Raw genomic sequence first — 55,304 nt, 5'->3', positions numbered from 1 at the left:
CGTGAAGATGTCGCCGTCGACCATCGTCATCACCGTGTCGAGGTGCATCAGGGCCCGTCTCTTGGGCATGTCGAGCGCCACGATCGTGGTCGCCGAACCGGCGGCGAACAGCTTGTGCGCGAGCATCTCCACGGCCTGCGGTGTCGTCCGCTCGCTCATGCCGATGAGCACGGCGCCGTTGCCGATCACGAGCACGTCGCCGCCCTCGATGGTGGAGGGATAGTCCGCCTGACCCTCCGACCAGATGTTGAAGGTCTCCTTCCGGAACAGCGGGTGATGCCGGTAGATCGCCTCGAAGTGCACGGTCTCGCGCTGGCGGGCGGGCCAGCGCATGGCGTTGATGGAGACCCCGTCGTATATCCAGGCGGAGGTGTCCCGGGTGAACAGATGGTTGGGCAGCGGGCGGAGCAGGAAGTCGTCGAGCTCCATGACGTGGAAGCGCACGGACGTGGGCTCCGCGTGCGCGTCCAGGAACTCCCGCTTGGTCATGCCGCCGACCAGGGCCTCGGCCAGCTCGCCCGCCGGCATGGCGTCGAAGGCCTCCCGGATGTGGTCCGTGGCGAGCGGCCCGTACTCCTTCTCGTCGAAGACCCGGTCCAGTACGAGCTCCCGGGCGGCCGGGATCCCCAGCGCATCGGTGAGCAGGTCGCCGAAAAGATGGACGGTGACCCCACGGTCACGCAGCACATCCGCGAACCCGTCGTGCTCCGCTCGCGCCCGGCGCACCCACAGCACGTCGTCGAAGAGCAGGGCGTCCTTGTTACTGGGGGTGAGCCTTTTGAGCTCAAGATCAGGCCGGTGCAGGATGACGCGGCGGAGCCGCCCGGCCTCGGAGTCGACTTGGAATCCCATGCCTCCATCTTTGACCATCCGGACACGTGTTCATCCATCGGTCGGCCGAGGTGACGGGGACGAGATTGCGGTGGGCGGGCCAGTCCGGGTTCTCGTCCCCGCCGCCCCATGCTCACTCCACGAGCTCGAGAACCCGGACGTCCCACGGCCCCAGCGAGATCTCCTCACCGGCGGCGAGCGACGTGTCCGTCAGTACGTCCCGTACCGGCACCGGTACGGCGAACGACTGCGGGGTCCACGACCAGTTGTGCAGGAAGCGGACCCGGCGCCCGTCGCGCGAGAGGGCGGACGTCGAGGTGACGCCGGGAGCGGACGGGTGCCAGGGGTTCGCCGGGGCGGCCCAGCGGAAGAGGGCCGCGCCGAGGACGGGGTCCGGGACGGTGCCGACGTACGTGATGCGGCCGGCGCCGTGGCGGTGGGTGGTGAGGGCGGGCCAGCGGCCGAAGTGCGGGTGGTCGTAGGCAGCCAGCGTCTCGGCGCCCCGGAGCTGGAGGCCGTCCGCCCAGTGGAGCGCACGGGCCTCGGCCGGCAGCGGGAGCGAGTCCGTGCCATGCACGGTCAGCGGGGCGTCCAGGTTGCTGAACTCGTCGTACATGACCCCGGCGGCCTTCGCGAGACGCGCGGGCTGCACATCGGTGCGGGCGCGGGCCTCATGGTCGGCGTACGCCGTGCGCGGGCCGATCACCAGATGGCCGCCCTGCTCGGCGTATGCGACGAGCCGGTCCAGCGTCGCGTCGTCGGCCGCGTAAAAGGCGGGCACGACGAGCAGCGGCGGCAGCTCGGCGTCCGCCAGTTGCCCCGGGTGCAGGATGCGGATCTGCACGCCCGCGTCGAAGGCGCCGCGGTAGAAGGCGTCGAAGACGGTCTGGTACGAGCGGGAGTCCGGCCCTCCGTCGGGAGCGGCCAGGGACGGCTGGGCCTGGAGGGCCCATTTGCTGGGACCCGAGTAGAGGAAGGCGGCCTCTGCGTCCGGGGTGAGCGAGGCCACCAGGTCACCCGCCGTCTCCAACTCAGCGCCCAGCTCGGCCAGTTCACGGTAGACGCGGCCGGGGCGGCCGTTGTGCGGCAGGACACCGCCCCAGTAGGTCTCGGCGCCGAAGTGCAGGGTGTGCCAGTGCCAGTACTCGATCATCGAGGCACCCCGGGAGATCAACGCCCAGGCGGACTGCCGCCATTGACCGTCGTACGCCGGGCGGTTCTGCCAGGGGAAGCCGATCGCCTGCGCGTTGGTCTCCGTCACCAGGAAGGGCTCCTGGCGCGAGGAGTACATGCGGTCGGCGCTCCGGTACAGCGCCCACGTCCCACTCGTCGTCCAACCCTGCGTCGCCTGCCCGGAGTCGGGGTGGGCGAGCCCGTCCTGCATCGCGTAGTAGGGATTGCCCGCGGCGATGTCGAGCCGCCGCGTCAGCTGGTCGTCCTCGACGCCCGGTCGCTCGTACGAGATGCAGGTGGTGACGAACTGGCCGGGGCGGGCGTACTCGCGCACGATGTCCGCCTGCCAGCCGATGAACTCGGTGGTCAGCCGGGCCTGGAAACGGCGCCAGGCCAGGTCGTACTGCGGCTGTGCGTTGTTGTCGGGGGTCCACAGGTCCGCCCAGGTGGACAGCCGGTGCGACCAGTACACGAGCCCCCACTCGCGGTTCAGGGTCTCCACATCGCCGTACTGGGCGCGCAGTTCGTCGGTGAAGCGCTGGAACACGCCGTGGTTGTGAAGGAGTTCGTTGCCCGGCTCGTTGTCGACCTGGAAACCGATGACCGCCGGGTGGGAGGCGTAGCGTCCGACGATCTTCCGGATGATCCGCTCGGCGTGGAAGCGGAACGCCGGGTGCGTGAAGTCGACCTCCTGGCGGGCACCCCAGCCGATGCGCTGCCCGGTCTTCCGCTCCCCCGCGATCTCCGGGTACTGGCGGGCGAGCCACGGCGGCACGGCGTACGTCGGGGTCCCGAGGACCACGGAGATACCGCGCTCGTGCGCGCCGTCCAGGACGGGCTGGAGCCAGTCGAGGTCGAAGCGGCCGTTTTCCGGCTCCCAGGTCGACCACACGGACTCACCGACCCGGATGACCGTGAAACGGGCCTCCACCATCTGGTCGAGGTCGTCCTTGAGCCGCTCGTACGGCTGGTACTCGTGGTAATAGGCGGCGCCGAACAGGACCCGGCCGGGCAGCTGGAACATGCTTCTCCTCTACTTGAATCCTCTCCTCCCTGGAGGGAGGAGATTCCTGGCTCAGGCCGCCTCCTGGAGCAGCGCTCCAGGAAGTCTTCCGCCATCGGCACCAGCCGGGTTGAGACCAGCCCGGACGAGCATGACGCGTGCGGAGTTCTTGTCCCTCGGGGAGGAGACTCCGCACGCGGTGCAGGTGTAGGTGCGCTCACCCAGCGGCAGGCGATGCTTGGCTCTCGCATCGCAGTGCGCGCAGTCCATCGTGGTGTGCGCGGGATGGACCAGGTGCACGGCCCTGCCGTGCTTGCGGCCCATCTCGATCAGGGCCTGCTTGGTGGCGCCGATGGCGGCGTCCGCGGCCTTGCGGGCCATCGTGGTCTTGGCCAGGAACTTCGGACGGAAGTCCTCCACGGCGAGGACATCGTGGTCGCGGACCACCTTCTTGGCCCACTTGCGGCCGGTGTCCTCACGCTGCCTGGCGACCTTCTTGTGCGCCTTCGCCCGCAGCTTCTTCGCCTCGCGGTAACCCTTCGACCCGGGCTGGCCCTTCGCCGGCTTGCGGCGGGCCATCATCCGGTCATACCGACTCAGCTTCTCCTTCGCCTTCTTGCCGTGCTCGGCGTGCGGCAGGTCGTGCGCGTCGGACGTGGTGGTCGCGGTCTCCGTCACGCCCCAGTCGACGCCCAGTGCGCGGCCGGTCTTGGGCAGCGGCTGCACCTGTGCGGGCACGACGAACGAGCAGTACCAGTGCCCGAGGCTGTCCTGGTACACGCGTACCGAGGACGGTTCGGCGGGCAGGTCCCGCGACCACACCACGGTCAGGTCGATGCCGCCCGCCAGGTGCAGCCGGCCGTCCTTCAACCGGAACCCGCGCCGGGTGTAGTTCAGCGTCGGCAGTGCCTCGCGCTTGGTCTTCCACTTCGGCATCCCGGCCCGCTGCCGCACCGGCAGACGTTCACGGATGTCCTTCTGCGCCTTGGCGCGGGACTTGCCGAAGTCGCGGATGACCTGCTGCTGAGGAACCGATGAGCCCTCACGCAGCCACGGTGTACGGGCGCGGGCCTCGGTCAGCATCCGGTCGAGCTGCGCCGGGCCGCACGTGGCCTTCTGGCCGGTGGACTTGTTGTGCAGGTGTACGGCCTTGGACTTGGCGACGCATTCGTTCCACACCCAGCGGCATCGGTCCCACTCCGCCGCCAGGGCGGTGCGGGCGGTCAACGACACGCGCAGCCGGTAGGTGTACCGGGCCTGCCCGGCCTCCGCAGCCGCCGTCACCTGCGCCACCTCGCCCCCTCACGACCCCGGCCGGGACACTGTGCCGTCCCGAACCTTGCGAAGGACCATATGTGCGATGCCAGCACAAACGCACCCCGATCCCACGGCCACCACCCCGGCCAGCGATCACAGGCACGTGTGTTCGCCTCGCCCTCGGCAAGGTTGGCAGCGATACGGGCGCTCCGCACCCTGAACCGGATGCGGCGACGCTCCGCGTCGCGACACCCGGACGCGATTCCTCTCCCCGGCGTGAACACCGGGACCTCCTCGCAAGAAACAGGTGACGGCTGCGCGAGTCGGGTGTGGGCGTCAGGCGCGGGCGGGATGGCCCCTGGGTTGAACCCAAGGGCCGGGACGGCGGAACCTACAACCGCGGATCCACCGGCTCCGACTCCAGCGCCAGCACCCCGAACACGGCCTCGTGCACCCGCCACAGCGGCTCGCCCTCCGCCAGCCGGTCCAGGGCCTCCAGGCCAAGCGCGTACTCCCGGATCGCCAGCGAGCGCTTGTGGTTGAGGAAGCGGCCCCGAAGGCGGTCGAGGTTCTCCGGACGCGTGTACTCCGGGCCGTAGATGATCCGGAGGTACTCGCGGCCCCGGCACTTGATGCCGGGCTGCACGAGCCGCCCCTCCCCGCTGCGTACCACGGCCCCGACCGGCTTGACGACCATGCCCTCGCCGCCGCGCCCGGTCATCTCCAGCCACCAGTCGACACCGGCCCGCACCGAGTCCGGGTCACCCGTGTCGACGAACAGCCGCCGCGTGGTCTGCAGCAGCCCGGACGCGTCGCTCGACACGAAGCGGTCGATCAGCGCGAGCTGTTCGTCGTGCGGCAGCGCGGCCAGGCTCCGCCCCTGCACGGCGAGGATCTGGAAGGGCGCGAGCCGCACACCATCCAGACCGGACGTGGTCCAGCAGTACCGCCGGTACGCCTCGGTGAACGCGGCGGCGTCTGCGGCCCGTTCCCGCTGCTTCACCAGCAGGTCCTGTACTTCGACACCCCGCGCCGCCGCCCCTTCGAGCGCGGCGAGCGCGCCCGGGAACACGGCCCCCGAGGCGGCCCCGACAGCGGCGTACTGCGTACGGAGCAGCCCGGACGCCTTGAGCGACCACGGCATCAGCTCCGCGTCCAGCAGCACCCAGTCGGTGGCCATCTCCTCCCACAGCCCGGCCTCGGTGACGGCACTGCGCACCCGCCCGAGGATCTCCTCGGTGATGGCGGGATCGTCGAAGAAGGGGCGCCCTGTACGGGTGTAGAGCGAACCGGTCGGTCCGTCCACCCCGAAGCGCTCGCGCGCCGCCTCCGCGTCCCGGCACACCAGCGCCACCGCCCGCGACCCCATGTGCTTCTCCTCGCACACGACCCGCGCGACACCGTCCGCCGCGTACTGGGCGAAGGCCTCGGCCGGGTGCTCCAGGAAGTGTCCATTAGCGGCTCCGCCGCGGGCCTCCACACGCGAGGTCGCCGTCGGGGCCATCGTCGGCGGCAGGTACGGCAGCAGCCGCGGGTCCACGGCGAAACGGCTCATGACCTCAAGGGCCGCCGCCGCGTTCTCCTCGCGGACCGACACCCGGCCCGCGTGGCGAGTCTCGACGACCCGGCGCCCGTGCACGTCCGCGAGGTCCAGCGGCCGGCCGTCATGACCGCCGGGTGCCTCGGTCCGCAGCGGCTTCGTCGGCTCGTACCAGACCCGCTCGGCCGGCACGTCGACGAGTTCGCGCTCTGGCCAGCGCAGTGCGGTCAGCTTGCCGCCGAAGACGGCGCCGGTGTCCAGGCAGATGGTGTTGTTGAGCCAGGTCGCGGTGGGGACGGGAGTGTGGCCGTAGACGACCGCCGCGCGGCCCCGGTACTCCTCCGCCCACGGGTAGCGCACCGGCAGCCCGAACTCGTCCGTCTCACCGGTGGTGTCGCCGTACAGCGCGTGCGAGCGCACCCGGCCCGACGTACGGCCGTGGTACTTCTCAGGCAGACCGGCGTGGCAGACGACGAGCCGGCCGCCGTCGAGCACGTAATGGCTGACGAGCCCGTCGATGAACTCCCGTACCTGCTTCTTGAACTCCTCGCTCTCCCCCTCCATCTGCTCGATCGTCTCGGCGAGCCCGTGCGTGTGCTGGACCTTGCGGCCCTTGAGGTGACGCCCGTACTTGTTCTCGTGGTTGCCGGGCACGCACAGCGCATCGCCCGAGGTGACCATCGCCATCACGCGGCGCAGCACACCCGGGGAGTCGGGGCCGCGGTCCACGAGGTCACCGACGAACACGGCCGTACGGCCCTCGGGGTGCACCCCGTCCACGTACCCCAACTTGCCGAGCAGCGAGTCCAGTTCGGCAGCGCAGCCGTGGATGTCGCCGATGATGTCGAACGGGCCGGCGAGGTGGGTCAGGTCGTTGAACCGCTTCTCGGTACGGATCGACGCGCTCTCGGCCTCCTCCACACCGCGCAGGATGTGCACCTTGCGGAAGCCCTCGCGCTCCAAGTGCCGTACGGAGCGGCGCAGTTCGCGGATGTGGCGCTGGATGACGCGACGCGGCATGCCGGCCCGGTCCTCGCGCGCGGCGTTGCGCTCGGCGCACACCTCCTCCGGTACGTCGAGCACGATGGCGATGGGCAACACGTCGTACTTCTTGGCCAGTTCGACCAGCTGCTTGCGGCTCTCCTGCTGCACGCTTGTCGCGTCGACCACGGTGCGCCGGCCCGCCGCGAGCCGCTTGCCCGCGATGTAGTGGAGTACGTCGAAGGCGTCCCCGCTGGCGCTCTGGTCGTTCTCGTCGTCGGCGACGAGGCCGCGGCAGAAGTCGGAGGAGATCACCTCGGTCGGCTTGAAGTGCCGGCGGGCGAAGGTGGACTTGCCCGAGCCGGAGGCGCCGATGAGCACGACGAGGGAGAGGTCGGTGACGGGCAGAGTACGACCCTTGGTGTCATTGCTGGTCATGCGGCCTTCTCCTCCTTCGCTGCTTTCATCGTGGCTGTGTTCATGGAAAACGTGGCCATCTGGGTGGGCGGACCCACCTCGGGGTCCTCTGGTCCGACAGGCACGAACTCCACGTCGTATCCGTGCCGTTCGGCCACCGCCCTCGCCCAGGTACGGAACTCCTCGCGCGTCCACTCGAAGCGGTGGTCGCCGTGCCGGCTGTGCCCGGCGGGGAGGGTCTCCCAGCGGACGTTGTACTCGACGTTCGGCGTCGTCACGAGGACGGTCCTCGGGCGGGCGGAGCCGAACACGGCGTACTCCAGGGCGGGCAGCCGCGGAAGGTCGACGTGCTCGATGACCTCGCTGAGCACGGCGGCGTCGTACCCCTTGAGCCGGTTGTCGGTGTACGCGAGCGAGCCCTGCAGGAGCTTGACGCGCTCGGCTCGCCGCTCCCCCATCCGCTCCAGCTTGAGCCGGCGCGAGGCGATGGTGAGCGCGCGCATCGACACATCGACACCGACGATCTCGGTGAACCGGGTGTCCTTCAGCAGCTCCTGCACCAACTGGCCCTGCCCGCAGCCGAGATCGAGCACGCGCCCGGCCCCGGTGGCCCGCAGCGCCTCGACGATCGCGTCCCGCCGCCGCACGGCGAGCGGTACCGGCTTCTCGTCCGTGTCCTGCGTCTCGTCGACGGCGTTGTCGATCTCCTCGACGTCGCTGTCGTCCGCCTCCGCCAGCCGTACGAGTTCCAGGCGCTCCATGGCCTGCCGCGTCAGCGACCAACGGCGGGACAGATAGCGGCTGGTGATCAGCTTGTGCTCCGGGTGCTCCGGGAGCCAGCCCTCGCCGGCCCGCAGCAGCTTGTCGACCTCGTCGGTCGCGACCCAGTAGTGCTTGGCGTCGTCGAGGACGGGGAGAAGGACGTACAGGTGCCGCAGAGCTTCGGCCAGCCGCAGCTCGCCTTCGAGTACGAGGCTTACGTAGCGGGAGTCGCCCCACTCGGGGAACTCGATGTCCAGCGCGACGGGCTGCGCGGTCACCGTCCAGCCGAGCGGTTCGAAGAGATTGCGGACGAGCTCGGCTCCGCCTCGGGCGGGCAGTGCGGGCACCTCGATGCGCAATGGCCTTGCCTGCTCCGGGAGTTCGGGCTTGGCGTGACACGTGCCCTTCATCGCGCTGGAGAACACACTGCTCAGCGCCACGGCGAGGAGTGACGAGGCGGCGTACGGCCGGTCGTTGACGTACTGCGCGAGCGCGGCGTCCGGCGCGCCCCCACGGCCCTTGCCCTTACCGCGCCGCACCAGCGCCACCGCGTCGACCTCCAGCAGCAGCGCGGCCGTGCAGCGCTCGGGGCTCGCATCGGGGTACAGCACATGAGCCGTCCCGTAGGAGGTGGAGAACGCCTGCGATTTCTCGGGGTGCTTGTGCAGCAGGAAGCCGAGGTCGGTCGCGGGGCGCTCTGGAGTACCGGTGGTGCTGATCGTCAGGAACACTGTGGTGACACCTCGAATTGCCTTCTGAGCTGCAGATCCTCGTCATGTCGTGCATGGCGGTGCACATCGCGTGCACACGCGCGGAATCTTCGATGGATCCCAGCAAGGAGAGAGCGCGCTTCTGTGATCATGGCTCCTGGCCCCTTTTCGACGTTGTAGCAGCACTGCGCTACGGTCAGCGGGCCACGGAAGCGCCTCTTCGGCGCGCCTCGACAACGTACAGCGAATGACCGCAGGAATACTCAGGATTTTCCGCTCATCCGTAGTCGCTCGGGTTTGCCACGTGAGCCGCTTACTTCCCAGGCGGCCGGACGCGCGGGCCGTGGAGGTCAGCGAGGATGACCACGTGCACCCCGGCCAGGGCCGCATCCGCGGCGATGCGCCGGGTCGCCTCGATGCCGCCCACCACCGGCATCCGGATGTCGATAAGCACGACGGCGCACCGAAGACGCTCAACTGCGAGCAGGACACTCCAGCTTCGTGACCGATATCAGTCACCAAAATGACCGAACCGCTCTCTGCATGGCCGAAGTCAGTCAGGCGGTGCTACTTTCTGCGCGTGACATCGAGCAGACGGCGCGCGAAGATCGTGAAGTCACTGCGGATGACGGGAGGCGTGGCATCCGTACGCGACCTGGCGGAGCGGCTCCAGGTGAGCGAGTCGACCATCCGCCGGGACCTGACGCTGCTGGACCGCGACGGCGAGCTCATCCGGACCTACGGCGGCGCCGCCCTGTCGCTGCGTGCGAACGCCGAGGCCGTGGCGGAGGAAGCCGTCACCGAAGATCCGTTCGCTGTCGCGGCCTCGCACGACATGGCGATGAAGGAGGCCATGGCCACCCGTGCCGCCGAACTCGTCGCGGACGACAGCGTGGTCGTTCTGGACATCGGCACCAGCACCTCGTTGATCGCCCGCCACCTGCGCGGCCGCCCGGTCACCGTGATCACCAGCAATCTGGCCGTACTGGATGAGCTGCGGGACGACGACACCGTACGGCTCGTGATGCTCGGCGGTGTGCTGCGCCGCAACTACCAGTCCCTGGTCGGCTCGCTCACCGAGACGGCCCTGCGGCAGATCAGCGCCGATCTGCTGTTCCTGAGCTGCACGGGCGTGCGCGCCGGCGGCCATGTGGTCGACGACATGGCCGTCGAGGCGCCCATCAAGCAGGCGATGATCGAGGTCGCCGACCGCGTGGTGCTGGTGGCCGCCGAGACCAAGTTCCCCGGTACCGGCAGCCTGCGGCTGTGCTCGCTCTCCGACGTCGATGTCCTGGTCACCACCGCCGGCGCCGACCCTCGGACGCTGGACCTCTGCCGTCAGGCGGGCGGAAAGGTGATCACCGCGTGAGGCCGCCCCACGGCTGGGCGACCGCCACCGCCCTTCAGTCCTCCGCCGCCACTCCTCAGTAGTCCGCCTCAGGAGTCCACTCCGCCACTCCTCAGTCCGCACCCGCCACCCCGCACCCGCACCGTAGGACCCCTACCCCCACGCAAGGAGCAGTGCCCTCAACACAAGGAGTTGCCGGACATGCACAGATGGGCTCGAAGAATGTGGACCACCGCGGGCGCCACCGCCTGCGGTGTGGTTCTGTCCCTGCTCGCGACGGCCGTACCGACCCAGGCCGCTTCTCCGGCCGTCCCCACCACCGCTCGTATCAGGGCCACCGCGGCCGTGGACGCGATGATGGGCTTCTACGACGAGGAGACCGGCCGCTGGCAACCCGAATCACCGTGGTGGCAGTCGGGGAACGCCCTCCAGGCGCTTCTGGACTACATGGCGAAGACCGGGTCGCGGAAATACATGCCCGAGGTCAAGAACACCATCGCCATCCAGCGGGCGCCCCTGGAATGGTGGCCGGAGGGCGGAGGCGAGTTCAGGGCCGACTCCACCGACGACACCGGCTGGTGGGCACTGGCCATGACCCGCATGTACGACCTCACCCGCGACAAGAAGTACCTCGACATCGCCGAGCTGGACGAGGCCTACATGCGGGACTACTGGGACGACACCTGCGGCGGCGGCATCTGGTGGGACATCCCGGCCAAGAGCTACAAGAACGCGATCAGCATCGAGCTGTACATCAAGCTCGCCGCGGCGCTGCACAACCGGATTCCCGGCGACAAGGTCTACCTGGCCCACGCCCTCGAAGCGTGGCAATGGTTCAAGGACAGCGGGATGATCAACGGCGATCACCTCGTCAACGACGGTCTGAACACGCAGGGCGGCGGCTGCGCCAACAACGGCGGCACCACCTGGACCTACAACCAGGGAGTCATCCTGGGCGGACTCGCCGAGCTGTACAAGGCCACCGGCGACAAGAGCCTGCTCGCTGACGGCCGCGCCATCGCCGACGCGGTGATCGCCAGTCCGACCCTCACCCAGAACGGCATCCTGACCGAGCCCTGCCAGGCAGCGGGCGACTGCAACTCCGACCAGGCCGCCTTCAAGGGCATCTTCGCCCGCAATCTCGGCGAACTCGACCGCTTCCTCACTGGACATCCCTACCGGAGTTACCTGCGTGCTCAGGCCTCCTCCGCCTACGCCAACGACCGGAACAGCTCGCATCAGTACGGACTGAGCTGGGCCGGACCGTTCGACCAAGCGACCATCGGGCGTCAGGAGTCGGCGGTTTCGCTGCTGACCGCCGTTCTGTGACACACGAACCCGACCCGGTGCACTCCCGCGTCGCCCCTCGGGGGGCAACACGGAGCGCACCGGGCGGAGTTACCACGGACCCGGAACCACCTGTCAACGATCACGGCTTCACCATCGAGCCGCCCGCTCGGTCAACGGGGCGCCGTCGGCCCGGCGGTGCCCCTCGGCCGGGGCCGGTAATCAGACTCGGGTTACGACAGTTGGGGCTGGACCTGCGAAGAGATCAGTTCCAGGTGGTCCAGGTCGTCGAGGTCGAGGATCTGGAGGTAGAGGCGCTGGGCGCCGATCTGCGCGTAGCGGCCGATCTTGTCGACGATCTCGGCCGGGGAGCCGGCCAGGCCGTTGGTCTTCAGGTCGTCCACCTCGCGGCCGATCGCGGCGGCGCGGCGGGCGACCTCCGCGTCGTCCTTGCCGGCGCAGACGACGAGGGCGTTGGAGTAGATCAGGTCGTCGCCCTTGCGGCCGGCCTGCTCCGCCGCCGCCCGTACGCGGCCGAACTGGCGCTCGCTGTCCTCGATCGAGGCGAACGGCATGTTGAACTCGTCGGCGTACTGGGCCGCAAGGCGCGGCGTACGGCTCGCGCCGTGGCCGCCGATGAGGACCGGGACCTTGGCCTGTGCGGGCTTGGGCAGCGCGGGCGAGTCGGTCAGGTCGTAGTACGTGCCGTGGTGGCTGAAGGTCTGGCCGGCCTCCGTCGCCCACAGGCCCGTGACGATCGCCAGCTGCTCTTCCAGGCGGGCGAACTTCTCCTTCGGGAACGGGATGCCGTACGCCTTGTGCTCCTCCTCGAACCAGCCCGCGCCCAGGCCCAGTTCGACTCGGCCGCCGGACATCTGGTCGACCCCGGCGACCTGGATCGCCAGAACGCCGGGCAGCCGGAAGGTGGCGGCCGACATCAGGGTGCCGAGGCGTATGCGCTTCGTCTCGCGGGCGAGTCCGGCGAGGGTGATCCAGGCGTCGGTGGGGCCGGGGAGGCCGTCCACGGAGCCCATGCGCAGGTAGTGGTCGGAGCGGAAGAAGGCGTCGAAGCCAAGGTCTTCGGTGGCCTTGGCCACGGCGAGCAGGGTGTCGTAGCTGGCCCCTTGCTGGGGCTCGGTGAAGATTCGGAGATCCATGGCTCCATCCTGCACGGTCGGATACCGGTCAACGCCAGGGTTCGGCCGGTTCCCTCTCGTCCCGACCGGGTGAACCCGTCAACTCCGCGCCGTAGGTGGGCTTTTGGCGTGACCGGCGCCGATGGTTCTCGTTGGACTTGGGTGGAGCCGGACCGACCGGCGCGTTGCCGAGGAGGCCCGTTCATGTCCCAGGAAGCTGTTCCCTCGTCGCAGCCCAAGGGCTTGCTGCAACAGATGGAGGAGCTGATGGCTGCCCTCAACGCGGACCTGTCCGAACTCGACGCCGACCTCCAGCAGTCGGCCACGCGCCCGGACACGTCCCCGAGGGACGGCTCCGACTCCGCGTGACCGCGCCTGACGGTCCGCTCACCCGGCGGCGCCTGCGGCGGGCTTTCTCGCCCCCGGCAATCGCCGCTGCCCGCATCCCGAAGAAACACCCACAATCCGCCCGACACCCGTGATCACTTTGTCCGCGATGTCACCTCGACGAGGACCGCTCCCAGATCCGTACCGGTCGCGGCCCGAAGAACATGGCCACCCTGCGCAACCTCGCGATCAACGCACTCCGCGAGCACGGCCACACCAACATCGCGGCCGGACTCCGCGAGATGTCCTACGACAGCTTCCGCCGACCGCTGGACCTCCTCTGCCTCCCCTGACCAGCACTCACGCAGGATCAAGAGACTTTGCAACAGCCCTGAGTGCGTTACTCCCCCAGATCCACCGGAAGGCGAGGCTCCAGGGACCGACGCTCTGCACCTTTCAGATCGGATCGTCGTCGGTCAGCGAAGGCATGGCGCACGGGCGCAGGACCATGAGCGAGTCTTCCAAGCTCGCCGCCATGGCAAAGGGGAACCGGTCGACCTCAAGACAGAGTGCAACGTCATCAGGATGGACTCCTTGACGCACACCCTCCGCCAACTCGGCGGCGGCGCGCGACTCGGCAGCGCGGCGGAGGAACTCAGCAGCATCAGTCCCAGCCTCCGTGGCCCTCCGGGCGATGTATTGGGCACACGCCAGATCTTCATCGGCCTGCCCATCGTCGCCAGTGACCACGAACGTGACACTGACACTCTTGCGCGTCCGCAAGAGCCGAGCCGTTGCCTCCGCCACCACGAAGCTGGCGCACAGCACCAGCGACGCCTCCTTGACCGCAAGGGCGCCAACCGTCCCTGCCGTGGTCTTCTGCACAACGGTCCGGCCGCCAAGGTCAACAGACCGCAGCAGGCCCGGCGAGTTGACCATGTCGAACCCGGGCGCGGGCGGACCGTCTTTGAGCGCCGCCCAATCCGGGTGGCGATCCTTGAGCGCCAGGGCTTCGTCCAGCGACTCAGCAAGAACGATCTTTTCCGCCCCCTGGGCAAAGGCCCAGGCGGCCACGGTGAAAGCACGCATGACGTCGACCACGACCGCCACGGACGGGGCTTCGACCAGCTCAGCGATGCCAACGAAACGAGCGTCCATTCCGATCATGATCGCGCATGCCCGACCCGAGGCACCAAGAGAGTGATCCACGTCACATCGACGGTCTCGGAATGCAACACATCCAGTTGCCCGCGTCGCGAAAGTGGCGGCCCACCCCTCAAGTCCCACGAACACATATGCCATACTCGGGCGCCGATCATGGCAAGAAACGACCGGGGGGCCGTGTGTACGCCGTTTCTCTGGACGCCCCCTATCTGGACACGGATGCGGATCAACTCTGCTTCTCGCTGGACCTGACGGAGCGTCCGGCGCTGGCAGAACGTGTGGTGTCGCTCGGCGGGCTGGATGTGCGGCTGCGGCTGCTCGGGGCCTCGCACCAGGTGTTCGCCGGTCCCCTGAGAGAGACGGTGGCCTGTCTGCAGGGTGCGGTGAGGGGTTTGCCCGAGACCTGCACCCGTCATCTGCCAGGCTGGGGCTACGACTTCGGCGCCACCACCCGCCGACTGACTCCCGAGGAGTTCAGTGCCGAGGTGGCGCAGGTCCTCGGCCGGGCCACCGACGCCGAGCACAGCCTGTGCGGAGTCTTCCCCGGTTCGCCGGAGGCGGTCACCGCGGTGGTCGTCGAGACGGCCGAGGGACCGTACGGCGCCGGGCTCGTCTGGCGCACCTGGCACACGTATCCGCAGAACGGCCAGATCGTATCGACGTACAGCCGGCTGGAGGCCCGATGAACAGCGCCCGACTCGTCCGCGCAGCGGTGGCGGCCGTGCTGGCCGCGACCCTGCTCACCGCCTGCTCCAGCGACGGGGACAACGACGCGGTCCCGCGCGAGTGGATCAGGAAGACGTACACCGCGACCGGGGCGGACTGGCGCGACCCGGACAGCACCCCGAGCGAGGTCGCCCAGGCGGTCCACACCGAGCGGGCGGCACGGGACCGTGCCTCCGGCGACAGCATGGAGTTCCTGCGCTACGGCGACGACATGGTCACCGTCTCGCCGCACCGGAGCGGCAGCCTGATCGAGATCGAGGACTACCGCAACGGCTACCGCCGCCACCAGCGGCACCTCACCTCCTGGCCGGACCCGGACAGCGCGAGCTTCCGCGGCGGCGGCCCCGGCGAGGGCAAGTAACGCCCGGTGACCGGCCGGATCACCCCCCGACGCATCCCACGCTCCTCCCGCACAGCACCTTGATCACGCCCCGACCCCGCCCCCAAGAAAGGCAACGCAGTGACCGAGATCTTCGAGTCGACCGGCCAGTCCCTGCTCTACGGAGTCGTGGGCCTCGTCGTGATGGCCGTCGGCTTCATCGCCCTCGACCTCGTCACGCCGGGCAAGCTGTACCACGTGGTCTGGACCGACCGGAACCGCGGCGCGGCCGTCCTGCTGGGCAGCCAGTCCGTCGCCGTGGGCCTGGTCATCATGAAGGCCATCGAGGCGAGCGAGTCCGAGCAGGGCCTCGGCTACGGACTGATCAGCACGCTGCTGTACGGCCTGGCCGGGGTGCTGGTGATGACCGTCGTCGGCATCGTGATCGGCGTGGTCACGCCGGGCCAGATGGGCGCGGTCGTCCTCGACGACCAGGACGGCCGTCCGCACCCCGCCGCCTGGGTCCAGGCCGGCATGTACCTGGGCACCGGGTTCATGGTCGGCGCGGCGATCTCGTAACGGCGTCCCTCGATGAGCGCCGCCACCGTGCAAGGCCGCGACACCACCGCGGCGCCCTCCCGCCCCCCGGCCGTCCGGCACACCCGGGGGGCTCGCTTCCTGCTGCTGTTCGCCGTCTTCCTCTGCGCGGCCTGCGGCCTCGTGTACGAGCTGGCCCTGACCGCGCTGGGCAGCTACCTCATCGGCAACTCGGTGCTCCAGACCTCCGTGGTGATCTCCGTGATGGTGTGCGCCATGGGGCTCGGCTCCCTCGCCGCCAAACCCCTGCGCCGCCGCGCGGTGGGCGCGTTCGCGCTCGTGGAGGGCGTGCTGGCGCTGGTCGGCGGGCTGTCGGTGCTGGTGCTGTACGCGGCGTTCGCCTGGCTCCAGCTGTACACCCCGGCGATGATCGTGGTCGCGGTGGCCGTCGGCCTGCTGATCGGCGCCGAGATCCCGCTGCTGATGACCCTGCTCCAGCGGATCCGGCGGCAGGAGGCGGGCAGCGCGGTCGCCGACATGTTCGCCGTCGACTACATCGGCGCGCTCGTCGGCGGCCTGGGCTTCCCGCTGTGGCTCCTGCCGACGTTCGGCCAGCTCAAGGGCACGCTCGTGGTCGGCGTGGTCAACGCGGTGGCCGGTGTCATCGTGGTGGTGTTCATCTTCCGCCGGCAGATCCGGCGCTGGGTGCGCAACGCCCTGCTGGCCGGGGTCACAGCGGTCCTGGCCGTGCTCGGTACGACGTACGCCCTCGCGGACGACCTGGAGGTGACCGCGCGCCAGCAGATGTACCGAGACCCGATCGTCCACGCGGAGACGACGCCGTACCAGGAGATCGTCGTCACCCGCTCCACCGCCTTCACCGGCGAACCGGACATCCGGCTCTTCCTCAACGGCGACCTCCAGTTCAGCTCCGTCGACGAGTACCGCTACCACGAGTCCCTCGTCCACCCCACCCTCGCCGGCTCCCGCGCCAACGTGCTGATCATGGGCGGCGGCGACGGGCTCGCCCTGCGCGAGGTGCTGCGCTACGACGACGTCCAGCACGTCACCCTCGTGGAACTGGACCCGGCGATGACCCGGCTCGCGCGCGACTTCAATCCCCTGCACAACCTCAACGACAAGGCGTTGGACGACCCGAGGGTCAAGGTCGTCAACGCCGACGCCTTCAACTGGCTGCGCGGCGCCCGGCAGCACTACGACGCGGTCGTCATCGACTTCCCCGACCCGGACACGGCGGCGCTGGCCAAGCTGTACTCGGTGGAGTTCTACCACCTGCTCGGCCAGGTCCTGACGCCGCAGAGCAGGGTGATGGTGCAGAGCGGGTCGCCGTTCTTCGCGCCGAAGACGTACTGGTCGATCGCGAAGACGATCGAGACGGCGGGCTACTCGACCACCGAGTTCCAGGTCGACGTACCGAGCTTCGGCAACTGGGGCTTCGTCCTGGCCACCCCGGGCGGCGGCACGTCCCCGCCGCTGCGGCTGGCATCGGAGGCCCCGCAACTGCGCTACCTGGACGAGGCGGTCCTGAAGGCCGCCGCGGTGTTCCCCGTGGACCGCCGCCGCCAGGACGTACGGCCGAGCACGCTGATGGACCCGGCCGTGCTGGAGTACGTGCTGGACGAGTGGGAGAACTACTGACCGCCTGCGGTCGAGATCATCTGCCTTGTGGGCAGGGACGGGTTCGTCTCGCGCCAGGGTTCGCCGTGCACGGCCAGCCGTTACGAGGGCACGATCAGCGACGCGGCCTGGGGCCCGCGCCCACCAGACCCCGTGGTTCCCGAAATGAGGATGCGGCGTTTTGGGTGGCGCTATTGGCGCTGCCCTGATCTGCAGAAACACCCTTACGCACAAGCCCTCTACGCCGCAGACCCCCGCTCCTGCTCAGCCTCATCCCGCACCGCCAGCCGCCGCAACATCTCAAGAACCCTGTCGCGGGACTCGTCCGCCGCATCGATTGCTTCCATGCACTGCCAGTACATCGCCTCATCCGCCGTCGACGCGATGCTCACGAGGGCGATGCCCACCTCGCCCAAGAGGCCGCCGAGGTCGACGAGCGCTTGGCGGGCATCGCCGAGTTCTGTGAGCTGTGCGGCACGCAGGGCGCCGGCTCTCGGCAGGGGGACGTCCAGGACGCCGCAGCCTCTGCCTGCCAGTTCGGTCAACCCCACTGCCTCGCCTCGTAATTCGGGAGGGCCGGACATGGCGAGGCGACTGCCTATCGCCTGGGCGAGGGCCTGTGCCTGGCAGGCCTCCGCCATGATGCCCCCCGCGTCCTCACTTCCCATCAGGGCACATCTGCTCGCACCGATGAGCCGCACCGCGTCCATGCGCTGTCCTCGTCTGTCCCGACGCGCTCTTCACACGCCTGCCCGAACTCCACCTGCCACTACCCAGAGTGAAGCTCCTTGGGGCGAAAAGCCAGAGGAAGACGGAAATCTGTGGACAACCAATCGAGTGTGGACAACCCAATAACTCCGGAGAGTGACGATCATCCCTCCAAGTCCTGCCCCAGGCCCTCCCCCACCGGAAACCTCTCCTCATTCCGGTCGATCTTCGCGGACAGCGCCGCGAGGGGATCGATGTCGAGCACCTCGCACAGCTGGAGCAAGTACGACAGGACGTCAGCGACTTCGTCCGTCACGCGGAACGCCTTCTTCGGGTCGGACATCACCTGGGCCGACTGCTCCGGGGTCAACCACTGGAAGATCTCCACGAGTTCGGAGGACTCGACGCTGAGCGCGGCGACCAGGTTCTTCGGGGTGTGGTACTGCTGCCAGTTCCGCGCCGCCGCGAACTCGGCCAGTCTGCGCTGGAGCTGGGCCACATCAAGTTCTGTCACGGCTCAAGGTGTACCACCGTGACCCCGTCCACTCCCGAGGCCCAGGACGCGTCGCTCACGGCCCCCACCAGCCGGATGTGCCCTCGTTCGCACATCCGCGCCGCCAGCCGTACGAGCTGGTCCCGCTGCCGTACGTCGAGATCGCGGTCGAAGCCGTCGGCCAGCACCGTGAGCGTCTGGAGCGCCTCGGGTACCTCCCCCGCCGTGTCGACCTCCAGCACACCCGGCCCGGTGAGCAGCACCAGGGCGAGGGCCAGGTATCTCAACTCCCCGTCCCCCAGCAGTCCGAGAGGCGTCCGCAGCCCGTCGCCCCGGTCCAGTACTGCCCGCACCGCCCGGACGGCTTGGACCGCCCGAGCCGTCGGTACGGATCCCGGTCCGGCGCCCGAAGACAGCTCCTCGGCCAGTACGTCCACGACCCGCCCCGCGCACCCGTCCCGTACCGCCGCGACGAGCAGCCCGTGCCGCCTCCCGCACTCCGACCGCGTACGCCACAGCACCTCGGCGAGGTTGTCGCAGCCGGGCAGCAGGCGTCCCGCGCCGAGCGGCACGGGTGTGCGCATGTGCCGGGGCACCGGGTCGCAGGCGAAGACGGAGCGCAGGGCGACCACCATCTGCTCGGCGGCGGCGAGGACTTGACGCTGGCCGTCCGTCTTGCCGGCCACGCGCAGCGGGAGCAGCGCGGTGCCGAGCCGGTCGTCGGGGAGAGGGGCCCGGGTCACGGAGGACGAGCCTGCCGTGTGCCAGGCCGCCTGCACGGTGGGGCGGCTCGGGTCACGCAGGGCCGTCTCCAGGAGGGTGACCCGGCCGGTCGTCAACCGCTCGCCCACGATGCGGAGTTCGGGCTCGGCCTGCACGGCGAGGTCGAGCCGTACGACTCCTGCGGGGCCGTCGACCGTGCAGCCGATACGGAATCCGCGCCGCCGCCCGGCATCGGGCCGGGCCCGCTCGGGAACGCAGGCGCCGGGATCCGGGAACACCTCGTCCAGCGACGCCCCGCCACCCAGTCGCGCCAGTGCCTCGTACGCCCGTAGCGCACTGGTCTTGCCGCTGCCGCTGGGCCCCGAGAGGAGGGTCAGTGGGCTGAGCGGGAACTCCGCGCGCCGGTGCCCGGCGAAGGCCGAAAGGCGGAGTGCGGTGACGCTCGGCCGCCGGTCCGGGCCGGGCGGCCCGCCGCAAGCAGCTTCTTCGGCGGGTGCGGCATCCGCGGCGGCGGCGCTCTGGAATGGCATGGTCATATCCGGACCGTAGGCTTCCGCCGGTCTGCCGAACCGTTCCGCCCGGCAGACCTTCCTACGATCGAGGGATCAGCAGGTCAAGCAGGTGATCGTCAGGTGCCGGGGACTCCCGCACCCTCCATCAGCCCGGCCACTTCGGTGCCCGGCGGCGTGAGCAGGAACACGTTCCGCTCGACCCGGTGCATGCCGCTCGCCAGGCCGAAGACCACGCCCGTACTGAAGTCCAGTACGCGCTTGGCGACGTCCGGTTCGGCGCTGGTGAGGTCGAGGAGGACCGGGATACCGGCCATCAGCGTCTCGGCAACCTCGCGCGCGTCCCCGAAGATATTGACCCGGAGCACGACGAAACGGCGGCGCGGTTCGGTGTCCGCGTCGGGGATCGACCGGTGGTCGACCGCCGAGGGCCAGGCGTCGCGGCCGCGCAGCGGGACGACCTGGGCGAGCCCTTCCCACTGTTCATCGGTGACGTCGTGGCCGTTCACCGGCTCCCCCCGACCTGTTTCGCACTGATTTCCTGCACCGGCCAATTCTTGCGCATGCTCACCCGTTCGGCCCAATAACGACACGGTCCGCGAGGCGGTCGTGCCGCACATCACGTCGGAGAGCCCTCTTGACGTCGGAGAGCCCTCTTGTGGGCTGCGGCGAGATCAGAGGCGTACGACCGTCGTCTCCGTCGCCTTGATGCTCGTCCATACGGATGCTCCGTCCGCGAGGCCGAGTTCGGTGGCGGCCTGTGGGGTGATCTCCGCGACCACGTCCGGTGCTCGGTCGGAGGTGATGAGGACGCGCAGTCTGCTGCCGGTGGCTGTGATCTCGCGGATGGTGCCGGGCCAGACGTTGCGGGGACTGCCGCTGGGCCGCTCCCGGTGGACGGCGACCGCTTCGGGGGCGATGATCGCGAGCGCTTCCGTGCCCGCGGGCAGTGGGTCCGCGATCACCAACCGCCCTCCTCCGTCGGTGAGTTGGAGACCGTCGGCGGTCGCCGTGCCGGGCCAGGCGTTGCGGCCGAGCATGCGGGCCACCCACGGTGAGCGCGGATGCCGGGTGACCTCGGCGGGCGGGGCGTCCTGGACGGCGCGGCCCTCGTCGAGTACGAGTACGCGGTCGGCGAGCGACACCGCCTCGACGGGGTCGTGGGTGACGATCAGGCAGACTCCGCCGAAGCCTTCGAGGTGGCGGCGCAGGGTGTGCCGTACCTGGGCGCGGGTGGTCTGGTCGAGGGCGGCGAGCGGTTCGTCGAGGAGCAGGAGGCGGGGGCGCACGGCCAAGGCCCTTGCCAGGGCGACGCGTTGGGCCTGGCCGCCGGAGAGCTGGGCGGGTTTACGGTGCGCGAGGTGGCCCACTGCGAGCCGGTCGAGCCAGTCCTGCGCGGCGCGGCGGGCCTCGGTGCGCGGTACGCCGTGGGCGCGCGGGCCGTACGCCGTGTTGGCGAGTGCGGTCAGGTGCGGGAAGAGGGCGCCGTCCTGGGGGACCCAGGCGACTGCTCTGCGATGCGGGGGCAGTGGGGTGACGTCGGTGTCTCCGAGTCGCAGTGCGGCGTGGGCGCGCGGGGTCAGGCCGAGCAGGGCCCGCAGCAGGGTGGTCTTGCCCGCGCCGTTGGGGCCGACGACGGCGATGGTGGTGCCGGGGTCCGCGTCCAGGACGAGCTGGGTGAAGCCGGTGACCTCGGCGTGCAGGGACCAGCGTTCCGTGTCCGGGGCAGCGTCTTTGTACACAGCGGGGGTGTCCGCGGGTGAACTGCCCTCGTCCACGGGCGGCTTGGGCGGGGACGGGCGAGCGCTGCCCGGCGTGCCCGTGAAGCGTCCGCGCAGGGCGACGAGGACCGCCATCGCGATGGCGAGCAGCAGCAGCGAGACGGAAGTCGCGGCCTGAGGGTTCTCCTGGAGCAGCAGGTACACCTGGAGGGGCAGGGTCTGCGTCGTGCCCGGGAGGTTGCCCGCGAAGGTGATGGTGGCGCCGAACTCGCCGAGGGCGCGGGCCCAGGTCAGCGCGGCTCCGGCGACAAGACCGGGGGCCACCATGGGCAGCGTCACCGTGCGGAACACCCGTAGCGGCGAGGCGCCCAGGGAGGCGGCGGTCTCCTCGTAACGCGGCCGGAGTCCGGCGATCGCCCCTTCGAGGCTGATCACCAGGAAGGGCATCGAGACGAACGTGGCGGCGACGACCGCACCCGAGGTGTGGAACGGCAGCGTGATCCCGAAGGCGTCCTCCAGCCAGGGCCCGAGCAGCCCGCGCCGACCGAAGGCGAGCAGCAGCGCGACGCCGCCGACGGTGGGCGGCAGCACCATCGGCAGCAGGACGAGCGAGCGGACGAGGGCCTTGCCGGGGAACGGTACGCGCGCCAGCAGCCAGGCCAGCGGGACGCCGAGCACGAGCGACAGGCCCAGCGACCAGAAGGAGACGACCAAGGAGAGCTTCAGCGCCTCGCTGGTGCCCGGGCTGGTCAGGTGCTCGCCCAGGTCGCCCCAGTCGGTGCGGGCGAGGACGCCGGCCAGCGGGAGGAGCAGGAAGGCGATGGCGAGCAGGGCGGGGAGGGCGAGGGTGAGGGGCGTGCGGGAGGAGCGGGTGCGCCTGATTCCGGGGCCCGGGTCGGCGGGGCGTAGGACTTTCATGACTGGCTACGGCTCATCACTGGTCACGGCTCATCGAATCGTCACGGCTTCTCGAAGCCCGCGGTGCGGAGGATCTGCTGGGCCTGAGGCGAGGACAGCCATTTCACGAAGGCCGTGGCCGCCGTGGAGTGCTGCGACTCCTTCAGGGTGGCGGCGGGGTAGGAGGCGATGGCGTTCTGGTCGTCGGGGATGGTGATCGCGTCGGTCTGGTCGGTCGCCGTGGCCGCGTCGGTCTTGTAGACGATGCCCGCGTCCGCCTCGCCGAGTTCGACCTTGCTGAGCACCGCGCGGACGTTGGGTTCGTCGGAGACCGGTTTCACGGTGATCTTCCGGTCGGCCAGGACCTGCCTGCTGTAGCGGCCGACCGGCACCTCGGGCGCCGCGAGTACGACCTTCGTCTTGCTGTCGGCGAGGTCCTCCAGGCCCTTGATCTGCTTCGGGTTTCCCGCGCCGACGGCGATGACCAGTCGGTTCTTGGCGATGACGGTCGCGGTGCCGGTGTCGGCCCGCAGTCCGTCCATCGTCTTCGTGTCGGCGGTGACGAGTACGTCGGCGGGGGCGCCCTGCTTCACCTGCGCGGCCAGTTCCTGGGATCCGGCGAAGGAGAAGGTCACCTTCGTACCCGGGTGCCCCTTCTCGTACGCGGCGCCCGCGGTCCTGAAGGCGTCGGTCAGGGAGGAGGCGGCCAGGACGGTGAGGTTCGCCGTGTCCGAACTCCCGCTGGTCTGCTCGGTGTTGTCATCGCCACAGGCGGCGAGCGAGCCGAGCAGGGCGGCGGCGGTGAGTACGGCGGCGGCACGGCGCCCCGTACGGAGGAGGGACATGCCGTGGGGCTCCTTGCGAGGGGAGGCGCCGGGGACCGTGGCCGACGGGTGATCAGGCACGGTCGATGTGCACATTGGTCGATTTCACGCGGGCGGTGGCCTGCATACCGACCTCCAGGCCCAGTTCCTCGACGGCCTCCCGGGTCAGCAGGGAGACCAGGCGGTGCGGGCCCGCCTGTATCTCGACCTGGGCCGCGACGTCGCCCAGCTTCACGGCGGTGACGATGCCGGGGAACGCGTTGCGCGCCGAGGTGTACGGGTGCTCCTCCTCACCGGTGCCGCTCTGCGCGATCTCGACGGAGAAGGCGGCCAGATCACGGCCGTCGATGAGGCGACGGCCGCCTTCGTCGCGGTGTGTCGCGACGCGGCCGGCGTCCGCCCAGCGGCGCGCGGTGTCGGCACTGACACCGAGCAGCCGGGCCGCCTGCCCGATGGTGTAGGACTGCATGTGCGCCAGATTAGGCCATGCTGCCTCGCATCTGCAAGGAACTGATCGGTTCAGACCCAGCAGGTGCTAGTCGATCATCTCCAGGTCCGGCGGGACCAGGGTGGTGGATTCGACCAGGCCCCTGAGGAGGTTGTGCAGGAGGTTGTTGTCCATGGGCGCTCCGGAATCCTTGTCGTGGATCAGCGGATAGGGGAAGCCGCCGCCGTGGAGGCGCTTGCGGACCTCCGTGATCTTGTGCTCGATACGGCGCTCGGTCCAGTGGTCGTCCGGGCGCAGACACTCCAGCAGGGCGGCGGCCTTCCGGTAGGACAGGGGGCGCGGGCCGTCCTCGTACAGGAGGTAGTGCTGGCCGATCACGACCAGCAGCAGCCGTTCGTCTTCGGAGAGCGGCCAGAGGTGCGGCTTCAGGGTGCTCGCCTGGCGGCGCGGTACGAGGCCGGGGGCGTCGTGGCCCGTCACATACAGCTCGACCAGGTGTTCCCGGTAGCCCGAGCCCCTCACGAACAGCGGGGTGTAGCCGGGCGTGAGCGGGATGGGTTCGGTGGCTTTGTGCATCAGGCGGCCGTGCGGCAGGCGGACGAGTTGCTGTCCGGTGTTGCGCAGCCACCACTGACTTGCCTGGTACGTGAGTTCGCCGTGCCTGCGGCTGACCCGCAGGTCGTCCTCGCCCACCGCCAGGTCCACGTCCGGTTCCTCGCCGCGGCCGAAGCGGATCGTCAGGCCCGGCCGTGGCGGGACCCTGATGCCGCCGGTCAGTGAGCGTGCGTGCAGGGTGCCTGGACTGGCCTCGGTGACACCGCGAGCCAGACTCGCGAGCTGATCCATGGTGGCCTCCATCTGTCTTCTCGGTGTCGGGGAGTCGGTCGGGTGGGGTGCGCGTCCCCCTCCGCCGCGCACCCCGGCGCCAGTGTGCCCGCAGGGATACGGGACCGGTCCCCGACGGGGTGCTCCCGGGCAGCACCGTACGACTACCGCGGGCCGCTTATGGCTGGTCGCGCCCACGATGGGAGCCATTTCCCAGCCCCGCACCCCTGCCCGTACGTGCGACCGTTCGCTACCATCGCCCCCATCAGTCGATCGCCAGGAATCCTGATGATTGACCTCAACAATGAACAGTCCCGAACGGAGCCGTATGTCCCTCTTGGCCAGGCCCGCTGTGGCCTCCTTCGCCGCGAAGACCATGCAGCGCATGCTGGGGCTCGCGAGCCGACGAGCCAGTGGGCGCGGTTCCGCGGCCTCGTGGCGCGAGCGGCTTCCCGAATTTCCGCGCGACGTCCGCGAGTTGACGGTACCGACGTCCATAGCTCCGGCCCCGGTCGAGGTGTACATGCCCAAATCCGAGGATGGGGTACTCCCCCCGGTCCACGTCAACTTCCACGGCGGTGGATACGTGCTACGGGGCGCGGAGATGGACGACGCACTGTGCCGTTACCTCGCCGCGGAGGCGGGCGTGGTCGTGGTCAACGTGGACTACGTGGTCGCCCCGCAGCACCCGTTCCCCGCCCCGCCGAAGCAGGCGTACGAGGTCGTCCGCTGGGTGGCCGAGCACGGCGCCGAGCACGGCTGGGACGGCAGCCGGCTCACCGTGGGCGGGCAGAGCGCCGGCGGCGGTCTCGCGGCGGCGGTGGCGCGTCAGGCCCTGGGGACGGGCGGGCCCGCGATCGCGCTCCAGGTCCTCCACTATCCGCCGCTCGACCTCGCGACGAGCGCCAAGGACAAGAAGGCCGCCATCCCCAAGCCGGCGTTGCGCCCGTGGATGGGCGCGATCTTCGACAGCTCGTACGTGCCGGACCCGGCCCGACGCACCGACCGCCTGGTCTCTCCGGCCAACCCGGCGGACACCGCCGACCTCACGGGTATCGCCCCGGCACTCGTCATCACCCCCGAGTACGACCTCCTCCGCGCCGAGGGCGAGCGGTACGCCGGGCGACTCGGCAAGGCCGGAGCACTGGCCGAGCACCACCTCGTCCCCAAGGCCGACCACGGCTACGACCTCGATGACGCCGAGGCCGCCCGGCCGGTCTACGCGCTGATCGCGGACCATGTGCGGCGGGCGGCCAACGCGTAGGAGACGGCGGAGAGTTGGGCTGGCAACCGTCAGGACGCCAGCCCTTGTGGGGCGCGGCGTCAGTCGACCGGTGGCGTGCCGTGCGTGTGGAAGGACTCGATGGTCTTCAGGCCCCAGGCCTGGCCCTTCTTCCGCTCTTCCTCGGTCCACGTGATCAGGGGCCAGTCCGGGGCGAGAACCAGGCGGGTGAGCGGGTTGCACAACTCGATGCGGTTGCCGCCCGGCTCGTAGACGTACAGGAAGAACGTCTGCTGGATGGCGTGCTTGTGCGGGCCCGTCTCGATGAACACGCCCGTGTCCAGGGCGAGATCGGCGGCGCGCAGAATGTCCTCGCGGGTGTCGGTGGCGAACGCGATGTGGTGCAGCCGGCCTCGTGAGCCGGTCCAGTCCTCGGTGTAGACGACGTCGTACGACTTGTTGGTGAAGGTCAGCCACTTCGCGGCGATCCTGCCGCTGTCGAGCCGGATCTGCTCGGTCGGGCGGGCGCCGAGGACGTGTTGCTGGAAGTCGGCGTTGGCGGCGACATCGGCGGCGAGGTAGTTGACGTGGTCGAGGCGGCGTACGGCCACGCCGTGGCCCGGCTTGGCCTGGGGCTGGTTCTTCAGGCCCGGCTTGAGCGCCTCCGGGGCCCGGTACCACTCGGACTCCCAGTAGAGGGCGACCTCGTGGCCGTCCGGGTCGGTGGTGACGTAGAGCGGGCCGAGGCCGGGCTCGTCCTCGGTCCAGCGGCCCTCGTGGCCCGCGGACGCCAGCTCCTTCACCCTGCGCTGCAGGGCCTCCTCGCTGGAGGCGCGCAGCGCGGTGCGGCGGATGCCGGAGGTCTCGTGCGCGGTGAGGACCAGGCTGTGGTGCTCGTAGTCGTCCCAGGTGCGCAGGTAGACGGAGTCGCCGCGTTGGCCGTTGACCGTCAGGCCGAGGTAGTCGGTGAAGAACGCGAGGCTGCGGTCCAGGTCGGGGGTGAGCAGTTCGACGTGCCCGAGGTGGGCGATGTCTCCGAGGGGAGGGGTCATCGGGGGCTCCGTGGGTCGAGAGTGGAGGACAGCCGGGCGAAGACGGTGCCGTCGAAGATCTTCCGCGCCGTGCGTACGACGGCCGTGCGGCGGGCCACCGGGCCGCCGCCTCCGGCGTCGACGCCGGCCTCGATGTCCAGGAACCCGGTGGGGTGCTCGATGCGCAGCCGCTCCCCCGCTGCCGGGAGTTCGGCCATGTCCTGGCCGACGCCGCCCTCGATACGCAGCCCGGCGGCGACGCTCGCGGCGGACAGGACGCCGATGGAGGTGTGGCAGCGGACCGGGATGAAGGTGCGGGTCATGACCGCGCCGCCGTGCGCGGGCGGGGCCAGCAGGCTGAGCTTGGGCACGGTGGTGCCCTCGACCTCGCCGAGGCCCATCAACGGGCCCGCCGCCAGGCGGATTTCACGGAGCCGGTCGGCGAGGGCCGGGTCCTTCTCCAGGTCCTCGGGGTCCTCGTAACCAGTGATCTTCAGGGCGGAGGCGGCGATCAGTACGGTCGGCATCCCGTTGTCCACGCAGGTCACCGGGGTACCGGCGACGGTGTCGCGAACCTTGCCGGTGGGCAGCAACGGGCTGCCGCCCGGCGGGAACTCGATGACCACGGGCACGGCGGTCCCCGGCACGCCGGAGATCTCGGCGGAGCCGGTGTAGTCGACACGTCCGCCCGGGGTGGGGAAGGCCGCGGTGGCGAGGTCGCCAGTGTTGAGCATGCGGATCCGTACGGAGGTCTCGCCGTCCGTCGGGGCGACGAGGCCGCGCTCGACGGCGAAGGGGCCGACGCCGGCGAGCAGGTTGCCGCAGTTCTGACGGTCGGACACCTCGACTGTCTCGACGCCGACTTGGAGGAACAGATAGTCGACGTCCGCCTCGGGACCGGCCGAGGCCGACACCACGGCCACCTTGCTGGTCAGGGGGTGCGCCCCGCCGAGCCCGTCGATCTGGCGCGGATCGGGGCTGCCCATGACGCGCAGCAACAGGTCGTCACGTACGGCGGGTTCGGCGGGCAGGTCGCCGGCCAGGAAGTAGGCGCCCTTGGAGGTGCCGCCGCGCATCAGCATGCAGCGGACCTCCTCGGGCGGGCCGGTCACGATCGCGCCTCGTCGCGGGCGTAGTCGGCGTAGTCGGCGTATGACCGGTACTGCACATCCAGGCGTACGAGGGTCTCGCGCAAGCCGTAGCGGTCCAGGCCGAGTTGGCCCCCGGCGAAGGCGGCGCGGGAGGCCTCCTCCTTGGCCGTGCGGGCGGCGGACGCCTCGACGGCCTCGGCGGCTCGCTCGCGGGGCACGCACATCACGCCGTCGTCGTCGGCGAGGATCACGTCGCCGGGCCGGATGATCTGCCCGCCGATGGCGACGGGCACATTGACCGAGCCGCCGGTCGCCTTCACGGTGCCCTGGGCACTGACGGCGGCGGACCAGGCGGGGAAGCCCATCGCGCGGAGTTCGGCGGTGTCCCGGATGCCCGCGTTGATCACCAGGCCGCGTACGCCGCGGCTCTGGAGCGCGGTGGCGAACAGTTCGCCGAACATGCCGTCCGTGGAAGGCGAGGTGGTCGTGACGACGAGGAGGTCGCCCTCGCCGCACTGCTCGACCGCCGCGTGGATCATGAGGTTGTCACCGGGCCAGCTCAGGACGGTGACGGCGGTGCCGGCGATGCGTACGTCCTGCTGTATGGGGCGCAGGTCCGGGCCGAGGAGGCCGGTGCGGCCGAGGGCTTCGTGGACGGTGGCCACGCCGTACGCGGAGAGGGCGTCCACGTCCTTCTCGGCCGCCTTCGGGGGGTTGGTGACGATCACGCCGGTCATGCCAGCTCCCCGGTGATCTGCGGGTAGGGGCGCATGTACGCCTCGGCGTAAGTCGTGTGCGGCAGGCCGAGGTTGGGGCCTGCGTTGCGCTTGAGCTGGACGCCGCGGCGGACGGCGAGGTCGGTGTAGTAGTCCCACAGGTGCTGCTGCGCGGCCAGGCACTCCATGGCCCGGCGCTTGGTCTCCCAGACCTCGGTGATGTCGAGGAGGACCTCGGGCTTGAAGCCGCACATCTCGGGCTGGTGCGGCTCGAAGAAGAACACCGGCGGGGCGCCGATGACCTCGCCCTCGGCGGGGTAGCCGATGGCCTGGGCGAGGACGCGGGCGTCCAGGGCCATGCGGGCGGCGGCCGGGTGGTCGCCGTTGTACGGGTCTTCCAGCGGGTGGGTGAGTACGACGTCGGGCTGAGTCTTGCGGTAGGCGCCCACGAGTTGGTCGGTCAGCTCGGGGGTGGCGAGCAGGGGATAGTCGCCGGCGTCGAAGAAGACGACCTCCGCGCCGAGGGTGGCCGCGGCCTTCTCGGCCTCCTCGCGGCGTATCCCCTTGATCTCCTCCAGCGTTTTGCCCTCGCGCCATGCCTTGGCGGACTCGCCGCGTTCGCCATAGGTCAGGCAGGCGATGGTCACGCGCTCGCCGCGGGAGGCGGCCAGGGCGATGGCTCCTCCGGCCCGCCATACGAAGTCCCCGGCGTGCGCGGTGATGACGAGGGTCGAGCGTGGGGGTGCGGGCGCCTTGTCGTCGTGCGTCATGGCTTGTGAATCTCCTTGCTGGACAGGTCCGTTGACCCACTCCGGCGTTATTCGCGCAAGGCGTCGATCACGCTCGCGAGGTGGGCGCGGGCGGCCGCGTCGGCCGCCTGGGGGTCCCGGGCCCTGATCGCCTCGATCATGGCCAGGTGTTCGTTCACGGACTGCTGGGGCCGTCCGGGTCGCAGCGCGAGCTGGAAGCGGTGGCGCACCAGTTGCGCGTTGAGCCGGTCCAGCAGTTCCACGGCCACCTGCTGGCCGGAGAAGTGCCGGATCTTGGCGTGCAGTTCCTGGTTGAGTCCGGAGTAGGTCATGGGCTCGCCGTCGGCGACGGCCTTGCTCATCGCCGTGCCGAGGTCGGCCAGTTCGGTGAGCTGGTCGTCGGTGGCCTCGACGGCCGCCTTGGCCGCGCACAGCCCTTCGAGGACCATGCGGCACTCGGTGATGGCGACCGCTTCCTCGACCGTCACCACCCGGACCCGTGAGCCGCGGTTGGGGATCCGTTCGACCAGTCCCTCGCCCGCCAGGTCGATCAGTGCCGCGCGCACACTGGCCCGTGTCACACCGAACTGCTCGGCGAGTTCGTTCTCCACCAGCCGCTGGGCCGGTGACATCTCGCCGCCCAGGATCGCCTGCCGCAGCTGCGCCAGCGCGTGCTGCTTGGCTTGCTCTCCGGTGCTCGGCCTGGCCTCGTTCGCCATCTGCTCTCCCTGAGTGAGTGCCTGTCGAACGTAAATGTAGGCGAACAAGATTGTCAACAATTTCGTCGCCATAACGCCAACGCAAAGCGGTTCTCGGGGTCGTCAAAGACGGAGGGCGCCGGGTTCCTTCGGAAGGAACCCGACGCCCGGGACGATCGTGACTCAGGCCGTTCGGCCCAGCGGAAGCCTGATCGTGAAGGTCGTCGAGCCCGGGCAGCTGGTCAGTTCGAGGGTGCCGCCGTGGGCGCGGGCCAGTGAGTGCGCGACCGCGAGGCCCAGGCCGCTGCCGCCCCGGTCGCGGCTGCGGGCCTTGTCGACGCGGTAGAAGCGGTCGAAGACGCGGTGCTGGTCGGCGGCCGGGATGCCGGGTCCTGTGTCGGTGACCTGGACCAGCGCCATGCCGGACTCGACGCACACCTCCACCGACACCTTCGTACCGGCCGGGGTGTGCACGGCGGCGTTGGAGAGCAGGTTGTCCAGCACCTGCCTCAGGCGCAGGGGGTCGAGGCGCAGCCGTACCGGGCCGGGAGAGGCCGTGACGGTCAGCGGGTGGTCGCTCCGGCCCGCGCGGAAGGCGTCGGCCGCCTGGTGCACCAGCTCCACCAGGTCCATCTCCTCCAGCCGCAGCGGTGCCTCCACATCGGCAGCGTCCAGGCGGGCGAGCAGCAGCAGGTCGTCCAGCAGGATGCCCATCCGGGCGGCTTCGGCGCGCAGCCGGGCCAGGTGCTTGTCGCGCTCCTCGGGGGTGTTGGCCGCCGCGTACTGGAACAGGTCGGCGTAGCCGCGTACCGACATCAGGGGCGTACGCAGCTCGTGCGAGGCGTCGGCGACGAAGCGGCGCAGCCGCTGTTCGGCCTGCGTACGGACGGCGAGCGAGTCGTCGATGTGTTCCAGCATGGTGTTGAAGGCGGTGCGCAGCTCCTCGACCTCGGGGCCGCCGCTGCGCCCGTCGTGGCGCACCGACAGCCGCGCCGAGTCCGTCAGGTCGTGCGAGGTGATGCCGCGGGCGGTGTGCGCCATGTCGCTCAGTGGCTTCAGACCGCGCCGCAGCATCCCCCGGCCGAACACGACGAGGGCGAGGAGCGCGACACCGAAGGCGACGGCCTGGATCGCGATCAGCCGGCCCACCGTGTTGTCGATGCCGTCCATGGGCGCGGCGCTGACCAGGATGAGGCCGGGCTCGACCTCGCAGGCGCGCAGCCGGTAGCTGCCCTTGTCCTTGAGATAGCCGGTGCGCAGGACTTCCGTGTCCGCGGACATCTGCGCCCGGGCCACGGTGGCGAACTCGTCGACGTCCTTCGGCAGGTCGCCGGGGTCCTCGGGCTTGCGGAGCACGGGCTTGCCGTCCGACACGTCGTACACGGCGTAGAACCAGCTGTAGTACTTCTTTCCCGAGAGCGTGCCGTATTCCTCGATGCTCTTGGACTGGGCGATCTGCCCCTGCGCCAGCTGTGTGTCGAGTTGCTCCGACAGATAGTCCCGCATGTAGGTCGTCAGCGCCGTACCGACGACCGCGAACACCATCAGGGACAGCACCCCCATGCCCAGCGCGAGCCGGGTGCCCAGGCGCATTCTGCGATAGGTCCGCCTCAGCCGGCCGATCACTCGGCGACCTGCCGCACCACGTACCCGACGCCCCGCACGGTGTGGATCAGCGGGGCTCGGCCGTCGTCGGGTTCGTCGAGCTTGCGGCGGAGCCGGCTGATGACCAGCTCGACGACGTTGGAGCGGCCTCCGAAGCCGTACTCCCAGACGTGGTCGAGTATCTGCGCCTTGGTCAGCACGGTCGGTGACTTGCGCATCAGGTAGCGGAGCACCTCGTACTCGGTCGGGGTGAGCGTGAGCAGTTTCTCGCCGCGGCGCACCTCGCGGGTGTCCTCGTCCATCGTCAGGTCGGCGACCTGGAGCACGGACCGCTGGAAGCCGGGTCCCGCGCTGCGGCGCAGTACGGTGCGCAGCCGGGCCATGAGCTCCTCCACCGCGAACGGTTTGACCAGGTAGTCGTCGCCGCCCCGGGTGAGGCCCGCGATCCGGTCGGCGACGCCGTCGCGGGCGGTGAGGAACACGACGGGCACCATCGTCCCGGACAGCCGCAGCCGGTCGAGGACACCGAATCCGTCCAGGTCGGGGAGCATCAGGTCGAGCACCACGATGTCGGGATGGAACTCGGCGGCCTGGCGCAGCGCCTCCTCACCGGAGTACGCGGTCACCGCGTCCCAGCCCTCATAGCGGGCGACGGTGGCGACCAGGTCGGCGATGGGCGGATCGTCGTCCACCACGAGAAGACGTACTTTTTCCACCCGCTCATAGTGCTTCACGTATCTCCTGACGCCATAGCCGTCCGACCTCCAAGACTCACATCGATAAAAACTTGAAAGTTGACCGACAGCTAAACGACAGCTCCCACCAGGCAGGCTCGGTATCCCCGGATCCTTGATCGAGGAGTTGCCGTCCCGTGACGACTGTCCAACGTGTCCGACCGCCCACACCGGCGGTGCGCCCCAAGGTGGTGGCCCGCACCGGCCTGTACACCCTGCTGGCCGCGAACGTCGCGGTGGTGACCGCCTTCTTCTTCCAGTCCGGGCTCGACTCGAACGCCCTCCTCCTGCTGGGGCGGCTGACCGGCCTGTACGCCGCCCTCCTCATGGCCTTCCAGCTTCTGCTCGTAGCCCGGCTGCCGTGGCTCGACCACCGGATCGGCATGGACCGGCTGACCTCCTGGCACCGCTGGGTCGGTTTCGGTCTGCTGTGGTCGCTGCTGGGGCACGGCGTGTTCATCACCCTCGGCTACGCCGAGTACTCCTCGATGGACCCCGTCAGCCAGCTCGTGGACCTCGCCGAGACCGTCGAGGGTGTGCTGCGCGCGATCGTCGCCCTGGTGCTGATCATCGTGATCGGCGCGGTCTCGGCGCGCTGGGCCCGGCGCCGGCTGGCCTACGAGACCTGGCACTTCATCCACCTGTACACGTACGTCGCGGTGGTGCTGGCCTTCACGCACCAGGTCGCGGTGGGCACGACCTTCACGACGAACTCGACGGCCAAGACGTACTGGTACGCGATGTGGGGCGTGGCGCTCGGCTCGGTGTTCGTGGGCCGGCTCGTACTGCCGCTGTGGCGCAATCTGCGGCACCAGCTGCGCGTCTCGGCCGTCGTCCCCGAGTCCGACAACGTCGTGTCGATCTACATCACCGGCCGCGATCTGGACCGGCTGCCCGCACGGGCCGGCCAGTTCTTCCTGTGGCGGTTCCTGACCAAGGGCCGCTGGTGGCAGGCCAACCCCTTCTCGCTGTCCGCGGCCCCGGACGGCCGCAGCCTGCGGCTGACCGCGAAGACGGCCGGCGACGGCACGGCCGCGCTGCGGCACCTGAAGGTCGGCACGCGGGTGTTCGCGGAGGGCCCGTACGGCGCCTTCACCACGATGCACCGGACCCGGCCTGACGCCCTGCTCATCGCGGGCGGCGTCGGGGTCACCCCGATCCGGGCCCTGTTGGAGGACCTGCACGGCCACGCCGCCGTCATCTACCGGGTGGCCACCGACCAGGACGCGGTGCTCTACGACGAGCTGCGCGAACTGGCCCACGCCAAGGGCGCCCAGCTGCACCTGGTCACCGGCCCGGCCACGCCGGACAAGCTGGCGCCGACCGAACTCGCCCGGCTCGTACCGGACGTGGCCGACCGGGACGTCTACGTCTGCGGCCCGCCCGGCATGACCGGCGCCGTCCTGCGCACCCTGCGCGATCTGGACGTGCCCAAGCAGCAGATCCATTTCGAACGCTTCAGCCTGGCCGGATGAGGGGGACACCATGAAGCGAGCACTGCCTGTCTTTGTCCTGAGCGTCGCGGCCCTGATCCCGGTCTGGCGCTACGCACCGTCGGCCGAAACGTCGTCGTCGAACACCGAGGTCGCCGCGCCGGCTTCGACGCCTTCCGCGGACCCTTCTGCCTCCTCCTCGTCGGGCTCCGGCTCGTCGGGCTCGGGCACCTCGAACCAGGTCATCGCGGGGTCGACCCTCAACACCGAGAAGGGCCCCGTGCAGGTGGAGGTCACCTTCACCGGCGACGAGATCAGCTCCGTACGGATGCTGCAGCAGCCGAACCACCCGCAGACCGAGGCTGCCGTGCCGAAGCTGATCGAGGCGACGCTCGAGGCGCAGAGCGCCGACATCGACACGGTGTCCGGCGCCACGATCACCAGCGAGGGATACGTCAAGTCCCTCCAGGCCGCCATTGACGCGAAGGGCTGAGGGGCTGAGGGTGCGCCGGGTCGAGCACATCATGGGGTTCCCGATCTCCGTACGGATGGCCGACGGGGACGCCGCCGAGGCCGCGGACCGGGCCTTCGACTGGCTGCGCGAGGTCGACGAACGGTTCAGCCCGTTCAAGCCCGGCAGCGAGGTGTCGCGCCTTGACCGGGGTGAGCTCGAACTCCACGAAGTCAGCCCGGAGTTGGCGGAGATCCTCGACCTGTGCGAGCGGTACCGGGTCGCGACCGGGGGCGCCTTCGACGTACGGCTGCCCGGTCGCGGCCTCGACCCCTGCGCCATGGTGAAGGGCTGGGCGGTGCAGCGGGCGGCGGACCTGCTGACGGCGACCGGGGCGTCCCGGTTCTGCCTGAACGCCGGCGGCGACGTGGTCGCGACCGGCGGTCCTTGGCGGGTGGGCGTACGGCATCCCGAACAGGCCGACAAGCTGTGCACGGTCCTGGACGTGACGGACGGCGCCGTGGCGACCTCCGCACGCTACGAACGGGGCGACCACATCATCGACGGCCGCACCGGCCGCCCGGCCACGGGCCTCCTCAGCGTGACGATCGTGTCCCCGTCCCTGACGGAGGCGGACGCCACGGCGACGGCGGCCTTCGCGATGGGCCCGGAGGGCATCGACTGGGCCGCCGCGCGCGACGACTGCGAGGTGTTCGCCGTGGACGCGGAGCGGAAGGTGTTCCGGACGGCGGGGTTTCCGGTGGCGGCGTGACGGGGTTCTGAGCGTTTGCGGGCCCGTCCCGTCCGCCGTACGCGGCTCAGGTGGACGCGTCCTCCTCGGGGTCAAAGCTGGCGAAGTACGCGGCGGCCATGTCCTCGTCGGCGTGGCCCTGGGTGGCGGCACGTTGCATGCGGGCGGCGCTCGCGGCGGCGACGTCGAGGCGTACGCCGTGCTGCTCGCCCGCCTCGACGATCAGCCGGGCGTCCTTGGCGGCGGTGGCCACCGCGAACTGGGCCGGAGAGAGCCGGTCGTCCAGGATGAGCCCGGCCTTGGCGCGCAGGTAGCCCATGTCGAGCGGGCCCCCGGCGATGGCGTCGAAGAAGCTCTGCGGGTCCACACCCAGCGCCTTGGACAGCGCGAGGACCTCGCCGGTCGCCGCGGTGGCCGCCAGGACCCAGCTGTTGGCGACGAGCTTCAGCCGGGTCGCGCTGCCGACCGCGCCGTCGTCGCCGGTCCACACCGTACGGGCGCCGACCGCGTCGAAGACGGGAGCCACCGCGTCCCGGCCCTCGACCGGGCCCGCGGCAAGGACCAGCAATTGGCCGGCCTCGGCGGGCTGCCGGGTGCCCAGCACGGGCGCGTCGTAGAAGACCAAGTCGTGTGCGCGGGCGAAGTCGGCCAGCTCACCGATGCCCTCGATCCCGGCGGTGGTGGACTGCACCCAGGCCGTGCCGGGGCGCAGTGCGGGCGCGGCCTCGCGCATGACCTCCAGGGCGGCCGGACCGTCGTACAGCATGGTCAGGACGACATCGGCGCCGGTCACCGCCTCGGCGGGGGTGCCGGCGATGTGCGCCCCGTCGGCCGCGAGAGGCTCGGCCTTGGCGCGAGTGCGGTTCCAGGCGCGGACGGCGTGCCCGGCTTTGGCGAGGTTACGGGCCATCGCGGCGCCCATGATGCCGGTGCCCAGGACACTCACGGTGAGCTTGTCGGTCATCGGAGTCCTTTCGTGGATACCCCCGGGTGAACGTAGCCGGGGAGGAAACGAAACCCCTAGGGCTACACCGTGCCCTTCTACAAGGCCGACCGCGAGGCGGAGATGCGAACCGCACACGCCTGTTTCGAGGAGTTGCTGAAGATCGCCAAGTGAACGACTGTGCCCCGCACCGGAGTTGGGGCCGGGTGTGGGGCACGGTGTTGTGAACGGTCAGGCCTGGGCGGCGTACGAGACGAAGTCGGTCCAGGCGACGGGAGAGAGGGCGAGTTGCGGGCCCTGCTTGTCCTTGGAGTCGCGGACGTGGATGGTGTCGGGGCAGGTGGCGACTTCGACGCAGTCGCCGGAACCGCTGCTGCTGTAGCTGGACTTGAACCAAGTCAGTTCGCTGGTGCTCATAGCGCTCCTCGCATCCGCTGCAACAGGCCCACGGAGTCTTCGAGGGTGAGAGCCTGCGAACGCATCCTGGCATACCGCCTCTGGAGCACGCTCACGACCTTGGGATCGGAGATGAGCTGGCCGCTTTCCGGGGCTTCGGTGTAGGCGAACCACTTGTTCTCGGGAGTTTCCAGCAACTGCACAGAGCCGTGCAACCCGGCATGGGACTCCCGCACCAACGGCATGATCTGGATCTCGATGTTCCGCAGCTCGGCCATCTCCAGCACGTGATCGACGAGCTCCCGCGTGACCTCCACTCCACCCGTTCGCCGCAGGAACAACTGCTCTTCGAGGATGAAGCTGAACGCGGTGTTCGGGCGCTCCCGCAGCAAGCGTTGCCGTTCGGCCCGCGCCTCCCACTGAGCCTCGATCTGGTGGTCCTCCAGTGGCGGCAACTCATCGACGAACAGCTGACGCGCGTACGCCTCGGTCTGCAACAACCCTGGAATCAGACGGCACTCGTACGTGTACAGCGCGATCGCCGTCGCCTCCAGGCGAGCCCACGTCCGGAACCAGGCCGCCAGCCCCGGTTGCCGGGCCAGATGCCGTACCGACTTCCGCAGCGCCCCCGTGTTCCCCGTCGCCTCCTCCGACCGCTCCACGAGCGCCGGGTCCGGCATCCGCCGTCCCAACTCCACCGACGCCACCGTGTGTTTGGAGAACCGGACCAGTTCGGCGAACTCCTGCCTGCTCAGCCCCGCATGCTCACGCAGGGCCTGGAGCACCGCGCCGAACGTGCGCAGGCTGTCGGAGGACTCCGGCTCACCGCGGAAGGTGGCCGGGACCCCGGCCGTCGTCTCCGCCGGCGTACCGTCCGCGTCCGCCCCGCCGGCATCCGTACCGACCGTGTCATCGGCCACCCTTGGCCACCTCCCGCGCACCCGCCCCGCCGCACACACCCAACCCGCCCATCGTTACGGCACGTCACGAATAGCGTCCAGTCCGTAACCGCGTACGCTCGCGCAGCGTACGCGGGGCGGACCTGGTGAAGTGCCCTTCCTGGCCGCCGCATTGGGCACTACGAGAGCGACGCAGCCCAAGCGTACGGTCGGGGCTTCGATCAGAAACTGGACAACGCCAAGGAGGCCATGCGGTGAGCAGCCCCGCCCGCCAGACGACACCCCAGGCAGCCACAGGCCGGGGCCCTGGCGCCCGCATGGGTTCCGCTGTCTGCGGGCTCGTCCTCGCACTGCCGCATCTGGTGGCGGTCTACTTCATGCTTCTTGCTTACCTGGCCGACCCGGCCGGCCCTTGGGACAGCGAGACCGTCGCCCACTCCAACTTCGCTTCCGGTCTCGTCCTGGTCGTCTCGGCCGTCACGGCCCTGCTGACGTGGCTGTTCATCAAGGCCACGTGGCTACGCAAGTGGTGGTACGCCATCCCCACGGTCCTGGTCATCGCCGCGCTGCTGCGGCTGACGGTGCTCGCGCCGGAAATCTGAGAGGGCGTTCTGCGCCTGAGTGAGAATCAGCCGAACCGGCCCGTGGCCTGGCCACGCCCGCCAGGATGGAGCGGGTGACCACCCCCACCGCAGACCTCTGGCATCACTACGGCCGCACCCGCCACGCCACCGACCGGACCGTGCCTGATGACTTCCGCTGTAGCTGGAGCCAGGACAGCGGCCCTGGCCCGGAAGCCCTCTCATAGCCGAGGTGATCGGTCCCGGACTGTAGCCCTGGTACTGGAGGAGGCACCGGGCTTCCTTGCCGGCAGCGGTCACCTGCGAGGAGGAGGGCACCACCATGTCACAGCTGGGTCAGCAGTAGAGCCGGCGCAGGTAGGGCCAGGTCTGCTGGCCGACCTTGCCGTCCTCGGCCAGGTTGGTGTTGCAGGCGTGGTTGACGACGCCCTGGAACTTCTTTGCCGCTGCCTGGGAGTTGCGGCCGAAGATGCCGTCGATGGTCCCCGGATTGTGGCCCTGGTACTGGAGGAGGCACTGGGCTTCCTTACCGGCGGCGGTCACCTGCGAGGAGGAGGGGACGACAGTGTTGCCGTTGTAGTAGCCGGCAGAGAGCCGGCCGCTGGAGCTCATGCTCACGTTGCACGGGTAGGCCGCGGCAGCGGTGGCGCCGGTCTCGGCCGCGGCGGCGACGCCGCCGGTGGCCGTACCGCCCAGCAGGATGACGGAGGCCAGCACGATCGCGGTGCGCCTGCGGGTTGCGGTGAGTGCCATGGAAGACTCCTGGAGAAAGGTGTGGTCGATCTGGACATCGGTCGTGTTCGGCGGATGACGCAGGCAAGCCGTGCTGTCCGTTCGAACGACAGACATGTTGGAAGTCGTGATCCCAACAAGCCACAGAGTCCGGCCCGGTTGGGACGACGCGGGATGCGTCCCGCCCTGAGCTGCTGAGTCACGCGGGACGAAGCGGTGGCGGGACGTGAGCGTGCCGTGAGGGCGAGAGGCACGGGAGATCACGAGAGGTGTGGAACATGCGCTCGGGCGGTCATGTCTCCGTGCGCTTAGCCACGCACACACCGGGGTGCGAAAAGGGGTGGGCATGGCGCGTTGGAAGGCGCCGCCCGAGTCGCTGGACCCTCGGGGCCGGCAACTCGTGGTGCAGCTCCGTCAGTTACGTCAGCAGCTGGAGGCGGTGTCGATGCGGATCCCGGTCACCGTGAAGGTACTACTGAAGTACTGGAAGTGGTTCGGAGGCACGCACTTGTAGGACGTCGCACCGGTGCCATTGTGGATGTAGCGCAGGTAGACCCGGTCGTCGTTGCGCGTGTTGGTGACGTAGTCGGCGCCTCGGCTCCGGGAGCCGAGATCCTGGTAGGAGGTGGTGACGTCCTGGTACGCGGCCGTGGGGTCATCGTCAACCCAGTCGCTGGAGGTCAGATAGAAGCAGACGCGCGGCCAGTCGCACCCTCTGTAAGAATCAGCCGAAGCGGTGGGTGCCGTGGCCAACGTGGTAGTGGCGAGGGCAGCGGCCGCCGTCGCCACGACGGCCATGCGCTTGGTCGTCCTGCGGTTCACTCGTACACGCACAAGGAATCAGCTCCCCGTTTCGCCCTGGTGGGTACATGCCCGGTCAGGCACACCTGACTGTCTTCTGAACACAGGTGCCATGGGTACCTGAAACAGTTCAGGTTGCGCGTCACACCGATAATCGGCTAGCGGCCCGTTGCGGCCGACCTGCGACCAACCAGAACGATCCGCTGGACGGACCGAGAACGACAACAGGCGGCCGAGCGGTGCGGGATGCGCCTGGAGAAGGCCCTGGTGGACCAGGGCTTCAAGGACGAGGTCATCATCCACCCGAGAAGCCCGAGAAGAAGGCCGGCGGACTGCGTCGCGTCTTCGGCGGCTGACAACAGGGGCGGTGCGGCTGCTTGCGGCCTCGGCCTTCCTGGGAGCAGTCCGCTGTTAGGGTGCCGCGCAGAAGTGGAGTACGAGGCGGGGGCGTTGAATATCGGCCGGTACCGGATCACAGACGTTGCGGACATGCCGCCTGCGTTGGCGACGGTCTTGGGGGTGATCGTGATCGCCCTTATCGTCGGGGTGGTGTGGGCACTGATGTGGCTACCGGACCACACGAAGCTCAGGAGTCCGGCCGCACGCGAGCGCGCGAAGCGCCGCAAGGAAAGCCAGAAGCGACAGAAGGAGCTGCGCTCGCGGCGGGAGTCCCTGCAGCGCAAGGCAGCCCGGCGCGAAGACACGACATAGCAGCGCTCACCCTTGGCGACCATGGTTACGGGACGTTATGAGTACTGTCCAGCCCGTGACCGCGTACGCTCGCGCAGCGTACGCAGGTCGGACCTGGTGAAGTCCCCTTCCGGGCCGTCACATTGGGCACATGACACCACCGGCCACCCGCCAACACCCCGTCACCGTACGTGTGTTCACCCAGCGCTTCAGTGCCACCCCGCTCGGCGCCCGTCTCGCCCGGCACCTCGCCCTGAACCAGCTGCACGACTGGGGTATCCCGCACGGCAGCCGGGCCTCCGACACCGCCGCCGTGATCGTCGCTGAACTGTCGTCCAACGCGGTCACCCACGGTCGCGTACCCGGCCGTGACTTCGAACTGCCCCTCTCCCTCATCCCGGGCAGCCTGCGCATCGAGGTCACCGACACCCGCACCGAGGCGCGCCCGCCCGGCCCCAGCGCCGTAAAGCCTCCGGAGCCCCTTGCCGACTCCGGCCGCGGCCTCGTCGAGGCGCTGGCCGACCGCTGGGAGATCCTGGACCGCGAACCCCCCGGCAAAACCGTACAAGCCGAAATCGACCTGCCCCGCTGGCTGTCCCTGTTCAAGCAGCACCTGAACCCGAGCGACGGCGCCCCGGCATACGGCCGGGACTTCGACCGTGAACTGGACGATGCGAGGGAGACCCTGAGTTGAGTTCCACCCCGACGGCTGCCCCGAATGTCCTGTCCTCGTGATGTGTAGGCAGTCCCGATCGTCTGTAGGCAAGTTCCGCAGTGTTCCGCCAGCCCGGAGTTGAGTGAGACGCGGCAGGGCAGGCCACAGCATCCGAGACCATGGCAGCGTGATCGCCATTCCAGGGCGCCGATGGAGGTATCCGCCATGTCCGGCCTCGACAGCCAGACCGCCTACTGGGACGCCGCCGCGACGACCAAGACATTCACGCACCCGCTGCACCTGCCATGGCTGGACGGCACAGACCGGCATGCCGCAATCCTCGACTACGGCTGCGGCTACGGCCGGACCATGGAAGCCCTCGGACAGCAGGGCTTCACCAACCTCTCCGGCGTCGACACCTCACCAAGGATGATCTCCCGGGCCCGCGCCCTGCATCCCACGATGCGCTTCGCCGTGCTGGACACACCACCGATGCTGGCCCAGCCGGACGCGAGCATCGACGTGGTCATCCTCTTCGCGGTGCTGACCTGCATACCCGGCGACGACGCACAACGACGGCTGGTCGGCGAACTGAGCCGCGTGCTCAAGCCGGGCGGCATGCTCTACCTCAGCGATCTGCTGCTGCAGGACGACGAGCGCAACCGCGACCGTTATGCCAGGTTCGCGGAACGCTACGGCACCTACGGAGTGTTCGAGACCGGCGACGGCGCAGTCTGCCGCCACCACCCCAGCGACTGGTTCCTCTCCCTGCTCGCAGACTTCAAGATCGCCAGCACCCGCCGAATCACCGTCGCCACGATGAACGGGAACGAATCAAAGGGAATCCAGATCCTGGCTCGAAGACACCTCTGCTGAACCCGACTCCCCGGCCCATGCCAGGCCTCGAACTGCCCACACACATAGCGGGATGGCCCCGGCCATGGCGTCCCGGACAGGACGCCAATCAGCGCGGGACGATGCAGAAGGGATGCCCAGCAGGATCGGTGAGGACCCGTGCCCTGTCCCCATGCGGCTGGTGATCCGGCTTGCCCGCACCCAGTTCCAGCAGCCGGGCCTCGGCCTCGTCCAGGCTCTCCGCGACCTTGAAGCAGATGTGAAGCTGCTGGGGGGAGATTTGGTCAGGCCAACTCGGAGCCCGGTAGTCCTCGACCCGCTGGAAGCCGATGAGGAGTCCGTCCTCACGGTTGAGACCGGCGAAGTCGGCGTCCGACTTCGGGTGCGGTTCAAAACCTGTGGCCTGCTGATAGAACGCCGCCAGAGCCGGCGGATCAGGGCAATCGAGTGTTATCGCGACCAATTCCATCTGCAAGGGCATGCCACCTCCGAGCCGATCAGTGGACTTCCGTGATGTACGCAGTAGAGGCGGCTGCCTACGGTTGAGCGGGACGGAGAGGGCTCGCTCGTTCTACTCAACCGTAAGCACAGCAGGTCAGATCCTCATCATGCCAACGGTTATCCGGGACAGGACACTGAATGAACAGCCTCCCCCTCCTCTCACCGCCACAGCAGCTGCCTGGCCCAGCCCCCGCATCGCCTCAGCGGGACGTGGCGAGCACTTTGTGCAGGAACTCCGTGAGCGTGTGCGTCATCGTGTTGTGAGCCGGTGCGGCGAACAGCGGGTCCAGGTGATTCATGCCGTTGTCCGATTCGTAGACTCCGTACGGCACTCTGGAGTCGGCCGCGACCTTGCGGGCCCCCTCCAGGACCGTGCCCTTCGAGTAGCTGGTACTGAAGGCGTAGAGCGGTACGTCGATCCCGGTGCCGTGGTGCAGGCGCAGGCCCAGGGAACGGGCGAGATCGGTGTCGGCGTAGACGTCGGCGACGTCGAGGTCCACGGACAGCCGGGCGGGCCAGTACCACTCCCAGACGCCCGGCACCGGACCGGCGTACGCCTCGGCGACGCGCGAGATCGGCGTGATCCCCGCATCGACCCAGCCACGTACGCCATCGCTGTCCGCGCTCTCGGCGAAGTGCCCCGAGTGGACGGTGATGTCGTTGGGCCAGCCGAACCCGGCGTCGACGAGGAGGCCGAGCAGGGCCGCGTTGCTGACCGGGAACGAGGGCCGCAGGGCGTCCGGCAACCGGGGCTGGAGCACGGAGCGGGCGCCCGGATTCTGCTGGGCGTACCATCCGGCGAGCTGGTACCAGATCTGAGTGCTCTCAGCCCGGCCGCCCAGCCCGACCCCGGTCAGGGTCATGTCGAACACAGCCCCACCGTCGATCGCCGCGAGTCGCTGCCGGACCTCCTCCGGCGAGTCCTGCACGGGCGTACCGGTCCCGTCGAATGCCCCGAGCACCCCGCCGTCGATCACTGCGAGGCCGGCCAGATCACGGAACCCGGGGTGCCCCGCGAAGTCCCAGGCGGCGTACGCCAGTGCACTGGTAGCGCCCCAGGAGTGACCACCCAGCACCACGCGCCGACTCCCGCCGGCCCGGGCGGCGAGCACGACCGCTCGGAGGTCGTCGAGGGTGAGTGCCAGTCCCCACGTGGCGGCGAAGGCGGAAGCGGCCGGGTCCTGGGAGCGATAGTGACCATCGAGGTAGTAGGAAGCGGGGTCGGACCGGCCGAACCCGGTCCGGTCCGACAGGTTCTCTTCCCTCCGGTCGAATGCCCACACCTGCACCCCGGGCACGGCCGCGACCAGGTCTCTCGCCATGAGCCGGAAATCATTGGCGGCCCCGAACATCCCTGGCACCAGCACCAGCACGGTGGCGGCGTTCCGGGGACCGATCTTGAGGACGTGTACACGGTCGGTGAGGGTGGGGCCACCGCCGGGGGCGACGGGGATCGCGGTGTACCGCTCGGGGATCGTTGCTCGGCCGGTGTGGGAGGGGCGGCCTCCGGCGGACGCTGCCTGTGCGGTCCCGGTCGCTCCTACGGCCAGCGCGACGCCGCTCAGCAAGGTCCCGCCGAGCAGAGTCCTGCGGGATGGATTTCCGCGCGTCGGACGGTTCGTCATTTTCGGTCGTGTCCTTGGAAGTTGGGGGGTGAGACACCGTTGGTCCCCACCTTCTCGCGAGCCCCGGGCGGGCCTCGCTCCGGGGTACCCACCCAGGGACTCCGGCTCTACCTGCGGAATCTGGCGTCGATACCGATACGGCTGATGCGCGATGTCCGCCATGGGACGAGAATGGACGTACCGCGTCGAAGACGGTCGAACCCGCTCCGCGGAAGGAGACCAAGATGAATCCCGCCGCTGTGACAGGTGCCGTCCTGGGCCGCATCACGCACTACGCCTTGTCCGGAACCGCCGGGGTCCTGGTTCTGCGGGGAGCCGCCAAGGTCGCGCCCAAGGCGAAACCCGCGGCCCGCAGGCTTCTGGTCAGCGGAATCGCCGGCGGCATCACGACGGGGCGGCGGCTCGGGGAGGCTGCCGAGGAGGCCCGTCTGAAGGCCGGAGACCTGCTGGCGGAGGCCAGGGAGCAGCTGGGTGAGGAGGCGCCGCCGCCCTCGGCGGTCGGTGTCGAGGAGCACGCCCACGAGCACTAGAGGGCATCTGAGAGGTGGTCGCCATGTCCGGCACGTCCGTACCCGGCGACGTCGCTGTTCCCGGTCCGGCCGTCGACTCCGGGGTGGTGGTGCGGTCCGCCGCCGCGGGCCGCGTACGGCTGATGGTTCCCTGGCTGCGGGCGCGGCCCGGGTGCGCCGGGCTCGTCGATGAGCGGTTTACTGATCTGCCGGGTTTCCGGGCGCTGCGTATCTTCCCGCGGACCGGTGCCGTGATCGTCTGGGTCCAGCCCGGCCTGGTCGACGTGGACCGGCTGGTCGCCGCCCTCGCCGAGGCGCCGCCGCCGGGAGTGCCCGCCAGAGCCAGCCGTTCCGTGCCCGACTCCTCCACGGGGGAGGTCGCGCGGCTGGTGGTCGGCGGTGCGGTGCTCGCCCTGCTGGGACTGCGGCGACTGCTCGGCCGGCCCCCGTGGACCCCGGCGGGCTCGGCCGGCTTCCTCGGTGCGGTCACCGTCTTCACCGGACTGCCGTTCTTCCGCGGCGCCGCACGCACCCTCGGCGGCAGACGCCACGTGGGCACCGACCTGCTGGTGACCACGGCGACCGTCATCTCACTCGTCCTGCGCGAGAACGTGGTCGCGCTGATGGTGCTGTGGCTGCTCAACATCGGCGAGTTCCTGCAGGCCATCACCCTGCGGCGGACCCGGCGCGCCATCGAGGAACTGCTCTCCATCGGCGAGGAGCGGGTCTGGCTGGTCCGCGACGGCGTGGAGGTGGAGGTCGACCTCACGGAGGTCAGGGCCGGGGACGTGGTCGCGGTCTACGAACACCACCGCATCCCCGTCGACGGCACCGCCGAGTCCGGCGAGGCACTGGTGGACCAGGCGGCGATCACCGGCGAGGCGCTCCCGGTGTACGTGCAGCCCGGCACCGAGGTGTACGCGGGCACCCTCGTCTCCACCGGCTCCCTGACCGTACGGGCCACCTCGGTCGGACAGGACACGGTCGTCGGGCGGATCATCAGCCGGGTCGAGGAGGCGCAGGCCGACCGGGCCCCGATCCAGACCGTCGCCGCCGCCTTCACGCGCCGCTTCGTGCCCGTCTCGTTCGCCCTCGCCGGGATCACGTACATCCTGACCCGCGACGCCCGGCGGGCGATGACCATGCTGCTGATCGCCTGCCCGTGTGCCGCGGGCCTGGCCACCCCGACCGCGATCAGCGCGGCCATCGGCAACGGCGCCCGCAGGGGCACCCTCATCAAGGGCGGCACCCACCTGGAAGGGATCGGCCGCGTCACCGCCGTGGTCTTCGACAAGACCGGCACCCTCACGCTCGGCCGCCCTCTGGTCACCAGCGTGGTGACGCTCGACGAGACGGTCACCGCCGACCAGGTGCTGAGCCTGGCGGCCTCCGGCGAGTTGCACGCACGGCACCCGCTCGCCGAGGCCATCGTCCGGCGTACCGAGGAACAGCACCTGCACATCCCGATCCACCAGGCCTGCGAGGTCGTACTCGGCATGGGCGTACGCGCCGAACTCGACGGCACCCGCCTGCTGGTGGGCAGCCCCGCCCTGCTGCGCCGGCACGGCCTGGAACTCTCAGAAGTGGCCGAGGCATGGACCAGCCGGCTGCGCGCCGGCGGCGAGACCGTCATCTGCCTCGCCCACGACGAGAAGCTGATCGGCATGCTCGGCCTGTCCGACGCGGTACGCGGCGGAGCCGACACCGTCGTCCGCCAGCTGACCGACCTCGGGGTGACCCGCATCGTGCTGCTGACCGGCGACGCACCGGAGACCGCCCAGGCCGTCGCCGACACCCTCGGCATCACGGAGGTGCACGCCCATGCGCTGCCCGAGGCCAAGCTCCAGCTGATCCGCGACCTCCAGGCGGAGGGGCACAGCGTGGCGATGGTCGGCGACGGCACCAACGACGCCCCCGCACTGGCACTCGCCGACGTCGGCATCGTCATGGGCGCCCACTCCTCCCATGTCGCGCTGGAAACCGCCGACATCGCCCTGGCCGGAAACGACCTGCGAAATGTCGCCGCCGTCGTCGAGCTCAGCCGGCACACCCTGCGCGTCGTACGGCAGAACTACACCCTGTCCATCGGCGTGAACCTCGCCGGCCTCGTCGCGGGCGCAGGCGGCTCCATCAACCCTGTCCTGGCCGCCCTGCTCCACAACACCAGCAGCATCGCCGTCGTCGCCAACTCCGCCCGGCTCGTGGGCCATACCCCCCACCTGCCGAGCGACGCCACCGCACGACTGCGGGCCACACCGCTCGAAGAGCGGCGAGTGCGCTGACCGGTCGGCCTGGCGTTCAGGACGGCGTGACGGTCAGTACGCGGTTGAGCGCGCCGTCGGGGCGGGCGGTCAGGTCGTCCCAGGTGCCCTCCTCCACGATGCGGCCGGATTCCAGTACGGCGATACGGTCCGCGCGGCGGATGGTCGCGGGGCGGTGTGCGATGACGAGGGTCGTACGGTTGCCCTGGGCGAGCGCGGTGGCGAGTTGGGCGTCGCCGGCGTTGTCCAGGTGGGCGGTGGTCTCGTCCAGCACGAGGACCCTGGGCTCGGCCAGCAGGGCGCGGGCGAGAGCGATACGGGCGCGCTGGCCGCCGGAGAGGGTGGCGCCGCGCTCGCCGACGAGGGAGTGCAGGGGGGCGATCCCGTCGACGCCGCACAACCGGGCGGTCTCGGCGAGGAGTTCGTCGTCCGCGTCGGGTGCGACGAGGCGCAGGTTCTCGGTGAGGGTGCCGTGGAACAGGGGAGTGTCCTGACCCACGACGGCGACGGTACGGCGCAGTTCGGTGTCGGCCGCTTCGCGGAGGTCGATCGGGTCGCCGTCGCGGGGCACCAGGTGGACGGCTCCCTCGGACGGGTCCCAGAAGCGGGCCAGCAGGTGGGCGCAGGTCGACTTGCCGGCCCCCGAGACTCCGACCAGAGCGAGGGTCTGCCCGGCAGGAACCGTCAACTCGATCCCGTCCAGCACGAGTTGCCCCCCGTAGTCGAAGCTCACCCCGTGCAGCCGTACGCCCAGCGGGCCTGGCGGGAGCGGGCGGGGCGAGGCAGGCGGCGGGGCGAGAGAGGGGGCTTTCACCGCCGCGTCGACGCGGGCGGCCGCGGCACGCAGACCCACGGCCTGGCTCAGCGCCCTGGCCGACTCGGCGACCGGGCCCAGCACCGACAGGGCGAGGGCCATCGCAGCCGGGGTCCACGCCCCGTGCAACCGCCCCGAGGTCACGGACTGCGCCGCGGCGGCCACCACGCCCACGACCGCGAGGACGATGAGGAGGTCGCGTACGGCGGCGGCCATGGCCTCCCAGGTGGCCTCGGCGCGCTGGGCCTGGCCCACCCTCCGTCCCTGTTCGGCGAGTTGACCGCGCCGCTTGGCCAGCCCTCCGAAGGCGAGCAGTTCCCGCAGCCCGTCGACGGTGTCCACGGTGTCGGCCGACAGCTTCGCGGCGGCCGTCCTGGTCCGGGCCCCGCGCGCCGCACGTCCACGTGCATCGGCGAAGGGAGCCACGGCGAGCAGCGCGGCGACCGGCAGCACCGCCACCAGCAGCCAGGGCTCCACCGTGGCCAGCGCGGCGGCTCCACCGGTGAACACCACGCCGGATGCGAGGAGTTGGGCCGTGGTGTGGGCGTAGAAGAACTCCAGTGCCTCCACGTCGGCCATCGCGGTGGCGGCCAGGTCCCCGCTGCGCTTGCCGGCCACGCGGGCGGGCGCGCTGCGGGCGAGCCCGTCGAAGACCCGTACGCGCAGTTCGGCCAGCACCCGGTAGGCCAGGTCGTGCGAGAGGTCCATCTCGCGCCAGGTCATCAGGGCGCGTACGAGGACGAGGGCGACCAGCGCGGTGACCGTGCCGGCCGAGGGGGCGCGGTCCTCGATGACGGCGGTTCCGACGCTGTGCGCGGCCAGCGTCAACAGCGCCACCAGCGAGCCCTGTTCGACGAGTGCGGCGGCGCAGGTGCGGGCCATCATGACGCGGTGCCCGGCGAGGGCGGGCAGCAGGGCGCGCAGGGAGCCCTGCGGGGGCACGGCCCCATGAGCCTGAGTGTCGATGGTGCTGCTCATGCGGCGAGCCCTCCTTCGTAGGTGCGACCCGCTTTGACGAGCTCTGCGTAGACGCCCCCGGCGTCGATGAGTTCGGCGTGTTCACCGATGGCGTCCACGCGTCCGCCGTCGAGCACCACGATGCGGTCGGCGTGCTGGACGGCGGCGAGGCGGTGGGCGACCAGCAGGACGGTCCGGCCGCCCGCGGCGTCCAGCAGTTCGCGGACGATATGAGCCTCCCGGCGTTCGTCCACCGAGCTGGTGGCCTCGTCGAGCACGAGCACCCGGGCGTCGGCCAGCAGGGCCCGGGCGAGGGCGAGGCGCTGGCGTTGTCCGCCGGACAGGGTGGCGCCCCGTTCGCCGAGCACGGTGGCGTAGCCGTCGGGGAGGGAGGCGATCTCGTCGTGGATGCCGGCGGTGCGTGCCGCGCGGACCAGTTCGTCGTCCGTGGCGGCCGGCCGGGCCAGGCGCAGGTTGCCGGCGATGGTGGCGTGGAAGAGGTAGGTCTCCTGGGAGACGACGGCTATGCCCTGCCGCAGTGAGTCGAGTGCGTACTCGGCCACGTCGTGGCCGTCAACGGTGATCCGGCCCTGCTGCGGGTCGCGGTGGCGCAGCAGCAGGGCGAGCAGGGTGGACTTGCCGGCGCCGGAAGGGCCGACGATGGCGGTGGTGTGCCCCGCCTCGGCGGTGAAGGTGACCTCGCGGAGGGCGGGTGCCTCGGCGCCGTCGTAGCTGAACTCGACCTGCTCGAAGCGTACTTGGGGCGGATCCGGCCAGTGCGCTCGTTCCGTTCCGGTGTCGGGGACCTGGGGTTCGGCGGTGCGCAGTGCCGCGAGTCCGTCGGCGGCCGACACTCCCAGGTACCCGGCGTGCCACTCGCGGGACAGGTCGCGTACGGGCCTGAAGCACTCGGAGGCCAGGAGCAGCACCAGATAGGTGCCGGTCGGCGTGGTGGATCCGGTGACGGCCGACCAGCAGGCGAGCAGCGCGGCGGCCACGGTGCCGCCCTGGATGGCCAGGTCGGTGAGTCCGGTGTCGACCAGTGACACGCGGAGCTTGGCGACGGTGGCCCGGTGCAGCGCCGCCGAGCGTTCCTCCAGCCGTTCGCGGGTGCGTCCGACGGCGCCCGCGGCCCGCAGCGCGGGCATGCCCTGCAGCGCTTCGAGGTAGTCGGCGCCCAGTCCCTCGTACGTGTCCCAGTGCTCTTTGCCGCGCTTGGCGAGGAGCCGGTCCCAGGCACGTGGGCCGAACAGACCGAGCAGCAGGGCGGGTACGAGGCCGAGGAGGGCGACCGGTTCTACGGCGGCCAGGGCGGCGAGCAGCAGGGGCGGCACCGTGAGGGTGATGAGGAGTTGCGGCAGGTAGCGGGAGACGTAGGCGTCGACGCCCTCGACTCCGTCGACGAGGGTGGTGCGCACCGCTCCGGCGCGCGCGGTCGTCAAGTGCGCGGGTCCCAACCGCCCGAGGTGGGCGAGGAGTTCGTCCCGCAACCGCACCCGGACCCGCGCCCCGGCACGGGTGGCGGTACGCCGCTGCCAGTAACCGAGCCCCGCGCGGGCGGCGACGACGCCGAGCACCCCGCCGAGGAGCAGCGGGAGCCGGTCCGCGTCGCCCCGGGCCACGTCGGCGAGGGCAAACGCGAGCAGCACCGCCTGCGCGAGGTGGGCAAGGGTGACGGCCCCTTGCAGGACAGTGGCCGCGAGCAGGGGGCGCTGGGCATGCCGTGCGGCGCGGCGCAGCTCGGGGTGGACGATCACGAGGTCCCCTCTTCGGAGTGGGTGGCGCCGAGGGCCAGGCCGTGGACGATCCAGTCCTTCTCAAGTCCGTGGAGAGGGTGATCCGGGTAACACACCGGCCATCCGCCCTCGGGGTCCTGGCCGACCCGGCCCGCCACCTTGAGCACATCCGCGAGCAGCCCGGGGGTGACGACCTCCTTCGGCGTCCCGTCGGCCACCACAACGCCGTCCCGCAGGGCGACGATCCGCTCGGCGAACCGGGCCGCGTGGGCCAGGTCGTGCAGCACCATCACGACGGTGAGGCCGCGCTCCTCACGCAGCCGCACCACGGTCTGCAGCACATCGAGTTGGTGATGCAGGTCCAGGTAGGTGGTCGGCTCGTCGAGCAGCAGCACGCGGGTGTCCTGGGCGAGCGCCATCGCGAGCCGAACCCGCTGCCGCTCGCCCCCCGACAGCGCGTCCACGTCCCGGTCGGCCCACTGCTCCACGCCGACGTCGCGCAGCGCACGCCGTACGACCGGGTCGTCGCCCTCGCGCAGCATGCCGAGGGGGCCGCGTGCCGCGTACCGTCCCTGCCGTACGAGATGACGGGCCGTCATGCCGGGGACGGCCGGGGCCGACTGGTGCAGCAGCGCGACCCGCCGGGCGGTGGCGCGCCGGGAAAGCCCGGCCACGTCGTCGCCGCCGAGCAGGACGCGCCCTTCGTCCGGCCGCAGCAGGCCGGCGGCCAGCCGCAACAGGGTCGACTTGCCGCAGCCGTTGAGGCCGATGAGAGCGGTCAGCTCGCCCGGTTCGACGCTCACGTCGACGCCGCGCAGCACGGGGTGGCCGGGATAGCCGAAGTGGACTCCCTCGGCGCGGATACCCACGGGTTCGGTCATGTTCTGTCCTTCGTCGACATCAGAACGTTCGGCTCGGCGCCCGGCGTACGACGATCAGCAGCAGCACGGCTCCGAGGCAGGTGGTGAGCGCGCCGACCGGCAGCGTGAGCCGGTCGGAGTCCAGCGCGACCGCGAGCAGCCGCGAGGCGAGCTGTGCCGCCGCGTCCGCCCCGGACACCACGGCCGCCCCCACGAGGGCGGCACCGGGCAGCGTCAGCCGCAGGTCCGCGCCGAACACGGCGAGAGCGAGGTGCGGTACGAGCAGCCCGACGAAACCCAGCGCTCCCACGGCGGCCACCGCGCCCGCTGTCAGCGCCACGGCGCACAACAGGGCGAGGGTTCGGGCACGCGCGGCGGACAGTCCGGCCGCACCGGCGATCTCGTCACCGCAGCGCAGCAGGGTCAGTGGTCCCGTCATCAGCCACGCCATCGCGCCCCAGGCCAACGCCCAGGGCCACAACAGATGCCAGTGCTGCCACACCCGGCCCTCCGTCGTGCCGACGAGCCACTGGACGACACTGCCGAGCTCACCCGGCGCGACGAGCAGCACCATGGCGGTGAGCCCGCCGAGCACCGCCGACACGAGCACCCCGTGCACGGCGATCTGTGCGGGGTCACCCCGGCCGCGCCCGGTGAGCAGCCACAGCAACGCGGCTCCGGTGCACCCGCCCACGCACGCGGCGACGACGACGGCGAGGGGCGATTCCCAGCCCGCCAGTCCCAGACCGGTCGCGGTGACGGCCCCGAGCACCGCACCCGGAGTCACGCCCGTGACCTCGGGCCCGGCGAGCGGATTGCGCAGCGCGGACTGCAGGACCAGGCCCGCCACGCCGAGGCACGCCCCCGCGCCGAGGGACACCAGCAGGCGGGGCAGGCGGAGTTGGAGCAGGATGTGCCGCTCCGTCGCGTCACCGCCCCCGCCGAGGACCTCCCACACCACGGCCGGGGAGATACCGCGACCGGCCAGCAGTCCCCCGCAGGCGCACACGACGAGGAGTACGGCGAGCACCGCGAAACGCCGGCTCACCGGGCCTCCTCCGACGCGGTCGCCCCACCGGACGGGAGGCGGGTGCCGGAAGGACCGTCCGGCCGGGGAGACTTCGGCCTCCGCTTTCCCGACCGGAGCAGGGCGACACCGACGGGCACGCCGAACAGGGACGTCCAGGCGCCGACCGGTGTCTCCACGGGCGCCAGTGCCAGGCGGGCCGGGACGTCGGCGACGGCCACCACGACGGCGCCCCACGCAGCCGACCAGGGCAGCCAACGCACCGCGTCCGCCGCCGGGTTGAGCCGTCGCGCCAGATGCGGGGCGAGGAACCCGACCCACGCCACCGGACCGCACACGGCCGTCACGGGCGCGATCAGCAGGACGGCGATGGCCAGCGCGGCGAACCGGGCACGCTGTACGCGGACGCCCAACGCCTCAGCGTCCTCGTCCCCCAGCCGCAGCACCGACAGCACCGGCGCGCACAGCACGAGCGCGGGCACCGCGACGAGCAGCCAGGGCCACAGCCCGGTGACGTCGTCCCAGGTACGGGCGGAGAGCGAGCCGAGCAGGTACCGGTAGATCAGCTGGAGGTCCAACTGGTCGGCCATCACCATGAGTACGAGCAGCGCGGCCTGCAGGGCGGCGGCGACCGCAGCCCCGGTGAGCAGTACGGCGGACGGGCTGCGCCCCAAGCCGGCGGCGAGCAGCGTGAGTCCGCCGCCGAGCGCGGCCCCGCCGATGGCCAGCAGGGGCTGAGCGGCGGCGGGGATGGACACCGCCAGCACCAGGGGCGCGGCGACCCCGAGCGCGGCGCCGGAGGAGATGCCCAGCATCTCGGGGACCGCCAGGGGGTTGCGCAGCGCCTCCTGCAGCACGAGCCCTGCCGCGCCCAGGCAGGCCCCGGCGATCAGCGCCAGCACCAGCCGGGGCACGCGCAGTTCGGTGACGACGACCCCGGCGAGCGTACTGTCCCCTTCCAGCAGTGCCGCGGGCAAGAGGTGCAGTGGGACGTAGGGCGTGCCCAGGCTCAGCATGCAGGCGGACGCCGCGACCAACAGCGCGGTGACTACGAGGAGTTGCCACCAGCTGCTGGGGCGCAGGAACCGTACGGGCCGCCCGCCCGAAGTCGCGTCACCGGCCGCGGTTCTGGTCGCGGTCGGTGCACTCACCGCAGGGCGGCCGTGGCCTCGTCGAGGACGATGCCCAGCGAGCGGGTGCCCCGGCCCTTGGCCCACACCTCGGAGTTCACCTCGTGGACGTCCCCGTTCTTGACGGCCGGGATCTTCCCCCACAGCGGGTTCTTCGCCAGCTTCTCCGACAGCTTGCCGTCCGGCTCGCCGAAGCTGATCGTCTCGACGAACAGCACGTCGACGTCCCGCGCGAGGATCTCCTCGAGACTGTAACTACCCTCCACACCACGGGACTTCCAGGGGTAGTCGGCCAGCTTGGGGAACAGTCCGGCGGCTACGTCCGTCCCCGGGGTGGCGACACCGAAGTTCTCGTCGCTGCCGTAGATGACGATCGCGGTCTTGTCGCTCTTGGTCCGCTCCACGTCGGCGAGCTTGGTGCGGAAGGTCTTCTCGGCCTTCTCGCCCTCGGCGGTACGGCCGGTGAGCGCGGCGACGTCGCGCAGGTAACCGACGCTGTCCTGCCACTTCTCGGGCTGCATGGGCCAGAACGTGGTGGCGTCCTTCAGGGCCGGGGCAAGCTTGCCGTGGGTGTCCTCGAGACCGATCACGAGATCGGGCTTGTGGGAGAGGATCGCCTCCACCTCGGGCGCGATGAACCCGCCGGGGATGACGTCGACCTGCTTCGCCTTCTCCTCCCCCAGAAATTCGGGGTGGGCCAGCAGGGCGCTGTTCGTGGCCGTGGGGACGATGCCCAGCTCGGTCAGGATGTCGTCGCAGAGCGCGAACAGGCAGACGATGCGCTGCGGGTCCTGCTCCAGGGAGACCTTGACGCCGTTCGCGTCGGTCAACTGACGTGCCGCCTTGATGGGTTGCACGGTGACGTCGGTCTTCGGGTCGGCCGCTGCGGCCTCTTCACTCGCGGGTTCGGTGGATGTGCCACATCCGACCAGGACAGAACCCACTATCGCCGCGGTGATCCAGTTTCGGATGAATCTCGACGATGAGCCCAGCATCGATGCCCTCGCTTCTTCTCATGGTCCCGGAACGCGTCGAAGATACCTCATGATAATCGTTTTCATCACTTGATGCCGATCTCGGCCAACTGCAGGCGGTACCTGCTGGTCTCGTCGGAGGCGGGCGTGCCCAGCCTGGTGGCCTTCAGGCGGAGGTAGCGGCCGGTGGCGGAGGTGAGGGTGTAGGTCTGGACGGCTCCTCCCGGCTTGGACTGGCCGACGATACGAGCCCGGCCTGCGGGCCCGGATGAGTACGCCTACTCAAAGGCAGCAGGTATCCGGCAGGGCGGCCACCGCTGCGGGCCCCCGGGCGAGGAGAAGTGCTCGCGCCCAGTCGCTGGCAGGATCGGCAGCATGGACTACTGGCCGTACCCGCCAGCGGAGGCGGACCGTATCGATCCGTTCACCAGCGTGCGGACCGACACCCAATACGTACTCTTCGGCGGCCACCGACCGACGTACGCGTTCACCGACCCCGCCAGGTTCGACGACCCTGATCTGCACGTATCGATCCCCTGGGGCTACAAGATCCTGCGGATGGCGCAGAAGGTGGCCATTCTCCGGCACGGCGACGTCGTACGGGAATGGCAGGTGCTCCACCGAGACCCCCGCGTCGACCCGGTGGAGCGGCCTGCCGACGAGACGCTGTACCTGGACAACTGGCGTCGCAGTGTCTGCGGGTATCAGGTCATGACCTCGCCGACTGCGACGACCGCACCGGCGGACGCCTACGACCACGGCGCTGCCATGGCGCTCGCTCGCACCGCTTCGCGCCTCGAGGGCCATGCTCTGGTGGTGTATGTGTACGACGCCCGGGACTGGCACTGACGAAGACCGGGTCATCACCGCATCCGGGAATGCCTCGGCGCCCTCGGATCAGGCCGTCAGGAACTTCCTGCCCGCGGCCGCGCCCGCCACGGCGCCCGGGCCGCCCTTCCCGATGACAGCAGCCACGTGTTCTTCCGTGATGTCGCCGTCCGCGGCGATCAGCGCGTCGATGGCGTCCTGGCGGGCGGCCGTACCGTCGAGTCCCGGGGCGGTCCGGGTGAACCCGACGATGCTCTCGCGGGTTCTCTCGACGGTCAGGGCGGGCAGGTCCACGCTGTGGAACCCGTCGTCGAGGCTGTACTCGGCGCGCCGCCAGCCGTCGGCGTCGAAGCCGTAGACGAAGCCCACGTAAAGATCCGCGTCCAGGGTTCGACGCACCACGGGCTCCCACCAGTCCGGCGCGTCGGCAAGCAGGTCGGTCTCTTCCTCACCGAAGTACTCGGCAGCGGCGTCGAAGTACGTCTGCGAATACTCGTGGTCGTGGCCGACCAACACGGCGCGGCCTGCGCCGAGGTGATACAGCTCCAACCAGTTGCCGCCACTGTCGTCGAAGTGCCACACGGAGCCGTCGGCGCGGCACATGCCTCCCCGCCCCCCGGCGGCGCAGACCGCCGCGAACGCCGCCCAGCGGCCGCGCAACTGTCCCGGTGTGGGCAGGCCCAAGGTCACAAGTCCCATGGCGGTCGCCGCCTATCTGTATCTGTCGTCGTCTCTGTATCCGTCG

The 55,304-nt window shown here is 70.3% G+C and carries 55 protein-coding genes and 1 pseudogene (1 of these 56 cut by a window edge); 19 read left to right on the top strand and 37 right to left on the bottom strand.

The features are described 5' to 3' along the window. From ACYVO6_RS24525 to ACYVO6_RS24500, 6 genes and pseudogenes are all read right to left on the bottom strand, one after another. Positions 1-852 carry the 5' portion of an arginine deiminase gene (locus ACYVO6_RS24525; protein ID WP_461064530.1) on the bottom strand. 372 nt of this gene lie to the left of the window's left edge, so 852 of the gene's 1,224 nt are visible here — the first part of the coding sequence; its start codon is at positions 850-852; its stop codon lies off the left edge, out of view. A 112-nt stretch (positions 853-964) separates the two neighbouring features. Then, a complete protein-coding gene (locus ACYVO6_RS24520) occupies positions 965-3,028 on the bottom strand; it encodes a beta-galactosidase (RefSeq protein WP_461064528.1) in 2,064 nt (687 codons plus the stop codon). A 51-nt stretch (positions 3,029-3,079) separates the two neighbouring features. Next, entirely contained in the window at positions 3,080-4,291 is a 1,212-nt protein-coding gene (locus ACYVO6_RS24515) for an RNA-guided endonuclease InsQ/TnpB family protein (protein WP_461064526.1), read from the bottom strand. Between the two features lie 364 nt (positions 4,292-4,655). Continuing rightward, a complete protein-coding gene (locus ACYVO6_RS24510) occupies positions 4,656-7,223 on the bottom strand; it encodes a polynucleotide kinase-phosphatase (RefSeq protein WP_461064524.1) in 2,568 nt (855 codons plus the stop codon). Further along, the gene (locus tag ACYVO6_RS24505; protein WP_461064522.1) at positions 7,220-8,695 is read right to left on the bottom strand and encodes a 3' terminal RNA ribose 2'-O-methyltransferase Hen1; all 1,476 of its coding nucleotides are present in this window, start codon (positions 8,693-8,695) and stop codon (positions 7,220-7,222) included. Before ACYVO6_RS24505 ends, ACYVO6_RS24510 begins: the two co-directional genes overlap by 4 nt. Before the next feature lie 328 nt (positions 8,696-9,023). After that, a pseudogene (locus tag ACYVO6_RS24500) lies at positions 9,024-9,131 on the bottom strand (DNA-binding response regulator); the annotation flags it as partial. A 123-nt stretch (positions 9,132-9,254) separates the two neighbouring features. On the opposite strand from ACYVO6_RS24500, the gene ACYVO6_RS24495 reads away from it, so the two are divergent. Then, complete coding sequence (locus tag ACYVO6_RS24495) at positions 9,255-10,043, top strand: DeoR/GlpR family DNA-binding transcription regulator (protein WP_461064520.1); 789 nt, start codon at positions 9,255-9,257, stop codon at positions 10,041-10,043. A gap of 180 nt (positions 10,044-10,223) precedes the next feature. Beyond that, the gene (locus ACYVO6_RS24490) at positions 10,224-11,351 is read left to right on the top strand and encodes a glycoside hydrolase family 76 protein (RefSeq protein ID WP_461064518.1); all 1,128 of its coding nucleotides are present in this window, start codon (positions 10,224-10,226) and stop codon (positions 11,349-11,351) included. A gap of 191 nt (positions 11,352-11,542) precedes the next feature. Here ACYVO6_RS24490 and ACYVO6_RS24485 read toward each other — a convergent pair whose 3' ends face one another. After that, on the bottom strand, positions 11,543-12,466 hold the full coding sequence (locus tag ACYVO6_RS24485; protein WP_461064516.1) for an LLM class F420-dependent oxidoreductase: 924 nt from the start codon (positions 12,464-12,466) through the stop codon (positions 11,543-11,545). 183 nt (positions 12,467-12,649) lie between these two features. Between ACYVO6_RS24485 and ACYVO6_RS24480 the strand changes: the two genes are divergently transcribed. Together ACYVO6_RS24480 and ACYVO6_RS24475 are read left to right on the top strand one after the other, a co-directional pair. Continuing rightward, entirely contained in the window at positions 12,650-12,814 is a 165-nt protein-coding gene (locus tag ACYVO6_RS24480; RefSeq protein WP_461064514.1) for a hypothetical protein, read from the top strand. 182 nt (positions 12,815-12,996) lie between these two features. Continuing rightward, a complete protein-coding gene (locus ACYVO6_RS24475) occupies positions 12,997-13,125 on the top strand; it encodes a hypothetical protein (RefSeq protein ID WP_461064512.1) in 129 nt (42 codons plus the stop codon). Between the two features lie 103 nt (positions 13,126-13,228). On the opposite strand, the gene ACYVO6_RS24470 is transcribed toward ACYVO6_RS24475, so the two are convergent. Beyond that, complete coding sequence (locus ACYVO6_RS24470) at positions 13,229-13,930, bottom strand: 2-phosphosulfolactate phosphatase (protein WP_461064510.1); 702 nt, start codon at positions 13,928-13,930, stop codon at positions 13,229-13,231. A 185-nt stretch (positions 13,931-14,115) separates the two neighbouring features. Here ACYVO6_RS24470 and ACYVO6_RS24465 point away from each other — a divergent pair, with 185 nt between their 5' ends. From ACYVO6_RS24465 to ACYVO6_RS24450, 4 genes are all read left to right on the top strand, one after another. Then, positions 14,116-14,622, top strand: a complete 507-nt coding sequence (locus ACYVO6_RS24465) for a DUF2617 family protein (RefSeq protein WP_461064508.1) — start codon at positions 14,116-14,118, stop codon at positions 14,620-14,622. Next, positions 14,619-15,023 carry a DUF4247 domain-containing protein gene (locus ACYVO6_RS24460; RefSeq protein ID WP_461064506.1) on the top strand — a complete coding sequence of 135 codons (405 nt, stop codon included), beginning with the start codon at positions 14,619-14,621 and terminating at the stop codon, positions 15,021-15,023. Before ACYVO6_RS24465 ends, ACYVO6_RS24460 begins: the two co-directional genes overlap by 4 nt. A gap of 99 nt (positions 15,024-15,122) precedes the next feature. Continuing rightward, a complete protein-coding gene (locus ACYVO6_RS24455) occupies positions 15,123-15,560 on the top strand; it encodes a DUF350 domain-containing protein (RefSeq protein ID WP_461064504.1) in 438 nt (145 codons plus the stop codon). 12 nt (positions 15,561-15,572) lie between these two features. Next, a complete protein-coding gene (locus tag ACYVO6_RS24450) occupies positions 15,573-17,177 on the top strand; it encodes a polyamine aminopropyltransferase (RefSeq protein ID WP_461064502.1) in 1,605 nt (534 codons plus the stop codon). Between the two features lie 218 nt (positions 17,178-17,395). On the opposite strand, the gene ACYVO6_RS24445 is transcribed toward ACYVO6_RS24450, so the two are convergent. From ACYVO6_RS24445 to ACYVO6_RS24410, 8 genes are all read right to left on the bottom strand, one after another. After that, on the bottom strand, positions 17,396-17,866 hold the full coding sequence (locus ACYVO6_RS24445; protein ID WP_461064500.1) for a DUF6099 family protein: 471 nt from the start codon (positions 17,864-17,866) through the stop codon (positions 17,396-17,398). 161 nt (positions 17,867-18,027) lie between these two features. After that, on the bottom strand, positions 18,028-18,378 hold the full coding sequence (locus ACYVO6_RS24440) for a nucleotide pyrophosphohydrolase (RefSeq protein WP_461064498.1): 351 nt from the start codon (positions 18,376-18,378) through the stop codon (positions 18,028-18,030). Next, the gene (locus tag ACYVO6_RS24435) at positions 18,375-19,610 is read right to left on the bottom strand and encodes an AAA family ATPase (RefSeq protein ID WP_461064874.1); all 1,236 of its coding nucleotides are present in this window, start codon (positions 19,608-19,610) and stop codon (positions 18,375-18,377) included. Before ACYVO6_RS24435 ends, ACYVO6_RS24440 begins: the two co-directional genes overlap by 4 nt. A gap of 98 nt (positions 19,611-19,708) precedes the next feature. Beyond that, positions 19,709-20,098 carry a cell division protein SepF gene (locus ACYVO6_RS24430; protein WP_461064496.1) on the bottom strand — a complete coding sequence of 130 codons (390 nt, stop codon included), beginning with the start codon at positions 20,096-20,098 and terminating at the stop codon, positions 19,709-19,711. Between the two features lie 165 nt (positions 20,099-20,263). Further along, positions 20,264-22,228: an ABC transporter permease gene (locus ACYVO6_RS24425; protein ID WP_461064494.1), complete on the bottom strand. Its 1,965-nt coding sequence runs from the start codon at positions 22,226-22,228 to the stop codon at positions 20,264-20,266. Between the two features lie 41 nt (positions 22,229-22,269). Continuing rightward, on the bottom strand, positions 22,270-23,052 hold the full coding sequence (gene modA, locus ACYVO6_RS24420) for a molybdate ABC transporter substrate-binding protein (RefSeq protein WP_461064492.1): 783 nt from the start codon (positions 23,050-23,052) through the stop codon (positions 22,270-22,272). Positions 23,053-23,104: 52 nt separating this feature from the next. Beyond that, the gene (locus ACYVO6_RS24415; RefSeq protein WP_461064490.1) at positions 23,105-23,500 is read right to left on the bottom strand and encodes a TOBE domain-containing protein; all 396 of its coding nucleotides are present in this window, start codon (positions 23,498-23,500) and stop codon (positions 23,105-23,107) included. Positions 23,501-23,566: 66 nt separating this feature from the next. Continuing rightward, on the bottom strand, positions 23,567-24,325 hold the full coding sequence (locus tag ACYVO6_RS24410) for an FHA domain-containing protein (RefSeq protein ID WP_461064488.1): 759 nt from the start codon (positions 24,323-24,325) through the stop codon (positions 23,567-23,569). Between the two features lie 307 nt (positions 24,326-24,632). Between ACYVO6_RS24410 and ACYVO6_RS24405 the strand changes: the two genes are divergently transcribed. Then, positions 24,633-25,568, top strand: coding sequence for an alpha/beta hydrolase fold domain-containing protein (locus ACYVO6_RS24405; protein WP_461064486.1), 936 nt, complete (start codon positions 24,633-24,635; stop codon positions 25,566-25,568). A 59-nt stretch (positions 25,569-25,627) separates the two neighbouring features. On the opposite strand, the gene ACYVO6_RS24400 is transcribed toward ACYVO6_RS24405, so the two are convergent. From ACYVO6_RS24400 to ACYVO6_RS24370, 7 genes are all read right to left on the bottom strand, one after another. Next, positions 25,628-26,578: a catechol 2,3-dioxygenase gene (locus tag ACYVO6_RS24400; RefSeq protein WP_461064484.1), complete on the bottom strand. Its 951-nt coding sequence runs from the start codon at positions 26,576-26,578 to the stop codon at positions 25,628-25,630. Beyond that, a complete protein-coding gene (locus tag ACYVO6_RS24395; RefSeq protein WP_461064482.1) occupies positions 26,575-27,669 on the bottom strand; it encodes a 4-oxalomesaconate tautomerase in 1,095 nt (364 codons plus the stop codon). The genes ACYVO6_RS24400 and ACYVO6_RS24395 overlap by 4 nt, the downstream gene beginning before the upstream one ends. Beyond that, positions 27,666-28,385, bottom strand: a complete 720-nt coding sequence (locus ACYVO6_RS24390) for a 4-carboxy-4-hydroxy-2-oxoadipate aldolase/oxaloacetate decarboxylase (protein ID WP_461064480.1) — start codon at positions 28,383-28,385, stop codon at positions 27,666-27,668. Before ACYVO6_RS24390 ends, ACYVO6_RS24395 begins: the two co-directional genes overlap by 4 nt. Next, the gene (locus tag ACYVO6_RS24385; RefSeq protein ID WP_461064478.1) at positions 28,382-29,134 is read right to left on the bottom strand and encodes a PIG-L deacetylase family protein; all 753 of its coding nucleotides are present in this window, start codon (positions 29,132-29,134) and stop codon (positions 28,382-28,384) included. Before ACYVO6_RS24385 ends, ACYVO6_RS24390 begins: the two co-directional genes overlap by 4 nt. A gap of 47 nt (positions 29,135-29,181) precedes the next feature. Beyond that, on the bottom strand, positions 29,182-29,832 hold the full coding sequence (locus tag ACYVO6_RS24380; protein ID WP_461064476.1) for a GntR family transcriptional regulator: 651 nt from the start codon (positions 29,830-29,832) through the stop codon (positions 29,182-29,184). Positions 29,833-29,994: 162 nt separating this feature from the next. After that, a complete protein-coding gene (locus ACYVO6_RS24375) occupies positions 29,995-31,437 on the bottom strand; it encodes a sensor histidine kinase (RefSeq protein ID WP_461064474.1) in 1,443 nt (480 codons plus the stop codon). Continuing rightward, positions 31,434-32,150 carry a response regulator transcription factor gene (locus ACYVO6_RS24370; protein WP_461064472.1) on the bottom strand — a complete coding sequence of 239 codons (717 nt, stop codon included), beginning with the start codon at positions 32,148-32,150 and terminating at the stop codon, positions 31,434-31,436. Before ACYVO6_RS24370 ends, ACYVO6_RS24375 begins: the two co-directional genes overlap by 4 nt. A gap of 137 nt (positions 32,151-32,287) precedes the next feature. On the opposite strand from ACYVO6_RS24370, the gene ACYVO6_RS24365 reads away from it, so the two are divergent. The 3 genes from ACYVO6_RS24365 to ACYVO6_RS24355 are packed head-to-tail and all read left to right on the top strand — an operon-like array spanning position 32,288 to position 34,806. After that, the gene (locus ACYVO6_RS24365) at positions 32,288-33,625 is read left to right on the top strand and encodes a ferredoxin reductase family protein (RefSeq protein WP_461064470.1); all 1,338 of its coding nucleotides are present in this window, start codon (positions 32,288-32,290) and stop codon (positions 33,623-33,625) included. Between the two features lie 10 nt (positions 33,626-33,635). Next, the gene (locus ACYVO6_RS24360) at positions 33,636-34,076 is read left to right on the top strand and encodes an FMN-binding protein (protein WP_461064468.1); all 441 of its coding nucleotides are present in this window, start codon (positions 33,636-33,638) and stop codon (positions 34,074-34,076) included. A 10-nt stretch (positions 34,077-34,086) separates the two neighbouring features. Then, a complete protein-coding gene (locus tag ACYVO6_RS24355) occupies positions 34,087-34,806 on the top strand; it encodes an FAD:protein FMN transferase (protein WP_461064466.1) in 720 nt (239 codons plus the stop codon). 46 nt (positions 34,807-34,852) lie between these two features. Here ACYVO6_RS24355 and ACYVO6_RS24350 read toward each other — a convergent pair whose 3' ends face one another. The 3 genes from ACYVO6_RS24350 to ACYVO6_RS24340 form a co-directional block, all read right to left on the bottom strand. Next, entirely contained in the window at positions 34,853-35,749 is an 897-nt protein-coding gene (locus ACYVO6_RS24350; RefSeq protein ID WP_461064464.1) for an NAD(P)-dependent oxidoreductase, read from the bottom strand. A 210-nt stretch (positions 35,750-35,959) separates the two neighbouring features. Beyond that, positions 35,960-36,145, bottom strand: a complete 186-nt coding sequence (locus ACYVO6_RS24345) for a DUF397 domain-containing protein (protein WP_461064462.1) — start codon at positions 36,143-36,145, stop codon at positions 35,960-35,962. Next, positions 36,142-37,044: a helix-turn-helix domain-containing protein gene (locus ACYVO6_RS24340; protein ID WP_461064460.1), complete on the bottom strand. Its 903-nt coding sequence runs from the start codon at positions 37,042-37,044 to the stop codon at positions 36,142-36,144. Before ACYVO6_RS24340 ends, ACYVO6_RS24345 begins: the two co-directional genes overlap by 4 nt. Positions 37,045-37,277: 233 nt before the next feature. Between ACYVO6_RS24340 and ACYVO6_RS24335 the strand changes: the two genes are divergently transcribed. Beyond that, positions 37,278-37,625, top strand: a complete 348-nt coding sequence (locus tag ACYVO6_RS24335; RefSeq protein WP_461064458.1) for a hypothetical protein — start codon at positions 37,278-37,280, stop codon at positions 37,623-37,625. A 315-nt stretch (positions 37,626-37,940) separates the two neighbouring features. On the opposite strand, the gene ACYVO6_RS24330 is transcribed toward ACYVO6_RS24335, so the two are convergent. Both ACYVO6_RS24330 and ACYVO6_RS24325 read right to left on the bottom strand, forming a co-directional pair. Further along, entirely contained in the window at positions 37,941-38,357 is a 417-nt protein-coding gene (locus ACYVO6_RS24330; RefSeq protein ID WP_461064456.1) for a peptidoglycan-binding domain-containing protein, read from the bottom strand. Between the two features lie 402 nt (positions 38,358-38,759). Next, positions 38,760-39,170, bottom strand: a complete 411-nt coding sequence (locus ACYVO6_RS24325; RefSeq protein ID WP_461064454.1) for a hypothetical protein — start codon at positions 39,168-39,170, stop codon at positions 38,760-38,762. Positions 39,171-39,566: 396 nt separating this feature from the next. On the opposite strand from ACYVO6_RS24325, the gene ACYVO6_RS24320 reads away from it, so the two are divergent. From ACYVO6_RS24320 to ACYVO6_RS24310, 3 genes are all read left to right on the top strand, one after another. Continuing rightward, complete coding sequence (locus ACYVO6_RS24320; RefSeq protein WP_461064452.1) at positions 39,567-39,848, top strand: hypothetical protein; 282 nt, start codon at positions 39,567-39,569, stop codon at positions 39,846-39,848. A gap of 130 nt (positions 39,849-39,978) precedes the next feature. Further along, entirely contained in the window at positions 39,979-40,521 is a 543-nt protein-coding gene (locus ACYVO6_RS24315; protein WP_461064450.1) for an ATP-binding protein, read from the top strand. Between the two features lie 186 nt (positions 40,522-40,707). Continuing rightward, the gene (locus ACYVO6_RS24310; protein WP_461064448.1) at positions 40,708-41,358 is read left to right on the top strand and encodes a class I SAM-dependent methyltransferase; all 651 of its coding nucleotides are present in this window, start codon (positions 40,708-40,710) and stop codon (positions 41,356-41,358) included. An 88-nt stretch (positions 41,359-41,446) separates the two neighbouring features. Here the strand turns inward: ACYVO6_RS24310 and ACYVO6_RS24305 are convergent, their stop codons facing one another. Together ACYVO6_RS24305 and ACYVO6_RS24300 are read right to left on the bottom strand one after the other, a co-directional pair. Next, a complete protein-coding gene (locus tag ACYVO6_RS24305; protein ID WP_033318786.1) occupies positions 41,447-41,818 on the bottom strand; it encodes a VOC family protein in 372 nt (123 codons plus the stop codon). Between the two features lie 220 nt (positions 41,819-42,038). Then, entirely contained in the window at positions 42,039-43,463 is a 1,425-nt protein-coding gene (locus ACYVO6_RS24300; RefSeq protein WP_461064445.1) for an alpha/beta hydrolase, read from the bottom strand. 224 nt (positions 43,464-43,687) lie between these two features. On the opposite strand from ACYVO6_RS24300, the gene ACYVO6_RS24295 reads away from it, so the two are divergent. Continuing rightward, on the top strand, positions 43,688-43,993 hold the full coding sequence (locus ACYVO6_RS24295; protein WP_461064443.1) for a DUF1490 family protein: 306 nt from the start codon (positions 43,688-43,690) through the stop codon (positions 43,991-43,993). A 23-nt stretch (positions 43,994-44,016) separates the two neighbouring features. Further along, complete coding sequence (locus ACYVO6_RS24290; protein ID WP_461064441.1) at positions 44,017-46,254, top strand: heavy metal translocating P-type ATPase; 2,238 nt, start codon at positions 44,017-44,019, stop codon at positions 46,252-46,254. Positions 46,255-46,270: 16 nt separating this feature from the next. Here the strand turns inward: ACYVO6_RS24290 and ACYVO6_RS24285 are convergent, their stop codons facing one another. The 6 genes from ACYVO6_RS24285 to ACYVO6_RS24260 all read right to left on the bottom strand — a co-directional run bounded on the left by ACYVO6_RS24285 (position 46,271) and on the right by ACYVO6_RS24260 (position 53,752). Next, complete coding sequence (locus ACYVO6_RS24285; protein ID WP_461064439.1) at positions 46,271-48,025, bottom strand: ABC transporter ATP-binding protein; 1,755 nt, start codon at positions 48,023-48,025, stop codon at positions 46,271-46,273. Beyond that, the gene (locus ACYVO6_RS24280; RefSeq protein ID WP_461064437.1) at positions 48,022-49,761 is read right to left on the bottom strand and encodes an ABC transporter ATP-binding protein/permease; all 1,740 of its coding nucleotides are present in this window, start codon (positions 49,759-49,761) and stop codon (positions 48,022-48,024) included. The genes ACYVO6_RS24285 and ACYVO6_RS24280 overlap by 4 nt, the downstream gene beginning before the upstream one ends. Further along, positions 49,758-50,621: an ABC transporter ATP-binding protein gene (locus ACYVO6_RS24275; RefSeq protein WP_461064435.1), complete on the bottom strand. Its 864-nt coding sequence runs from the start codon at positions 50,619-50,621 to the stop codon at positions 49,758-49,760. The genes ACYVO6_RS24280 and ACYVO6_RS24275 overlap by 4 nt, the downstream gene beginning before the upstream one ends. Before the next feature lie 19 nt (positions 50,622-50,640). Further along, positions 50,641-51,648 (bottom strand): FecCD family ABC transporter permease, encoded by a 1,008-nt coding sequence (locus ACYVO6_RS24270; protein ID WP_461064433.1) that lies wholly within the window; start codon positions 51,646-51,648, stop codon positions 50,641-50,643. Beyond that, positions 51,645-52,643 (bottom strand): FecCD family ABC transporter permease, encoded by a 999-nt coding sequence (locus tag ACYVO6_RS24265; RefSeq protein ID WP_461064872.1) that lies wholly within the window; start codon positions 52,641-52,643, stop codon positions 51,645-51,647. Before ACYVO6_RS24265 ends, ACYVO6_RS24270 begins: the two co-directional genes overlap by 4 nt. A 131-nt stretch (positions 52,644-52,774) precedes the next feature. Next, positions 52,775-53,752, bottom strand: a complete 978-nt coding sequence (locus ACYVO6_RS24260; protein ID WP_461064431.1) for an ABC transporter substrate-binding protein — start codon at positions 53,750-53,752, stop codon at positions 52,775-52,777. Between the two features lie 354 nt (positions 53,753-54,106). Between ACYVO6_RS24260 and ACYVO6_RS24255 the strand changes: the two genes are divergently transcribed. Next, complete coding sequence (locus ACYVO6_RS24255; RefSeq protein ID WP_461064429.1) at positions 54,107-54,580, top strand: hypothetical protein; 474 nt, start codon at positions 54,107-54,109, stop codon at positions 54,578-54,580. 48 nt (positions 54,581-54,628) lie between these two features. Here ACYVO6_RS24255 and ACYVO6_RS24250 read toward each other — a convergent pair whose 3' ends face one another. Beyond that, a complete protein-coding gene (locus ACYVO6_RS24250) occupies positions 54,629-55,258 on the bottom strand; it encodes a proteophosphoglycan 5 (protein ID WP_461064427.1) in 630 nt (209 codons plus the stop codon). Positions 55,259-55,304 lie beyond the last annotated feature (46 nt).

The sequence above is a fragment of the Streptomyces pseudoechinosporeus genome, from assembly GCF_054783935.1.
Note: the sequence above shows the minus strand (reverse complement) of the source record. Positions and strands in the feature narration are given on the sequence as shown.

What these genes read in the sequence shown, in the direction of transcription:
- ACYVO6_RS24520 (WP_461064528.1), bottom strand. Translation starts at nt 3,028, where the DNA reads ATGTTCCAGCTGCCCGGCCGGGTCCTGTTCGGCGCCGCCTATTACCAC.
- ACYVO6_RS24510 (WP_461064524.1), bottom strand. Translation starts at nt 7,223, where the DNA reads ATGACCAGCAATGACACCAAGGGTCGTACTCTGCCCGTCACCGACCTC.
- ACYVO6_RS24490 (WP_461064518.1), top strand. Translation starts at nt 10,224, where the DNA reads ATGCACAGATGGGCTCGAAGAATGTGGACCACCGCGGGCGCCACCGCC.
- ACYVO6_RS24485 (WP_461064516.1), bottom strand. Translation starts at nt 12,466, where the DNA reads ATGGATCTCCGAATCTTCACCGAGCCCCAGCAAGGGGCCAGCTACGAC.
- ACYVO6_RS24480 (WP_461064514.1), top strand. Translation starts at nt 12,650, where the DNA reads ATGTCCCAGGAAGCTGTTCCCTCGTCGCAGCCCAAGGGCTTGCTGCAA.
- ACYVO6_RS24475 (WP_461064512.1), top strand. Translation starts at nt 12,997, where the DNA reads ATGGCCACCCTGCGCAACCTCGCGATCAACGCACTCCGCGAGCACGGC.
- ACYVO6_RS24470 (WP_461064510.1), bottom strand. Translation starts at nt 13,930, where the DNA reads ATGGACGCTCGTTTCGTTGGCATCGCTGAGCTGGTCGAAGCCCCGTCC.
- ACYVO6_RS24460 (WP_461064506.1), top strand. Translation starts at nt 14,619, where the DNA reads ATGAACAGCGCCCGACTCGTCCGCGCAGCGGTGGCGGCCGTGCTGGCC.
- ACYVO6_RS24450 (WP_461064502.1), top strand. Translation starts at nt 15,573, where the DNA reads ATGAGCGCCGCCACCGTGCAAGGCCGCGACACCACCGCGGCGCCCTCC.
- ACYVO6_RS24445 (WP_461064500.1), bottom strand. Translation starts at nt 17,866, where the DNA reads ATGGACGCGGTGCGGCTCATCGGTGCGAGCAGATGTGCCCTGATGGGA.
- ACYVO6_RS24435 (WP_461064874.1), bottom strand. Translation starts at nt 19,610, where the DNA reads ATGCCATTCCAGAGCGCCGCCGCCGCGGATGCCGCACCCGCCGAAGAA.
- ACYVO6_RS24425 (WP_461064494.1), bottom strand. Translation starts at nt 22,228, where the DNA reads ATGAAAGTCCTACGCCCCGCCGACCCGGGCCCCGGAATCAGGCGCACC.
- modA (WP_461064492.1), bottom strand. Translation starts at nt 23,052, where the DNA reads ATGTCCCTCCTCCGTACGGGGCGCCGTGCCGCCGCCGTACTCACCGCC.
- ACYVO6_RS24415 (WP_461064490.1), bottom strand. Translation starts at nt 23,500, where the DNA reads ATGCAGTCCTACACCATCGGGCAGGCGGCCCGGCTGCTCGGTGTCAGT.
- ACYVO6_RS24410 (WP_461064488.1), bottom strand. Translation starts at nt 24,325, where the DNA reads ATGGATCAGCTCGCGAGTCTGGCTCGCGGTGTCACCGAGGCCAGTCCA.
- ACYVO6_RS24405 (WP_461064486.1), top strand. Translation starts at nt 24,633, where the DNA reads ATGTCCCTCTTGGCCAGGCCCGCTGTGGCCTCCTTCGCCGCGAAGACC.
- ACYVO6_RS24400 (WP_461064484.1), bottom strand. Translation starts at nt 26,578, where the DNA reads ATGACCCCTCCCCTCGGAGACATCGCCCACCTCGGGCACGTCGAACTG.
- ACYVO6_RS24390 (WP_461064480.1), bottom strand. Translation starts at nt 28,385, where the DNA reads ATGACCGGCGTGATCGTCACCAACCCCCCGAAGGCGGCCGAGAAGGAC.
- ACYVO6_RS24385 (WP_461064478.1), bottom strand. Translation starts at nt 29,134, where the DNA reads ATGACGCACGACGACAAGGCGCCCGCACCCCCACGCTCGACCCTCGTC.
- ACYVO6_RS24380 (WP_461064476.1), bottom strand. Translation starts at nt 29,832, where the DNA reads ATGGCGAACGAGGCCAGGCCGAGCACCGGAGAGCAAGCCAAGCAGCAC.
- ACYVO6_RS24360 (WP_461064468.1), top strand. Translation starts at nt 33,636, where the DNA reads ATGAAGCGAGCACTGCCTGTCTTTGTCCTGAGCGTCGCGGCCCTGATC.
- ACYVO6_RS24350 (WP_461064464.1), bottom strand. Translation starts at nt 35,749, where the DNA reads ATGACCGACAAGCTCACCGTGAGTGTCCTGGGCACCGGCATCATGGGC.
- ACYVO6_RS24345 (WP_461064462.1), bottom strand. Translation starts at nt 36,145, where the DNA reads ATGAGCACCAGCGAACTGACTTGGTTCAAGTCCAGCTACAGCAGCAGC.
- ACYVO6_RS24330 (WP_461064456.1), bottom strand. Translation starts at nt 38,357, where the DNA reads ATGGCACTCACCGCAACCCGCAGGCGCACCGCGATCGTGCTGGCCTCC.
- ACYVO6_RS24315 (WP_461064450.1), top strand. Translation starts at nt 39,979, where the DNA reads ATGACACCACCGGCCACCCGCCAACACCCCGTCACCGTACGTGTGTTC.
- ACYVO6_RS24310 (WP_461064448.1), top strand. Translation starts at nt 40,708, where the DNA reads ATGTCCGGCCTCGACAGCCAGACCGCCTACTGGGACGCCGCCGCGACG.
- ACYVO6_RS24305 (WP_033318786.1), bottom strand. Translation starts at nt 41,818, where the DNA reads ATGCCCTTGCAGATGGAATTGGTCGCGATAACACTCGATTGCCCTGAT.
- ACYVO6_RS24300 (WP_461064445.1), bottom strand. Translation starts at nt 43,463, where the DNA reads ATGACGAACCGTCCGACGCGCGGAAATCCATCCCGCAGGACTCTGCTC.
- ACYVO6_RS24295 (WP_461064443.1), top strand. Translation starts at nt 43,688, where the DNA reads ATGAATCCCGCCGCTGTGACAGGTGCCGTCCTGGGCCGCATCACGCAC.
- ACYVO6_RS24290 (WP_461064441.1), top strand. Translation starts at nt 44,017, where the DNA reads ATGTCCGGCACGTCCGTACCCGGCGACGTCGCTGTTCCCGGTCCGGCC.
- ACYVO6_RS24285 (WP_461064439.1), bottom strand. Translation starts at nt 48,025, where the DNA reads ATGAGCAGCACCATCGACACTCAGGCTCATGGGGCCGTGCCCCCGCAG.
- ACYVO6_RS24275 (WP_461064435.1), bottom strand. Translation starts at nt 50,621, where the DNA reads ATGACCGAACCCGTGGGTATCCGCGCCGAGGGAGTCCACTTCGGCTAT.
- ACYVO6_RS24265 (WP_461064872.1), bottom strand. Translation starts at nt 52,643, where the DNA reads ATGCTGAGCCTGGGCACGCCCTACGTCCCACTGCACCTCTTGCCCGCG.
- ACYVO6_RS24260 (WP_461064431.1), bottom strand. Translation starts at nt 53,752, where the DNA reads ATGCTGGGCTCATCGTCGAGATTCATCCGAAACTGGATCACCGCGGCG.
- ACYVO6_RS24255 (WP_461064429.1), top strand. Translation starts at nt 54,107, where the DNA reads ATGGACTACTGGCCGTACCCGCCAGCGGAGGCGGACCGTATCGATCCG.
- ACYVO6_RS24250 (WP_461064427.1), bottom strand. Translation starts at nt 55,258, where the DNA reads ATGGGACTTGTGACCTTGGGCCTGCCCACACCGGGACAGTTGCGCGGC.